This is a genomic window from Burkholderia semiarida, assembly GCF_029268935.1.
Classification (GTDB): Bacteria; Pseudomonadota; Gammaproteobacteria; order Burkholderiales; family Burkholderiaceae; genus Burkholderia; species Burkholderia semiarida.
In genome coordinates this window covers 968,763-1,026,087 of the sequence record NZ_JAHLCL010000005.1, presented here as the reverse complement: position 1 = coordinate 1,026,087, position 57,325 = coordinate 968,763, and the positions used below count along the sequence as shown (strand labels likewise).

The 57,325-nt window shown below is 67.7% G+C and carries 51 protein-coding genes (2 of these 51 only partly in view); 25 read left to right on the top strand and 26 right to left on the bottom strand.

The genetic code is table 11. The annotated features are described in order from the left end of the window. From nadA to purN, 5 genes are all read right to left on the bottom strand, one after another. Positions 1-206: the start of a quinolinate synthase NadA gene (gene nadA / locus KPB06_RS11425; RefSeq protein WP_059576914.1), read on the bottom strand. The gene continues 931 nt to the left of window position 1, outside the view; the window shows 206 of its 1,137 coding nt (coding positions 1-206); the start codon lies at positions 204-206; its stop codon lies beyond the left edge, outside the window. Between the two features lie 261 nt (positions 207-467). Further along, complete coding sequence (locus KPB06_RS11420) at positions 468-1,664, bottom strand: DesA family fatty acid desaturase (protein ID WP_059576842.1); 1,197 nt, start codon at positions 1,662-1,664, stop codon at positions 468-470. A gap of 214 nt (positions 1,665-1,878) precedes the next feature. Then, a complete protein-coding gene (locus KPB06_RS11415) occupies positions 1,879-3,261 on the bottom strand; it encodes a mechanosensitive ion channel family protein (RefSeq protein ID WP_059576844.1) in 1,383 nt (460 codons plus the stop codon). An 18-nt stretch (positions 3,262-3,279) separates the two neighbouring features. After that, a complete protein-coding gene (locus KPB06_RS11410) occupies positions 3,280-4,545 on the bottom strand; it encodes an RsmB/NOP family class I SAM-dependent RNA methyltransferase (RefSeq protein ID WP_059576847.1) in 1,266 nt (421 codons plus the stop codon). Further along, a complete protein-coding gene (purN, locus tag KPB06_RS11405) occupies positions 4,542-5,204 on the bottom strand; it encodes a phosphoribosylglycinamide formyltransferase (RefSeq protein ID WP_059576850.1) in 663 nt (220 codons plus the stop codon). The genes KPB06_RS11410 and purN overlap by 4 nt, the downstream gene beginning before the upstream one ends. Before the next feature lie 122 nt (positions 5,205-5,326). Here purN and KPB06_RS11400 point away from each other — a divergent pair, with 122 nt between their 5' ends. From KPB06_RS11400 to dut, 5 genes are all read left to right on the top strand, one after another. Then, on the top strand, positions 5,327-6,319 hold the full coding sequence (locus KPB06_RS11400) for a bifunctional riboflavin kinase/FAD synthetase (protein ID WP_059576853.1): 993 nt from the start codon (positions 5,327-5,329) through the stop codon (positions 6,317-6,319). Between the two features lie 102 nt (positions 6,320-6,421). Beyond that, on the top strand, positions 6,422-9,259 hold the full coding sequence (gene ileS, locus KPB06_RS11395; protein WP_059576856.1) for an isoleucine--tRNA ligase: 2,838 nt from the start codon (positions 6,422-6,424) through the stop codon (positions 9,257-9,259). A 2-nt stretch (positions 9,260-9,261) separates the two neighbouring features. Next, on the top strand, positions 9,262-9,762 hold the full coding sequence (gene lspA / locus KPB06_RS11390) for a signal peptidase II (RefSeq protein WP_059576859.1): 501 nt from the start codon (positions 9,262-9,264) through the stop codon (positions 9,760-9,762). A gap of 67 nt (positions 9,763-9,829) precedes the next feature. Next, positions 9,830-11,041: a bifunctional phosphopantothenoylcysteine decarboxylase/phosphopantothenate--cysteine ligase CoaBC gene (coaBC, locus tag KPB06_RS11385; RefSeq protein WP_059576862.1), complete on the top strand. Its 1,212-nt coding sequence runs from the start codon at positions 9,830-9,832 to the stop codon at positions 11,039-11,041. A 53-nt stretch (positions 11,042-11,094) separates the two neighbouring features. Then, complete coding sequence (gene dut / locus KPB06_RS11380) at positions 11,095-11,541, top strand: dUTP diphosphatase (protein WP_099316743.1); 447 nt, start codon at positions 11,095-11,097, stop codon at positions 11,539-11,541. Positions 11,542-11,572: 31 nt separating this feature from the next. Here the strand turns inward: dut and KPB06_RS11375 are convergent, their stop codons facing one another. From KPB06_RS11375 to clpS, 3 genes are all read right to left on the bottom strand, one after another. Further along, positions 11,573-12,952, bottom strand: coding sequence for an amino acid permease (locus KPB06_RS11375; protein ID WP_275920444.1), 1,380 nt, complete (start codon positions 12,950-12,952; stop codon positions 11,573-11,575). A 103-nt stretch (positions 12,953-13,055) separates the two neighbouring features. Further along, entirely contained in the window at positions 13,056-15,356 is a 2,301-nt protein-coding gene (gene clpA, locus KPB06_RS11370; RefSeq protein WP_059576869.1) for an ATP-dependent Clp protease ATP-binding subunit ClpA, read from the bottom strand. Beyond that, on the bottom strand, positions 15,353-15,667 hold the full coding sequence (gene clpS, locus KPB06_RS11365; protein ID WP_006398529.1) for an ATP-dependent Clp protease adapter ClpS: 315 nt from the start codon (positions 15,665-15,667) through the stop codon (positions 15,353-15,355). The genes clpA and clpS overlap by 4 nt, the downstream gene beginning before the upstream one ends. Before the next feature lie 547 nt (positions 15,668-16,214). Here clpS and KPB06_RS11360 point away from each other — a divergent pair. Continuing rightward, entirely contained in the window at positions 16,215-16,418 is a 204-nt protein-coding gene (locus KPB06_RS11360; protein ID WP_004196460.1) for a cold-shock protein, read from the top strand. 272 nt (positions 16,419-16,690) lie between these two features. Here KPB06_RS11360 and KPB06_RS11355 read toward each other — a convergent pair whose 3' ends face one another. Both KPB06_RS11355 and KPB06_RS11350 read right to left on the bottom strand, forming a co-directional pair. Next, positions 16,691-18,118, bottom strand: coding sequence for a YadA family autotransporter adhesin (locus KPB06_RS11355; protein WP_275920443.1), 1,428 nt, complete (start codon positions 18,116-18,118; stop codon positions 16,691-16,693). Positions 18,119-18,552: 434 nt separating this feature from the next. Then, complete coding sequence (locus KPB06_RS11350) at positions 18,553-20,160, bottom strand: multicopper oxidase family protein (RefSeq protein WP_059576874.1); 1,608 nt, start codon at positions 20,158-20,160, stop codon at positions 18,553-18,555. Positions 20,161-20,759: 599 nt separating this feature from the next. Between KPB06_RS11350 and KPB06_RS11345 the strand changes: the two genes are divergently transcribed. Then, the gene (locus KPB06_RS11345) at positions 20,760-20,984 is read left to right on the top strand and encodes a hypothetical protein (RefSeq protein WP_006490888.1); all 225 of its coding nucleotides are present in this window, start codon (positions 20,760-20,762) and stop codon (positions 20,982-20,984) included. A 123-nt stretch (positions 20,985-21,107) separates the two neighbouring features. Here KPB06_RS11345 and KPB06_RS11340 read toward each other — a convergent pair whose 3' ends face one another. Next, positions 21,108-23,336, bottom strand: a complete 2,229-nt coding sequence (locus tag KPB06_RS11340) for an NADP-dependent isocitrate dehydrogenase (RefSeq protein ID WP_059576877.1) — start codon at positions 23,334-23,336, stop codon at positions 21,108-21,110. 282 nt (positions 23,337-23,618) lie between these two features. Further along, positions 23,619-24,875 carry an NADP-dependent isocitrate dehydrogenase gene (gene icd / locus KPB06_RS11335; RefSeq protein ID WP_006478026.1) on the bottom strand — a complete coding sequence of 419 codons (1,257 nt, stop codon included), beginning with the start codon at positions 24,873-24,875 and terminating at the stop codon, positions 23,619-23,621. A gap of 277 nt (positions 24,876-25,152) precedes the next feature. On the opposite strand from icd, the gene KPB06_RS11330 reads away from it, so the two are divergent. The 5 genes from KPB06_RS11330 (at position 25,153) to KPB06_RS11310 (ending at position 30,397) form a co-directional block, all read left to right on the top strand. After that, positions 25,153-25,731, top strand: a complete 579-nt coding sequence (locus KPB06_RS11330; protein ID WP_059576881.1) for a pseudouridine synthase — start codon at positions 25,153-25,155, stop codon at positions 25,729-25,731. 282 nt (positions 25,732-26,013) lie between these two features. Next, a complete protein-coding gene (locus KPB06_RS11325) occupies positions 26,014-26,226 on the top strand; it encodes a hypothetical protein (RefSeq protein ID WP_006398520.1) in 213 nt (70 codons plus the stop codon). A gap of 160 nt (positions 26,227-26,386) precedes the next feature. After that, positions 26,387-26,887 (top strand): DUF192 domain-containing protein, encoded by a 501-nt coding sequence (locus KPB06_RS11320; RefSeq protein ID WP_034208197.1) that lies wholly within the window; start codon positions 26,387-26,389, stop codon positions 26,885-26,887. A 215-nt stretch (positions 26,888-27,102) separates the two neighbouring features. Continuing rightward, positions 27,103-29,214 (top strand): elongation factor G, encoded by a 2,112-nt coding sequence (gene fusA, locus KPB06_RS11315; RefSeq protein WP_059576886.1) that lies wholly within the window; start codon positions 27,103-27,105, stop codon positions 29,212-29,214. A gap of 133 nt (positions 29,215-29,347) precedes the next feature. Beyond that, on the top strand, positions 29,348-30,397 hold the full coding sequence (locus KPB06_RS11310; RefSeq protein ID WP_059576889.1) for a HoxN/HupN/NixA family nickel/cobalt transporter: 1,050 nt from the start codon (positions 29,348-29,350) through the stop codon (positions 30,395-30,397). A 727-nt stretch (positions 30,398-31,124) separates the two neighbouring features. Here the strand turns inward: KPB06_RS11310 and KPB06_RS34560 are convergent. Beyond that, on the bottom strand, positions 31,125-32,093 hold the full coding sequence (locus tag KPB06_RS34560; protein ID WP_420831938.1) for a hypothetical protein: 969 nt from the start codon (positions 32,091-32,093) through the stop codon (positions 31,125-31,127). A gap of 52 nt (positions 32,094-32,145) precedes the next feature. After that, positions 32,146-32,991 (bottom strand): aldo/keto reductase, encoded by an 846-nt coding sequence (locus KPB06_RS11300; RefSeq protein WP_059578345.1) that lies wholly within the window; start codon positions 32,989-32,991, stop codon positions 32,146-32,148. A gap of 167 nt (positions 32,992-33,158) precedes the next feature. Between KPB06_RS11300 and KPB06_RS11295 the strand changes: the two genes are divergently transcribed. After that, entirely contained in the window at positions 33,159-33,905 is a 747-nt protein-coding gene (locus tag KPB06_RS11295; RefSeq protein ID WP_006489667.1) for a GntR family transcriptional regulator, read from the top strand. A gap of 21 nt (positions 33,906-33,926) precedes the next feature. On the opposite strand, the gene KPB06_RS11290 is transcribed toward KPB06_RS11295, so the two are convergent. After that, on the bottom strand, positions 33,927-35,318 hold the full coding sequence (locus KPB06_RS11290) for a CoA transferase (protein ID WP_275905590.1): 1,392 nt from the start codon (positions 35,316-35,318) through the stop codon (positions 33,927-33,929). Between the two features lie 140 nt (positions 35,319-35,458). On the opposite strand from KPB06_RS11290, the gene KPB06_RS11285 reads away from it, so the two are divergent. Next, positions 35,459-36,691, top strand: a complete 1,233-nt coding sequence (locus tag KPB06_RS11285; protein ID WP_059578352.1) for a citrate/2-methylcitrate synthase — start codon at positions 35,459-35,461, stop codon at positions 36,689-36,691. Here the strand turns inward: KPB06_RS11285 and KPB06_RS11280 are convergent. Continuing rightward, positions 36,664-36,987 (bottom strand): DUF2917 domain-containing protein, encoded by a 324-nt coding sequence (locus KPB06_RS11280; protein WP_089465079.1) that lies wholly within the window; start codon positions 36,985-36,987, stop codon positions 36,664-36,666. The genes KPB06_RS11285 and KPB06_RS11280 overlap by 28 nt on opposite strands. Before the next feature lie 237 nt (positions 36,988-37,224). On the opposite strand from KPB06_RS11280, the gene mdtD reads away from it, so the two are divergent. Then, on the top strand, positions 37,225-38,661 hold the full coding sequence (mdtD, locus tag KPB06_RS11275) for a multidrug transporter subunit MdtD (protein ID WP_059578356.1): 1,437 nt from the start codon (positions 37,225-37,227) through the stop codon (positions 38,659-38,661). Positions 38,662-38,829: 168 nt separating this feature from the next. Continuing rightward, complete coding sequence (locus KPB06_RS11270; RefSeq protein ID WP_059578360.1) at positions 38,830-40,104, top strand: EAL domain-containing protein; 1,275 nt, start codon at positions 38,830-38,832, stop codon at positions 40,102-40,104. A gap of 26 nt (positions 40,105-40,130) precedes the next feature. Here KPB06_RS11270 and KPB06_RS11265 read toward each other — a convergent pair whose 3' ends face one another. Together KPB06_RS11265 and KPB06_RS11260 are read right to left on the bottom strand one after the other, a co-directional pair. Beyond that, positions 40,131-40,736, bottom strand: coding sequence for a class I SAM-dependent methyltransferase (locus KPB06_RS11265; protein ID WP_099316750.1), 606 nt, complete (start codon positions 40,734-40,736; stop codon positions 40,131-40,133). 217 nt (positions 40,737-40,953) lie between these two features. After that, the gene (locus KPB06_RS11260) at positions 40,954-41,478 is read right to left on the bottom strand and encodes an Mpo1 family 2-hydroxy fatty acid dioxygenase (protein ID WP_275905589.1); all 525 of its coding nucleotides are present in this window, start codon (positions 41,476-41,478) and stop codon (positions 40,954-40,956) included. A gap of 81 nt (positions 41,479-41,559) precedes the next feature. On the opposite strand from KPB06_RS11260, the gene KPB06_RS11255 reads away from it, so the two are divergent. Together KPB06_RS11255 and chrA are read left to right on the top strand one after the other, a co-directional pair. After that, the gene (locus KPB06_RS11255; RefSeq protein WP_059644863.1) at positions 41,560-42,267 is read left to right on the top strand and encodes a Crp/Fnr family transcriptional regulator; all 708 of its coding nucleotides are present in this window, start codon (positions 41,560-41,562) and stop codon (positions 42,265-42,267) included. 117 nt (positions 42,268-42,384) lie between these two features. Continuing rightward, positions 42,385-43,596, top strand: a complete 1,212-nt coding sequence (gene chrA / locus KPB06_RS11250; RefSeq protein WP_124863914.1) for a chromate efflux transporter — start codon at positions 42,385-42,387, stop codon at positions 43,594-43,596. 111 nt (positions 43,597-43,707) lie between these two features. Here the strand turns inward: chrA and sodB are convergent, their stop codons facing one another. Both sodB and xseA read right to left on the bottom strand, forming a co-directional pair. Then, the gene (gene sodB, locus KPB06_RS11245) at positions 43,708-44,286 is read right to left on the bottom strand and encodes a superoxide dismutase [Fe] (protein ID WP_059578375.1); all 579 of its coding nucleotides are present in this window, start codon (positions 44,284-44,286) and stop codon (positions 43,708-43,710) included. A 229-nt stretch (positions 44,287-44,515) separates the two neighbouring features. Further along, complete coding sequence (gene xseA / locus KPB06_RS11240; protein ID WP_059644857.1) at positions 44,516-45,898, bottom strand: exodeoxyribonuclease VII large subunit; 1,383 nt, start codon at positions 45,896-45,898, stop codon at positions 44,516-44,518. A 448-nt stretch (positions 45,899-46,346) separates the two neighbouring features. On the opposite strand from xseA, the gene lpxK reads away from it, so the two are divergent. The 4 genes from lpxK (at position 46,347) to adk (ending at position 49,335) form a co-directional block, all read left to right on the top strand. Then, complete coding sequence (gene lpxK / locus KPB06_RS11235) at positions 46,347-47,375, top strand: tetraacyldisaccharide 4'-kinase (RefSeq protein ID WP_089465082.1); 1,029 nt, start codon at positions 46,347-46,349, stop codon at positions 47,373-47,375. Further along, positions 47,356-47,550, top strand: a complete 195-nt coding sequence (locus KPB06_RS11230; RefSeq protein WP_006482216.1) for a Trm112 family protein — start codon at positions 47,356-47,358, stop codon at positions 47,548-47,550. The genes lpxK and KPB06_RS11230 overlap by 20 nt, the downstream gene beginning before the upstream one ends. A gap of 123 nt (positions 47,551-47,673) precedes the next feature. Continuing rightward, entirely contained in the window at positions 47,674-48,465 is a 792-nt protein-coding gene (gene kdsB / locus KPB06_RS11225) for a 3-deoxy-manno-octulosonate cytidylyltransferase (protein WP_059578383.1), read from the top strand. A 207-nt stretch (positions 48,466-48,672) separates the two neighbouring features. Beyond that, positions 48,673-49,335 carry an adenylate kinase gene (gene adk / locus KPB06_RS11220; protein ID WP_226225584.1) on the top strand — a complete coding sequence of 221 codons (663 nt, stop codon included), beginning with the start codon at positions 48,673-48,675 and terminating at the stop codon, positions 49,333-49,335. 230 nt (positions 49,336-49,565) lie between these two features. On the opposite strand, the gene KPB06_RS11215 is transcribed toward adk, so the two are convergent. After that, a complete protein-coding gene (locus KPB06_RS11215; RefSeq protein WP_060313760.1) occupies positions 49,566-50,408 on the bottom strand; it encodes a SirB1 family protein in 843 nt (280 codons plus the stop codon). 8 nt (positions 50,409-50,416) lie between these two features. After that, positions 50,417-51,967, bottom strand: coding sequence for a murein biosynthesis integral membrane protein MurJ (gene murJ, locus KPB06_RS11210; protein WP_059578388.1), 1,551 nt, complete (start codon positions 51,965-51,967; stop codon positions 50,417-50,419). A 303-nt stretch (positions 51,968-52,270) separates the two neighbouring features. Between murJ and rpsT the strand changes: the two genes are divergently transcribed. After that, a complete protein-coding gene (gene rpsT / locus KPB06_RS11205; protein WP_006482211.1) occupies positions 52,271-52,543 on the top strand; it encodes a 30S ribosomal protein S20 in 273 nt (90 codons plus the stop codon). Positions 52,544-52,702: 159 nt separating this feature from the next. Here rpsT and KPB06_RS11200 read toward each other — a convergent pair whose 3' ends face one another. Next, complete coding sequence (locus KPB06_RS11200) at positions 52,703-53,023, bottom strand: DUF3579 domain-containing protein (protein ID WP_006482210.1); 321 nt, start codon at positions 53,021-53,023, stop codon at positions 52,703-52,705. Positions 53,024-53,436: 413 nt separating this feature from the next. Here KPB06_RS11200 and argF point away from each other — a divergent pair, with 413 nt between their 5' ends. Beyond that, positions 53,437-54,366: an ornithine carbamoyltransferase gene (gene argF, locus KPB06_RS11195; protein WP_059578391.1), complete on the top strand. Its 930-nt coding sequence runs from the start codon at positions 53,437-53,439 to the stop codon at positions 54,364-54,366. Positions 54,367-54,452: 86 nt separating this feature from the next. On the opposite strand, the gene murB is transcribed toward argF, so the two are convergent. Then, on the bottom strand, positions 54,453-55,502 hold the full coding sequence (gene murB / locus KPB06_RS11190) for a UDP-N-acetylmuramate dehydrogenase (RefSeq protein WP_275905588.1): 1,050 nt from the start codon (positions 55,500-55,502) through the stop codon (positions 54,453-54,455). A 136-nt stretch (positions 55,503-55,638) separates the two neighbouring features. Here murB and KPB06_RS11185 point away from each other — a divergent pair, with 136 nt between their 5' ends. Continuing rightward, positions 55,639-56,124 (top strand): YajQ family cyclic di-GMP-binding protein, encoded by a 486-nt coding sequence (locus KPB06_RS11185; protein ID WP_034208219.1) that lies wholly within the window; start codon positions 55,639-55,641, stop codon positions 56,122-56,124. A gap of 78 nt (positions 56,125-56,202) precedes the next feature. Here the strand turns inward: KPB06_RS11185 and plsY are convergent, their stop codons facing one another. Continuing rightward, positions 56,203-56,844 carry a glycerol-3-phosphate 1-O-acyltransferase PlsY gene (gene plsY, locus KPB06_RS11180; protein WP_050017052.1) on the bottom strand — a complete coding sequence of 214 codons (642 nt, stop codon included), beginning with the start codon at positions 56,842-56,844 and terminating at the stop codon, positions 56,203-56,205. A 116-nt stretch (positions 56,845-56,960) separates the two neighbouring features. Beyond that, positions 56,961-57,325, bottom strand: partial view of a Cys-tRNA(Pro) deacylase gene (gene ybaK / locus KPB06_RS11175; protein WP_012329097.1) — the 3' portion only. It continues 127 nt past the right edge of the window; 365 of the gene's 492 nt are visible here — the last part of the coding sequence; its start codon lies beyond the right edge, outside the window; its stop codon occupies positions 56,961-56,963.

Genomic DNA, 57,325 nt, shown 5'->3' with positions numbered 1-57,325 from the left:
AGTTCCTGCAGTTCGGCATCCACGTAGTAGTGGGCGACGAGCACGGCCTTTTCACGGGTGAGCAATGTCTTGATGCGCGCCTTCAGCGCAGCGCGCTCCTCGGCGGACGGCGCATCGGGCACCTTGGCCCATGCTTGCCCGACGCTACAGACGGTGCCTGCCGACACCGGCCGGTCGTACTCGACGGATTTGATCGTCGATTGCATCTCCATATCTCCTGTCGACCCAAGTTAGCGCTTCAGCGCTTACTTGGGTCCCATGCTTCGCGGTCGGCCCAAGTTAGCGCTTTAGCGCTTACTTGGGTCCATGCTTCGCGGTCGGTGTGAGCGGTTTTTCGGCCCTGACGCGGCACCCAAACTTCACACCAATTCCGGCGCCTGGGCCATCCTGCAAAAACCAGCCGCCCAAATGAAAAAACCCCGCCAACGCGGGGTTTGTGACGTCCTGAGATTCTAATCGATTTCGAATCAGGCGTAGCGGCGCAGGCGCGTCGCGAATTCCTGCAGCGCCTTGATGCCGCTTTGTTCTGCGCGATGGCACCAATCCTGTAATTGCGCGAGAAGCTGTTCGCGCGACGCGGTCGAACGGTCCCAGATCGCGGCGAGATCCTGGCGCAGCTGGAAGTACGTATGCAGCTTCTGGCTGTTCGCGAAGATTTCCGGCAGCAGCTTCTTCTGCGGCTCGTCGAGGCCGTCGGCGTCCTTGTGGAACCACTTGCGCGCGCTGCGCATCAGCTGGTACTTCTCGCTCGAACCGAGTTCCTTCAGGTGCGCGAGCTCCTGGCGGTAGGCACGCTTGACGGCCTTGCCGTAGCGAGCCATCACTTCGTAGCGGTTCGACAGCACGGCCTGCAGCGTTTCCTGGTCGAGCACCGTCTTAGGCTTGTTCAGACGCGGCGTGGGCGCGACCTTCTTCACCTTCGCGAGACCGAATGCCGACATGATGCGGATGTACATCCAGCCGATGTCGAACTCGTACCACTTGTTCGACAGCTTCGCCGACGTCGCGAACGTATGGTGGTTGTTGTGCAGTTCCTCGCCGCCGATCACGATGCCCCACGGGAACAGGTTCGTGCTCGCGTCGGCCGAGTTGAAGTTGCGATAGCCCCAGAAGTGACCGAAGCCGTTGACGACGCCCGCCGCCCAGAACGGAATCCACACCATCTGCACGGCCCACACGGTCAGGCCGAGCACGCCGAACAGCGCGACGTCGATGACCATCATCAGGCTCACGCCGAGAATCGGGTACTTCGAGTAGACGTTGCGTTCGATCCAGTCGTTCGGCGTGCCGTGGCTGAACTTGCGCATCGTCTCTTCGTTCTTCGCTTCCGCGCGATACAGCTCGGCGCCCTCGAGGAACACCTTCCAGATGCCGCGCGTCTGCGGGCTGTGCGGATCTTCCTCGGTCTCGCACTTCGCGTGATGCTTGCGGTGAATCGCGGCCCACTGGCCGGTCAGCATGCCGGTGGTCATCCACAGCCACAGGCGGAAGAAATGGCTCGCGATCGGATGCAGCTCCAGCGCGCGGTGCGCCTGGCAGCGGTGCAGGTAGACCGTCACGCCGATGATCGTGACGTGCGTGACGGCGAGCGCGAACAACGCGACCTGCCACCACGAAAAATGCAGGAGCCCGTGGGAAAGAAAATCGAGCAGGGAATTCAACAAGGCAGTTACCTGTGATGAGAGCGACGCCCGTTGGCGTCAGAAGAATGAAAGCATACCGCGTGTAGACCAGAATTTTACTTCAACCGTTCCAAGTCTTTGTAAAAAATGAACATTTTCTTGCCCTCACGCAATCCGCGCGGTCCATGGGCGGACTGGGAAAGGCCTGCGATCCGGTTTCGACCGCGAAATCGGTACGATTGACCGGCCGCGAGCGCTATGCCGCCGGCGCGCGCGCGCCCAGCGCACCGTTGGCGGCAGCCGGATCGCGCCCGGCCGCCGCGCCGGCCGCGGGAAAGCCGTCCGGCAGTCCGACCACGCGCACTTCGCGCTGCGGAAACGGAATGGAAATCCCGTGCTCGCCGAACAGCCGCCAGATGTTGCGGTTCACGCTCGAGCGCACGCCCGACGTGCCTTTCGCCGCATCCTCGATCCAGAAACCCAGCTCCAGGTCGATCCCGTCCGCGCCGAAACTCGCGAGGTACGGCGTCGGCGCCGGCTCGGCCAGCACGCGCGGCACGTCCTTCGCGGCTTCGGCAAGCAATGCGAGTGCCTGCTCGACGTCGCTCGTGTAGGCGACCTGCACCGCGACCTTCGCGTAGCCGCGCGTCAGGTACGACGACTGGTTCTGCACGACGTCGGTGATCAGCTTCTCGTTCGGGATCAGCGTCTCGTTGCCGTCGAGGCCGCGCACGACCGTGTAGCGCGTGCGGATCTGCGTGACGACGCCCTGCAGCCCGCCGACGCTGATCGCATCGCCGAGCCGCAGCGAGCGGTCGAGCAGGATGATGAAGCCCGACACGTAGTTGCTCGCGATCTTCTGCAGCCCGAACCCGAGGCCGACGCCCACCGCGCCGCCGAACACGCCGAGCACCGTCACGTCGATACCGACGAGCGACAACCCGATCAGGATCGCCGCGAACACGAGCAGCGCGCGGCCGACCCGCGACAGCACGACCTTCAGGTTCGCGTCGAGCGTGCTCGCGCGCGACAGGCGATCCTCGAGCACCGAGCCGAGCCACATCGCGACCATCAGCGTCACGCACACCCACAGCGCGCCGGAGATCACCGACAGCAGCGTGAGGTGCGCGGTCGCGACCCGGAACTGCACGCTGTCGAGCCAGCCGAGCACGTCGCGCTGGATGCCGAGCACGGTCATCACCATCGCGGCCCACACGACGGTCGACACGATCTTCTCGACGACCGACAGCCACGCGTGCGTGTGGCCGTCGCGCGCGAACACGCGCCGCGCGAAGAAGAACAGCACGTAGATCAGCCCGATGCCGAACAGCGGCACGAGCGCGAGCGACAGCAGCGACGTCGACATGAACGGCTCGAACGCGAGCTGCGCGCCGCCGACGAACACGCCGCCGAACAACGGAAACAACGCACGCTTCAGGCTTTGCGCGCCCGCGCCCGGCGCGCGTCCGGCTGCCCGGCGCCGCGCATCGATCCGAGCGTGCACGAAGCGCGCGGCCACCCACGCGAGACACAGCGCACCGACGAGAATCGCCGCCTGCCAGATCATCACCGGCTGGTGGAAATCGCGAATCACCGATGCCAGCCGGCGCGACAGCAGGCGGCTCTGCAGACTCTCCATCGTCCGTCCGGCCAGCCGTTACTGCGCGGCGCGGCGTTCGAGCACCGCGGCGAAGAAGCCGTCCGTCGCGTGACGGTGCGGCCACAGCGACAGGTAGTCGCCCGTCTCGAGTTCGACGCGCTGGTCGGCCAGCACCTTCTGCGCCGGCACCAGCACGAACTCGGGATGATCGGCGAGGAACTGTTCGACGATGCGCTCGTTCTCGGCATCGAGCACGCTGCAGGTCGCGTAGACGAGCCGGCCGCCCTTCTTCACGAGGCGCGCGGCGCTCGCGAGGATCGACGCCTGCTTCGGCGTCAGCTCGTCGATCGCGGTGCGCGTCTGGCGCCACTTCAGGTCGGGATTGCGGCGCAGCGTGCCGAGGCCGCTGCACGGCGCGTCGACCAGCACGCGGTCGATCTTGCCGGCGAGCCGCTTGACCTTCGCGTCGTGCTCGCTGTCGATCAGCACCGGGTTCACGTTCGACAGCCCGCTGCGCGCGAGGCGCGGCTTCAGCTTCGCGAGGCGCTTCTCCGACACGTCGAACGCATAGAGGCGCCCCGTCGAGCGCATCATCGCGCCGAGCGCGAGCGTCTTGCCGCCCGCGCCCGCGCAGAAATCGACGACCATTTCGCCGCGCCGCGGCGCGACCAGCGAGCACAGCAGCTGGCTGCCTTCGTCCTGCACCTCGATCGCGCCTTCCTCGAACAGCTTCAGGCGCGTCAGCGCCGGCTTGCCGACCACGCGCACGCCGAACGGCGCGAACGGCGTCGCGCCCGCATCGATGCCGCTCGCGCGCAGCGCGTCGATCACCTGGTCGCGGGTCGCCTTCTGCGCGTTGGCACGCAGGTCGAGCGGCGCCGGGTAGTTCAGCGCGGCGGCGAGCTGCGCGAGCTCCTCGGCGTCGAAACGGGCCGACAGCGCCTGGTGAATCCAGTCGGGCAGGTTCGTGCGGATGCGCACCGGCAGGCTCGCCGGATCGATCTTCGACACGTGTTCGAGCCATGCCGACTCGGTGTCGGACAGGAACGGCTTCAGCGCATTGCGACCGACCGTCTGCATCAGGCCCAGCAGCGTGAGGCGCCGCGCGGGCGTGCCGGTGCCGCTCTCGGCCAGATGCGAAAACTCCATCTTCCGGCGCAGCACCGCGAACACGGCCTCGGCGATCACGCCGCGCTCCGCATGCCCGAGCTTCGGGTGCGCACGGAAGAACCGGCTCGTCGTCGCGTCGGCGGGGCCGGCGAATTTCAGCACCTCGGCCAGCAAAGTCTCGGTCTGGCCGATCAGGAATCCGTGCAGCTTCATACGCCCTCACTCGTTTCGGTATGCGGTTGATCCGCGAAAATCCAGCGCGCCTCGTCGGGCGCCACCACTGCGCGGCCGTTCTCGAGGCGCAGCCGCCCCTCGACGAACCAGCGCACCGCACGCGGATACAGCACATGCTCGACCGCCAGCACACGCCCCGCGAGCGCGGCCGCGTCGTCGCCGGCGCGCACGGGCACCGCGCCCTGCGCGACGATCGCGCCGCTGTCGAGCTCCGGAATGACGAAATGCACGCTCGCGCCATGCAGCGCGACGCCGGCGTCGAGCGCCTGCTGGTGCGTGTGGATGCCCTTGAAGCTCGGCAGCAGCGACGGATGGATGTTGAGCAGCCGGCCTTCGTATCGTCTGACGAATGCGGGCGTCAGGATGCGCATGAAGCCGGCGAGGACGACGAGATCGGGCGAGAAACGGTCGATCTCGGCGGCGAGCGCCGCGTCGAAGCTGTCGCGGCCGTCGAACGACCGGTGGTCGACCACCGCCGTCGCCGCCCCGTGCGACGCGGCAAAAGCCAGTCCGGCCGCATCGGGCCGGTTGGCGATCACGGCGGCAATCTCGGCCGGCCAGCGTTCCTGCGCGCACGCGCGGACGATGGCCTCCATGTTGCTGCCGCGACCGGAAATCAGGATCACGAGTTTTTTCATCCGCGAATTTTACCATTCGCCCTCGCGTTTCCCGCCTTCTCGGCCGTCGGCCCGCCCGAACGTTTATAATCTTCTGCTTTGCGGCATTCCACCGCTCATTCCCCGACGCTGCATCCGCTATCGTGAAAGTCTTCCGCGGCCTGCCCAACGCCGAGAGCCGCGCCCCGTGCGCGCTGACGATCGGCAACTTCGACGGTGTCCATCGCGGCCACCAGGCCCTGCTCGCGCGCGTGCGCGCGGCGGCGGACGCGCGCGGCCTGCCCGTGTGCGTGATGACGTTCGAGCCGCACCCGCGCGAATTCTTCAATCCGGCCGGCGCGCCGCCGCGCATCGCGATGCTGCGCGACAAGCTCGAGGCGCTGCGCGAGCACGGTGTCGACCGCGTCGTCGTCGAGCACTTCAACCACACGTTCGCGAGCCAGTCGCCGCAGGCGTTCGTCGAGCGCACGCTGGTGAACGGCCTGCACACGCGCTGGATGATGGTCGGCGACGATTTCTGCTACGGCGCGAAGCGCGCGGGCACCTTCGACACGCTGAAGGCGGCCGGCGAGCAGCACGGCTTCGAGGTCGAGCAGATGGGCACGGTGGCCGGCAGCGACGGCACGCGCATTTCCAGCTCCGGCGTGCGCGCGTCGCTCGCCGCGGGCGATCTCGACGCGGCCGCACAGGCGCTCGGCCACGGCTATGCGATCAGCGGCCACGTCGCGCACGGGCTGAAGCTCGGCCGCGATCTCGGCTTCCCGACGCTGAACCTGCCGATCGCGCACAAGCGGCCGGCGCTCGCGGGCATCTTCGTCGTGCAGGTGCACGGCCTCGGCCCCGAGCCGCTGCCGGGCGTCGCGAGCCTCGGGCTGCGTCCGACCGTCGACGATTCGGGCCGCGTGCTGCTCGAAGTCCACCTGCTCGACTGGCACGGCGACGCGTACGGCAAGCTGATCCGTGTCGAATTCCTGAAGAAGCTGCGCGACGAGGCGAAGTTCGACGATCTCGAGGCGCTGTCGCGCGCGATCGCGCTGGACGTCGCGAACGCGCGCGCGTACTTCGTCGAGCGCGACCGTGCGCCGGGCAGCCGGGCGACGGGCTTCGCGACGTCGGCCACCGACCGAATTAGCTGATCCGGACGGCGGCGCCCTGGCGCCGCACCCTCGCGCGCCTGCTCGCGCGCCTACCCGATTCACGACGCCCGAGCGTCCCCCGATTTAGATAGCGATCCCATCATGAGCAACAAGAAAGCCGATTCGAAACCGCAGGCCAAGTATCCGGTCAACCTGCTCGACACGCCGTTCCCGATGCGCGGCGACCTGCCCAAGCGCGAGCCGCAGTGGGTCAAGGAGTGGGAAGAGCGCGGCATCTACGACAAGATCCGCGCGGCCAGCAAGGGCCGGCCGAAGTTCATCCTGCACGACGGCCCGCCGTATGCGAACGGCGACATCCACCTCGGCCACGCGGTCAACAAGATCCTGAAGGACATCGTCGTCAAGTCGCGCAACATGGCCGGCTTCGACGCGCCGTACGTGCCGGGCTGGGACTGCCACGGCATGCCGATCGAAATCCAGATCGAGAAGCAGTTCGGCAAGTCGCTGCCGGCGGCCGAAGTGATGAGCAAGGCGCGCGCGTACGCGACCGAGCAGATCGAGAAGCAGAAGGTCGGCTTCAAGCGCCTGGGCGTGCTCGGCGACTGGGCCAACCCGTACAAGACGATGAACTTCGTGAACGAGGCGGAAGAGATCCGCGCGCTCGGCAAGATCATCGAGAAGGGCTACGTGTATCGCGGGCTGAAGCCGGTGAACTGGTGCTTCGACTGCGGCTCGGCGCTCGCGGAAGCGGAGGTCGAGTACAAGGACCGCACCGACCCGACGATCGACGTGATGTTCGCGTTCGCGGAGCCGGAAAAGACCGCGCACGCGTTCGGCCTGCCGGCGCTGCCGCGCGCCGAAGGCGGCATCGTGATCTGGACCACCACGCCGTGGACGATTCCCGCCAACCAGGCGCTGAACCTCCACCCGGAAATCGTCTACGCGCTGGTCGACACCGAGCGCGGGCTGCTGATCATCGCGCAGGAGCGCGTCGAAGCCTGCATGGCCGACTTCAAGCTGACCGGCCGCGTCGTCGCGACCGCGCCCGGCGTGAAGCTCGCGAACCTGCGCTTCCACCACCCGCTCGCGTCGGCCCACCCCGGCTACCAGCGCACCGCGCCCGTCTACCTCGGCGACTACGTGACGACCGATACGGGTACCGGCGTCGTGCACTCGTCGCCCGCGTACGGCATCGAGGACTTCCAGTCGTGCAAGGCGCACGGGATGACCGATTCCGACATCATCAACCCGGTGATGGGCGACGGCCGCTACATCGAGTCGCTGCCGCTGTTCGGCGGCCTGTCGATCTGGGACGCGAACCCGAAGATCGTCGACGCGCTGAACGCGGCCGGCTCGCTGCTGCGCAGCGAGAAGTACACGCACAGCTACATGCACTGCTGGCGCCACAAGACGCCGATCATCTACCGCGCGACGTCGCAATGGTTCGCCGGCATGGACGTGGCGCCGCGCGACGGCGGCAAGACGCTGCGCGAGACGGCGCTCGAAGGCGTCGACGCGACCGCGTTCTACCCGTCGTGGGGCAAGCAGCGCCTGTTCAGCATGATCGCGAACCGTCCCGACTGGACGCTGTCGCGCCAGCGCCAGTGGGGCGTGCCGATGGCGTTCTTCGTGCACAAGGAAACCGGCGAGCTGCACCCGCGCACGCTCGAGTTGCTCGAGGAAGTCGCGAAGCGCGTCGAGCAGTCGGGCATCGAGGCATGGCAATCGCTCGACCCGCGCGAGCTGATCGGCGACGACGCGAACCTGTACGAAAAGAACCGCGACACGCTCGACGTGTGGTTCGACTCGGGCACGACGCACTGGCACGTGCTGCGCGGCTCGCACAAGGATCAGCTGCAGTTCCCCGCCGACCTGTACCTCGAAGGCTCGGACCAGCATCGCGGCTGGTTCCACTCGTCGCTGCTCACCGCATCGATGCTCGACGGCCGCGCGCCGTACAAGGGCCTGCTCACGCACGGCTTCACGGTCGACGGCGAAGGCCGCAAGATGAGCAAGTCGCTCGGCAACGGCATCGACCCGCATGAAGTCGCGAACCGCCTCGGCGCGGAAATCATCCGCCTGTGGATCGCGTCGACCGACTACTCGGGCGAACTCGCGATCTCCGAGGAAATCCTGAAGCGCGTGACCGAAGGCTATCGCCGCATCCGCAACACGCTGCGCTTCCTGCTCGCGAACCTGTCGGATTTCGACTTCGCGCAGCACGCGGTGCCGGTCGACGAATGGCTCGAGATCGACCGCTACGCGGTCGCGTTCTCGCAGCAACTGCAGACGGAACTGCTCGGCCACTACGAGAAGTACGAGTTCCACCCGGTCGTCGCGAAGCTGCAGACGTACTGCTCGGAGGATCTCGGCGGCTTCTACCTCGACGTGCTGAAGGATCGCCTGTACACGAGCGCCGCCGATTCGCGCGCGCGCCGTTCCGCGCAAACGGCGCTGTACCACCTGACGCAAGGCCTGCTGCGCGTGCTCGCGCCGTTCCTGTCGTTCACGGCGGAAGAAGCGTGGAAGGTGTTCCAGCCGGCGAGCGACACGATCTTCACGGAGACCTACTATGCGTATCCGGAAGTTGCCGGCGCGGCCGCGCTGATCGAGAAGTGGGCGCTGCTGCGCGACGTCCGCGGCAACGTGACGAAGGCGCTCGAGGAAGCGCGCACCGCGAACCGCATCGGTTCGTCGCTGCAGGCCGAAGTGGCCGTGCATGCGAGCGGCGCGCGCTACGACGCGCTGACGAGCCTCGGCGACGATCTGAAGTTCGTGCTGATCACGTCGGCCGCGACGGTCGTCAAGGTCGACGACGACGCGCAGGAAAGCGTCGACGTGGCCGCGTCGAAGTACCAGAAGTGCGAACGCTGCTGGCACTACCGCGAAGATGTCGGCGCGCACGCCGATCATCCGACGCTGTGCGGCCGCTGCTTCTCGAACCTGTTTGAAAACGGCGAAATCCGGAGCGCTGCATAAATATGGCGAAGACCCTGTCGAAACCGGCCAGCGGCGCGCTCGCGCCCTGGCTCGGCATTTCGCTGATCGTGATCCTGTTCGACCAGTTGTCGAAGATCGCGATCCTGAAAACGTTCGCGTACGGCGCGCAGCATGCGCTGACGTCGTTCTTCAATCTCGTGCTGGTGTACAACCGCGGCGCCGCGTTCGGCTTCCTGTCGGCCGCGAGCGGCTGGCAGCGCTGGGCGTTCACCGCGCTCGGCATCGGTGCGACGCTCGTGATCTGCTTCCTGCTGCGCCGTCACGGCCAGCAACGCCTGTTCAGCCTGTCGCTCGCGCTGATCCTCGGCGGCGCGCTCGGCAACGTGATCGACCGGCTCGTCTACGGTCACGTGATCGACTTCCTCGATTTCCATCTCGGCGCGTGGCACTTCCCGGCGTTCAACCTCGCCGATTCCGCGATCACGGTGGGCGCGGTGCTGCTGGTCTACGACGAGCTGCGGCGCGTGCGCGGCGCGCGCTGAGCGCGCATACTCCGTGTCGACGGCCGGCTTCGCGCCGGCCGTTCCGTTTGACCCCAGGAGGCCTGAGTTGGCACACGCAGAACTCGCAGGAAAACACCTCGTTCTCGGCCTGACGGGCGGCATCGCCTGCTACAAGATCGCCGAACTCACGCGGCTGCTCGTGAAGGCCGGTGCGACCGTGCAGGTCGCGATGACCGACGCCGCCACCCAGTTCATCACGCCCGTCACGATGCAGGCGCTGTCGGGGCGGCCCGTCTATACGAGCCAGTGGGACGCGCGCATCGACAACAACATGGCGCACATCGACCTGTCGCGCGAAGCCGACGCGATCGTGATCGCGCCCGCGTCGACGGATTTCCTCGCGAAGCTCGCGCACGGGTTCGCCGACGACCTGCTGTCGACGCTGTGCGTCGCACGCGACTGCCCGCTGCTCGTCGTGCCCGCGATGAACCGCCAGATGTGGCAGAACCCGGCCACGCAACGCAACGCCGCGCAACTGCGCGCGGACGGCGTATCGGTGCTCGGCCCGGACTCGGGCGCGCAGGCGTGCGGCGAAGTCGGCGACGGCCGCATGCTCGAGCCCGAGGCGATCTATGAAGCGATCGTCGCGCACTTCGCGCCGAAGGTGCTCGCGCACCGGCGCGTGCTGATCACGGCCGGCCCGACGTTCGAGCCGCTCGACCCGGTCCGCGGCCTGACGAACCGCTCCAGCGGCAAGATGGGCTTCGCGCTCGCGCGCGCCGCGCAGCAGGCGGGCGCCGACGTGCATCTCGTCGCCGGGCCGGTCGCGCTCGACACGCCGTGGGGCGTGACCCGCCAGGACGTGCAGACCGCGCAGCAAATGTACGACGCGGTGATGCAGGCGGTCGCCGATGCCGACATCTTCATCGCGGTGGCGGCGGTCGCCGACTGGCGCGTCGACCAGCCGGCCGAGCACAAGATGAAGAAGACGGCCGACCGCAAGATGCCGGCGCTCGCGTTCGTCGAGAACCCCGACATCCTCGCGTCGGTCGCGGCGCTGCCCGATGCGCCGTTCTGCGTCGGCTTCGCGGCCGAAAGCGGCGACCTCGACGTGCACGGCGACGAGAAGCGCAAGCGCAAGAACGTGCCGCTGCTCGTCGGCAACCTCGGCCCGCTGACGTTCGGGCGCGACGACAACGAAGTCGTGCTGTTCGAGGCCGCCGGCCTCACGCGCCTGCCGCGCGCGCCCAAGGACGAACTCGCGCATGCGCTCGTCGCGGAAATCGCGAAGCGCTTGCCCGACAACCGCCTGATCTGATCCCGCGCGGCGGCACTGGCCGCCGCGCCCTTCCCGACCGATTCGACGACCGCATGAAACTCGACCTGAAGATTCTCGACGCGCGCATGCGCGACTACCTGCCCGCCTACGCGACCGCCGGCAGCGCCGGCCTCGACCTGCGCGCGTGCCTCGACGCCCCGGTCACGCTGAAGCCGGGCGAAACCACGCTCGTGCCGACGGGCCTCGCGATCCACCTCGCCGATCCCGGCTATGCGGCGCTGATCCTGCCGCGCTCGGGCCTCGGCCACAAGCACGGGATCGTGCTCGGCAATCTCGTCGGCCTGATCGACTCCGACTATCAGGGTCAGTTGATGGTCTCGACGTGGAACCGCGGCCAGACCGAATTCGTGCTGAACCCGTTCGAACGGCTCGCGCAGCTCGTGATCGTGCCGGTCGTGCAGGCGCAGTTCAACATCGTCCACGAATTCGCCGAGAGCGATCGCGGCGAAGGCGGCTTCGGCAGCACCGGCCGCCACTGAGCCACGCAGCACGAAAAACGGGGCCGCGCGATCAGCGCGCGTGCCGGTGCCGGTAATGCAGCGCGTAGGCGAGCGTCAGCAGCACGACGAACACGACGCCGACCACCATCGTCATCCGGAATTCGCGCGTGAAAGCGGTCGTCAGCAGGATCGCCGCGACGAGCGCCGCGCCGAGCAGGCTGCCGAACGGGTGCCCCCACATCCGGAACGCGAGCGTAGGGCCCCGATACTTCGAACGGAAGCGCAGGTGCGTGACGAAGATCATCAGCCACGTAAACAGCGCGCCGAACATCGCGATCGCCATCATCACCGTGAACGCGGTGTCGGGCGCCAGCGCAACCAGCACGGCGGCCACCGCGACGCCGCTCGTCGAAATCCATAGCGCGGCGCGCGGCACGCCGTTCGCGCCCAGCCGGCCGAATACCGCCGGCGCGAGGCGCGCGCGCGACAGACTGAACATCATCCGCGTCGTCACGTAGAGCTGGCTGTTCATCGCCGACAGCGCCGCGATCAGCAGCACGAAGTTGATCACGCCCGCCGCATACGGCACGTGCGTCGCGGCCATCACCTTCACGAACGGGCTTTCGTCGGTGCCGGCCTGCGTCCACGGCACGATCGCCAGCATCAGCGACAGCGTCAGCAGGTAGAACAGCACGAGCCGGAACACGGTCGAGCGGAAGGCGCGCGTGACCGCGTGCTGCGGATCGCGCGCCTCGCCGGCCGCGATCGCGACGGCTTCGATGCTCATGTAGCTGAAAATCGCGACGATCACCGCGACCCAGGTACCCCAAGGCCCCTTCGGCATGAAACCGCCGTGCGCGGTGTAGTTCGCGAAACCGACGCCCGATGCGGCCGGCGCCGACCACACGAGAAACGCGCCGAGCACGATGAACACGACGATCGCCGCGATCTTCAGCAACGAGAACGCGTATTCGACCGTCCCGTACAGCGTGACGCTGGCGAGATTCACCGCGATCAGCAGCGCGGAGAAGCCGATCACCCAGTACCAGCCGGGCACGGCCGGAAACCAGTACTTCATGAACACGGCGATCGCGCTGATCTCGGTGCCGATCGCGAACACGACCGCGAACCAGCACGCATAGCGCACCAGGAAGCCCGCGAGCGGGCCGACGTAATGCTCGGCATACGCGCCGAACGAGCCGGCCGTCGGATGCGCGGCGGTCATTTCCGCGAGCGCGCCCATCAGCAGCAGCGCGATCAGCGCGCCGATCGCATAGGAAACCAGCACGCTCGGGCCGGCGAGCCCGATCGCGAACCCGCTGCCGAGGAACAGCCCCGTGCCGATCGCGCCGCCGATCGCGATCATCGCCATCTGCCCCGACGTCAGCGCGTGGCGCAACCCTTGTTCGCGCGCGACGATATCGTCGAACGACCGTTGTTGTTGTGTCACTGCGTTACCACTCCCCTGCACCACCATCGCGCCGCCGGCGCCGGATAAAACGAAACGGCGCGGAGAACTTCCCGCGCCGTTCGCATGAACAACGAATGATCGCTTACTCGACTTCGACCGTCTCTTCGTTCGGCTTGTGCGGCGGATTCGCCAGCTTGTCGAACGACAACTGCACCTTGTCGCTTTCGTCGACGTCGACGGTCACATGACCGCCGTTGACGAGCTTGCCGAACAGCAGTTCGTCGGCCAGCGCGCGCCGGATCGTGTCCTGGATCAGCCGCTGCATCGGCCGCGCGCCCATCAGCGGGTCGAAGCCGTGCTTCGCGAGATGCTTGCGCAACGCGTCGGTGAAGAGCGCGTCAACCTTCTTCTCGTGCAGCTGTTCCTCGAGCTGGATCAGGAACTTGTCGACCACACGCATGATGATTTCCTCATCGAGCGAGCGGAAGCTGATGATCGCATCCAGGCGGTTGCGGAATTCCGGCGTGAACAGGCGCTTGATGTCGGTCATCTCGTCGCCCGTTTCGCGGCGCGTCGTGAAACCGATCGTCGCCTTCTGCATCGACTCGGCGCCCGCGTTCGTCGTCATGATGATGATGACGTTGCGGAAATCCGCCTTGCGGCCGTTGTTGTCCGTCAGCGTGCCGTGGTCCATCACCTGCAGCAGCACGTTGAAGATGTCCGGATGCGCCTTCTCGATTTCGTCGAGCAGCAGCACGCAATGCGGCTTCTTCGTGACGGCTTCGGTCAGCAGGCCGCCCTGGTCGAACCCGACGTAGCCCGGCGGCGCGCCGATCAGCCGGCTCACCGCGTGACGCTCCATGTATTCCGACATGTCGAAGCGGATCAGCTCGATGCCGAGCGTGAACGCGAGCTGGCGCGCCACTTCGGTCTTGCCGACACCCGTCGGGCCGGAGAACAGGAACGCGCCGATCGGCTTGTCCATCTTGCCGAGGCCCGCGCGCGCCATCTTGATCGAGGCCGCGAGCGCATCGATCGCCGGATCCTGGCCGAACACGACGCTCTTCAAGTCGCGATCGAGCGTCTGCAGCTTGCTGCGATCGTCCTGCGACACGCTCTGCGCCGGCACGCGCGCGATCTTCGAGATGATTTCCTCGATCTCGCCCTTGCCGATCGTCTTCTTCTGCTTCGACTTCGGCAGGATCCGCTGCGCGGCGCCCGCCTCGTCGATCACGTCGATCGCCTTGTCCGGCAGGTGACGGTCGGTGATGAAGCGCGCCGACAGTTCGGCCGCGGCCGACAGCGCACCCGACGAGTACTTGACGCCGTGATGCTCCTCGAAGCGCGACTTCAGCCCGCGCAGGATCGCGACCGTCTGCTCGACGCTCGGCTCCGTCACGTCGACCTTCTGGAAGCGCCGCGACAGCGCCGCATCCTTCTCGAAGATGCCGCGGTACTCGGTGAACGTCGTCGCGCCGATGCACTTGAGCGTGCCCGACGACAACGCCGGCTTCAGCAGGTTCGATGCATCGAGCGTGCCGCCCGACGCGGCGCCCGCGCCGATCAGCGTATGGATTTCGTCGATGAAGAGGATCGCGTGCGGCCGCTCCTTCAACTCCTTCAGCACCGTCTTCAGACGCTGCTCGAAATCGCCGCGATACTTGGTGCCCGCGAGCAGCGCGCCCATGTCGAGCGAATACACCTGCGCGTTCGCGAGGATGTCCGGCACTTCGCCGCGGGTGATCCGATACGCGAGCCCTTCGGCGATCGCGGTCTTGCCGACGCCGGCTTCGCCGACGAGCAGCGGGTTGTTCTTGCGGCGACGGCACAGCACCTGCACGACGCGCTCGACCTCCGGCTCGCGGCCGATCAGCGGATCGATGCGGCCGTCCTTCGCCATCTGGTTCAGGTTCTGCGTGAACTGCGCGAGCGGCGTTTCCTTCTGCGCGTTCGCGTCCTCGCTTTCCGCGTTCGCGTCGGTCGACTTCGCGGCTTCGCCGCTGTTCGTCTTCGCGATACCGTGCGAAATGAAGTTCACCACGTCGAGACGCGTGACGCCCTGCTGCTGCAGGTAGTAGACGGCGTGCGAATCCTTCTCGCCGAAGATCGCGACCAGCACGTTCGCGCCGGTGACTTCCTTCTTGCCGTTCGACGTCGACTGGACGTGCATGATCGCGCGCTGGATCACGCGCTGGAACCCGAGCGTCGGCTGGGTATCGACATCGTCGGTGCCCGGGACGGTAGGTGTGTTGTCGTGGATGAAATTGCGCAGGTTCTGACGCAAGTCCTCGATGTTGGCCGCACACGCGCGCAACACCTCGGCTGCCGTCGGATTATCCAGCAGGGCCAGCAGCAGGTGCTCGACCGTAATGAACTCATGGCGCGCCTGGCGTGCTTCCATGAACGCCATGTGCAGGCTGACTTCCAATTCCTGGGCAATCATGCTTCCTCCATCACGCACTGCAGCGGATGCCCTGCCTGCCGCGCATGGGTAACGACTTGCTCAACCTTGGTCGACGCGATGTCCCGCGTATAGACCCCACAAACCCCTCGCCCTTCGCGATGGACCTTCAGCATGATCTGCGTGGCCGTCTCGCGATCCTTCTTGAAATACTCCTGGACCACCATCACGACGAATTCCATCGGCGTGAAGTCGTCGTTCAGCAGCACCACCTTGTACATCGAAGGCGGCTTCAGCTTCTGCTGCTTGCGTTCCAGGACGGTACTGTCCTGCTTGTCCGGGATAATCGCCATACACCCATTCTAAACAACTCGGACAGGCCCGCAATCCTGCCATTACCCGACCGACCGGCCGGCGCCCTCCCCGGTATCCCGGAACACGCGATCGCCCTCGCGCCATACGAAAGCCGGCTGCGGTGCCGGCTTTCACGCATGGCGCGGAACACGAACCGTCAGTGGGAGTCGCACCGGAACGTCGTGTCCGCATCCAGTATCCCACAAGCCGGGACGACTCGAACGCGTGTCACTCGAGCCTGGTATATGAGCCGATTATGCGGCTTTTCAAGCCCCCGCGCTTGGCCACATGCTGCAAAGCAAAGCCGGAAAAACCCTGAAAATGGGTTCTTTACAACGACCCTCCAACCGTCTAAAAATTCCACTTGACACTCCAATAAAGAGCGCCAACAATCAAGCTGGCACTTTTTTCAATTCGTCTGACGGCGAAATGAAAGAGGCCGAAGGTGAGCTTGTGAGGGGGGAACGGCTGTATTTTCCGGTCGTTTAGCTTTTCGAGCGTGCTCGTGGTAAGTAGCAGCGACTGTGTGACAGGGGAAGTAGGAAAATGGCAACTGGTATCGTTAAGTGGTTCAACGACGCGAAGGGCTTCGGTTTCATCACTCCCGACGAGGGCGGTGAAGATCTGTTTGCGCACTTCTCGGCCATCAACATGCAGGGTTTCAAGACCCTCAAGGAAGGCCAGAAGGTAAGCTTCGAGGTCGTCCAAGGCCCGAAGGGCAAGCAGGCTTCGAATATCCAGGCTGCCTGAAGGCAACGGATTTCGGATGAAGAAACCCGGCATATGCCGGGTTTCTTTTTTTGTGGCGCATCTTTCAAAGCGCCAATGCATCGGCGATTTGATTGCCGTTTTCATACAATCGCGGCGCGCAATATACGATTGTCGCGCCAAAGATGCGAATGCGTGGCGCATGAAAAACGGGCGCGCCGCCGAAGCGCCGCGCCCGCCCGATACCCGCACTTGCTGGCGACACGTGCGGCGTACCGGATCCGACACGCCGGCAACGCCGCCGGCGCCATTCGTTACCAGCTGTACGACGCGCCCGCGCCCCACGTCGTCGCCGCGGAGCTAAAGCCGGCGCCGATCTTCATCTTCAGGTTCTCGCGGAGCCGGACCGACGCGCCGAACGCGCCGGCCTGATAGCCGAGATAGCTGCCAAAGCCCATGCCGACGGCAATCGTCTTGCCGGGATCGACATCCGGAATCATCGTCAGCGCGGTGGCCGCCGCGACGCCGCTGTAGGCACGTCGCGCGACCGCGTTGAGTTGACGGAGGTTCACGGCATCCGAAGGCAGCACGGCGTCCGCGAGGTTGGCGATCTTCCTCTCGTTCGTCGGCGTGCCCACCGACACGGTATTGTCACGATCCGCCACCGAGCCGCTCCCCAGCGCCACGGAGTTCGCGCCGGTCGCGACCGCGTCCGTACCGATTGCCGTGCTGTGCGCGCCGGCCGCCGATGCCCCCGAGCCGAGCGTCACGCTGCCGTTGCCGGCCGCGACCGCGCCCGTGCCAACCGCGACGCTGCGCGCGCCGAGCGCCTGGGCGCGCACGCCGTTCGCCATGCTCGCGTCTCCCGTTGCGGCCGCTGCCGCGCCCAGCGCCATGCTGTTGTCCGCGCCCGCCAGCGCGCCGACACCCACCGCGGTGCTGTTCGCACCCGATGCGTACGCACCGGCTCCGGCCGCGAGACTCGCATTGCCGGCCGCCGCGGCCTGCGCGCCAAGCGCCGTACCGTTCACGCCCGACGCCGTCGCGCCGGTGCCGGCCGCCATGCTCTGCTCGGCGCTCGCATTCGCGCCCTTGCCGAGCGCGACGCTCGCGTCGCCCGTCGCCGACGCCGAATTGCCGAGCGCCGTGCTGTCCACGCCCGCCGCCGACGCGTTCACGCCGACCGCCGAGCCGTTCGCGCCCGATGCCGTCGCGCCGGTGCCGGCCGCCATGCTCTGCTCGGCGCTCGCATTCGCGCCCTTGCCGAGCGCGACGCTCGCGTCGCCCGTCGCCGACGCGAGTGCGATGCTCTCATCGCCCGTCGCCGATGCCGAATTGCCGAGCGCCGTGCTGTCCACACCCGTCGCCGACGCATTCACGCCGACCGCGGAGCTGTTCGCGCCCGATGCCGTCGCGCCGGTGCCTGCCGCCATGCTCTGGTCGGCGCTCGCGTTCGCGCCCTTGCCCAGCGCGACGCTCGCGTCGCCCGTCGCCGACGCCGAATTGCCGAGCGCCGTGCTGTCCGTGGCGGACGCGTTCGAGTTTTTCCCGAGCGCGACGCTGTTTTGCCCCGTGCCGGGTGACGGCAACGAAGAATTGGCAAGCCTGTCGTTGATGTTGTTGATCGATCCGGCCAGCGAATCGGCCGTCGCGCCCAACCGGCCGACTGCGTTGCTCAATTGATCGATCTGCTCCTGCAACGACAGTTGAGCGCGCGCATCCGTGGCCAACAGACTCGACATGCCAATCACACTTGCCGCGATGGTACGCAAGGTCAGAACGCGCACGGCACGCTTTTCGTTCATCAGACCGCCCATCGGGTTTCTTATTAATTTCATAAGAGTCCTAAATACTTGATTTCGTCACTCATGGCGCGACATCGTTTGAATTCAAGAGAAACGGATATCGTCTTGCGCCCGCGTCAATACCGCGCAACGTCATGGCGACACCGGCGATGCCCGCCCGCATGGGCCGGCACCGTAGCGCGTCATGGAAATTGCACTCGACCGAGTATAGGGACCGTCAACTCAAAAGAATATGAGCCAAGTACGAAATTAAGCGCTGTCCGATTGCGTGGATATCGAACATCGGATGCGTCCGAACAGGAATGGCCGCTGTGCGATCGCGGGACGATCGATCCGCCGTCAAACCAGCCCGACGGCGGATCGATCCGGCATCACATCACCTTCAGCGTTCCCATCATCCCGAGATCCTCGTGTTCGAGGATGTGGCAGTGAAACATGCGCTCGCCGGACATCTCCTGCGTGGTGAGGATCGTCACGGTTTCGCCGCTGCGCACGTTCACGGTATCACGCCATGCGCGGAACGGCTCGGGGATGCGCGAGCCGTTCGACGCGCGCTCGATCACCTGAAACTGCGTGCCGTGCAAATGGAACGGGTGATCCATGTCGGTGGCGTTGTGGATCTCCCAGCGCTCGACGTCGCCACGGCGGCTCGTCAGCGTCGCGCGATGCGGCGCGTACGTATCGCCGTTGATCGTGAAGCGCATGCCCGCCGGGCGGCCGTGCGCCGCCCCCTTCATCATCGCGTCCATGTCCATTTCCTCGCCGAACGCGACCGTCTTGTGCGCGACCGGTTCGCCCAGCGGCGGCACCGTGCGCAGCGTGGCAGGCAGCGCGCGGGCCTCGGCGGGCGCGAACGCGACATCGGCCAGCGCCAGCGCCGGATCGGGCGGCAGGCTGCCGTGACCGTCGTCGTGCGACATCGCCATCTTGCGGCGGTCGTACTCCGCCGCCTGCAGCACCGCGCGGGACACACGATCGCCGGCACGCACCAACAGTTCCGCGCGCTCGCCCGGCGCAATCAGCAGCGACGTCACGCGCCGCGGCGCGTCGAACAGCCCGCCGTCGGTGCCCACCTGCTCGAACGCGCGACCGTCGTCGAACGCGATGCGCAGGTAGCGTGCGCTGCACGCGTTCCAGACACGCCAGCGTTCGTCGCCCGCGACGTCGATGCGCGGCCGACGCGCACCGTTGACCAGCACGAACTGGCCTTCGCGGCCGTTCATCCAGTCCATCATGTCGTTCGGCGCGATCGTGCCGTCCCGCGCAAGCTTCAGATCCGACACGAACAGGTGGCGCTCGGGCCAGCCGGCAAGCGGATCCTCCGCGGCGCGCACGACGAACGGGCCGGCCAGCCCGCGAAACACCTGCTCGGCGGTCATCATGTGCGGATGCGGGTGGTACCAGTACGTACCGGCGCTACCCTTCGGCAGCGTGAAGCGATACACGCGCGACGCGCCGGGCGCGACCGGATCGGACGGGTTGCCGTCCTGGTCGGGCGGCACGGGCAGGCCGTGCCAGTGGATCGTCGACGGCTGCGGCAGCTTGTTCACGAACCGGATCTCGACCGTATCGCCCTCGCGCACGTCGATCAGCGGGCCGACGACGGGGCCTTGCGTGCCCGGGCCGAACTGCCAGAACGGGGTCGGCCGCGCACCGCGCAGCAGCGCTCGCGCCACCGGTTGAGCGACCAGCGTGGCCCGGAATGTGCCGGGCTCTTGGCTTTCGTTGGCCAGCGTGCGCAACGTCGCGAGCGGCGCGCCGGCCGGCAGCGCGTCGGCGGCCGCCAGGGCAGCCGGCGCGGGCTTGCCGTGCTGCGCGTGCGCCGACATCCCTGGCATACCCGACATGCCCGGCATGTCGTCCATCGAATCCATGCCGGCCATGCCCGCGTGACCGGCATGCTGCGCCGATGCGGCGCGCGCGAACAGCGACGCGGCCGCGACACCGATGGTGCGCGACAGGAAGGTTCTCCGTCTCATCAATCGATCCTCGTTATGCGTGCAGCGCCGCGCGAGAGCCGCGGCGATCGCGTCATCATAACCGCAGGGCCGGATCGAAAAACGCCGCCGCGGGACGGGTGGCGATACGCCGCAGCGCGCATCGTTACTGCGTCGGACGGCGTCACGACCGCCATCGCCGGGCGGTGCTTCGGCACGCATGGCGCCGCCCCTTCGCACATTCCAGCGGACGCGCTGTGCGCCTTCCGCTCGGCCCTCGCGCTCTCCGCCGCTGCAGCCGGATGCTCGCACCCGCCGATTTTTCACGATGCGGAACAAGTCATTGCGTTATAAAAATTCGTGGTGCAGGGCACAAATTTCCCGTTTCGCGATGCCGAAAAACGTTCCGCAATACAAAACGACGAAAATAATCAATTGTTTTTAAAAGGGAATTTTTGTTTCGAGAAGTCGCTCTACGCGCACCATTCGAGCGGGGCGCGGACGTAGACTTGGTTCCATGCACTGACGCTTCGCCACGACGTTCGACACGGAATCCGGCGCAAGCAGCCAGTCGGGCCACAGCCGGGCGAACCGGCGGACGGCGCAACAGAATCGCTTGTGATCAGAAAGGGAGAACGGAAATGAAGGGATTTCGCTTTGGTTCAGCGCTCGGGTCGTTCTACATCCTGCCGGGTAACGGCGGCTGGGAAGCGACGTTCGGCAACGCCCTGCTCGGCGCGTTCTCGTGCCCCGAAGTGGCGGCCGACCATATCTCGCGCGGCGACTGCGAGCAACTGTCCGAACTCGACACCGCGACGCTCGAAGTGCCGCATGAAATCGCCGAATGGGAAATCGTTCACGTCTGAATGGCAACCCCGCAACGACAAACGCCCCGGGCGACCGGGGCGTTTTTCTTGAGTGCCGGGCGGCGAACGGTTCAATCCGCCGCACCGGCACATGCATCGGCTCGCGCGAGTGCGCGGCCGGCGTCAGGCGACCGCGTCGACGATGCCGTTCAGCGTCGCGCTCGGGCGCATGGCCTGGCTCGTCAGCTCGACGTTCGGACGGTAGTACCCGCCGATCGCCTGCGGCTTGCCTTGCGCGGCCGCCAGTTCTTCCAGGATGCGCGCCTCGTTGTCCGACAGCGCCTTCGCCACACCTTCGAACTGCGCCTTCAGCGCGGCGTCCTCGCTCTGCTCGGCCAGCGCCTGCGCCCAGTACAGGCACAGGTAGAAGTGGCTGCCGCGGTTGTCGAGGCCGCCGACCTTGCGCGCCGGCGACTTGTTCTCGTCCAGGAACTTGCCGGTCGCCTGGTCGAGCGTCTTCGCGAGCACGAGCGCCTTCGCGTTCTGGTATGCGTTGCCGAGGTGTTCGAGCGACGCGGCCAGCGCGAGGAATTCGCCAAGCGAATCCCAGCGCAGGAAGCCTTCCTCGACGAACTGCTGCACGTGCTTCGGCGCCGAGCCGCCCGCCCCCGTTTCGAACATCCCGCCGCCGGCCATCAGCGGCACGATCGACAGCATCTTCGCGCTGGTGCCGAGTTCCATGATCGGGAACAGGTCGGTCAGGTAGTCGCGCAGCACGTTGCCGGTGACCGAGATCGTGTCCTTGCCCGCACGGATGCGCTCGAGCGAGAAACGCGTCGCTTCGACCGGCGTCATGATGCGGATGTCGAGGCCGTTCGTGTCGTGATCCTTCAGGTAGCGTTCGACCTTCGCGATGATCTGCGCATCGTGCGCGCGCGCCGGATCAAGCCAGAACACGGCCGGGGCGCCGGTCGCGCGGGCGCGGTTGACCGCGAGCTTGACCCAGTCCTGCACCGGTGCGTCCTTCGTCTGGCACATGCGCCAGATGTCGCCCGACTCGACCGCGTGCTCGAGCAGCACGTTGCCGGCTTCGTCGATGACGCGCACGACACCGTCCGCCGGAATCTGGAACGTCTTGTCGTGCGAACCGTATTCCTCGGCCGCCTGCGCCATCAGGCCGACGTTCGGCACGCTGCCCATCGTGACCGGATCGAACGCGCCGTGCTGCTTGCAGTCCTCGATCACGGCCTGGTACACGCCCGCGTAGCAGCGGTCCGGGATCACGGCCTTCGCGTCGTACAGTTGACCGTCCGGGCCCCACATGCCGCCCGAATCGCGGATCATCGCCGGCATCGACGCGTCGACGATCACGTCGCTCGGCACGTGCAGGTTCGTGATGCCCTTGTCCGAGTTGACCATCGCGAGGCGCGGGCGCACCGCGTACTCGGCCTTGACGTCCGCTTCGATCGCCTCGCGCGTGTCGGCCGGGAGATCCTTCAGGCGCGCGTAGAGGTCGCCGATCCCGTTGTTCGGGTTGAAGCCGGCTTTCGCCAGCACGTCCGCGTGCTTCGTCAGCGCGTCGCGGTAGAACACCGACACGAAGTGGCCGAACAGGATCGGGTCCGAGACCTTCATCATGGTCGCCTTCAGGTGCACCGAGAACAGCACGTCCTGCGCCTTCGCGTCGGCGATCTGCGCTTCGATGAAGCTGCGCAGCGCGTTGCGGCTCATCACCGATGCGTCGATCACTTCACCGGCCTTCACGGCCGTCTTTTCCTTCAGCACCTTCTTCGCGCCGTCGGTGGTCGTCAGTTCGATCTTCACGCTGCCGGCCGCTGCGATCAGCGCCGACTTCTCGCTGCCGTAGAAGTCGCCTTCGGTCATGTGCGCGACGTGAGCCTTCGACGTGGACTTCCACGCGCCCATCTTGTGCGGATGCTTGCGTGCGTAGTTCTTGACCGACAGCGGCGCGCGGCGGTCGGAGTTGCCTTCGCGCAGCACCGGGTTCACCGCGCTGCCCTTGATCTTGTCGTAGCGCGCCTTGACGGCCTTCTCTTCGTCCGTCGACGGATCTTCCGGATAGGCCGGCAGCGCGTAGCCCTGCGCCTGCAGTTCGGCGATCGCGGCCTTCAGTTGCGGCACCGATGCGCTGATGTTCGGCAGCTTGATGATGTTCGCTTCCGGCTTCAGCGTGAGCTGGCCCAGCTCGGCCAGATCGTCGGAACCCTTCTGCTCCGACGGCAGGATGTCTGCGAATGCCGCGATGATGCGGCCGGCGAGCGAGATGTCGCGCGTTTCGACGGCGACGCCGGACGAACGCGTGAAGGCCTTGACGATCGGCAGCAGCGAATAGGTCGCGAGCGCGGGCGCTTCGTCGGTGAGGGTGTAGATGATCTTGGGCGAAGTGGACATGGTGGTCAAAGCATTGCTACGTGATGGTGGGACTGAAGAGCGCCGGCGGTAACCGGCGGGGAGCGACCGGGTCGATCGCGAAAGGGGCGCGCCGGCTCAGCCGGGCGGTGGTGTTGCGAGGGCCGTCATGTTCTACCTTGCAGGGCCTGCGGGCCGCATCGCGGCGCCGCGGCCCGGATGCCGGGCCGCCCTGCCAACAAACCTGCCATCCACGAAACGCTCCGGCGCCGGCAGACAGCGCCGGGGCGGCCGGCATCGTGCCGGCCCACCCCGGAAGGGGTCTTACATGTTCTCGATCAGCACTTCGCCGAAGCCGGAGCACGACACCTGCGTCGCACCTTCCATCAGGCGCGCGAAGTCGTACGTGACGCGCTTCTGCAGGATCGACTTCTCCATCGCGGCGATGATCGTGTCGGCTGCTTCCGTCCAGCCGAGGTGGCGCAGCATCATTTCCGCCGACAGGATCTCGGAACCCGGGTTCACGTAATCCTTGCCCGCGTACTTCGGCGCCGTGCCGTGCGTCGCCTCGAACATCGCGACCGAATCCGACAGGTTCGCGCCCGGCGCGATCCCGATGCCGCCGACCTGCGCGGCCAGCGCGTCGGAGATGTAGTCGCCGTTCAGGTTCAGCGTCGCGATCACGTCGTATTCGGCCGGGCGCAGCAGGATCTGCTGCAGGAACGCGTCGGCGATCGAATCCTTGATCACGATCTCGTTGCCCGTCTTCGGGTTCTTCACGCGCATCCACGGGCCGCCGTCGATCAGCTCGCCGCCGAATTCCTTCTGCGCGAGCGCGTAGCCGGCGTCACGGAACAGGCCTTCCGTGAACTTCATGATGTTGCCCTTGTGCACCAGCGTGACCGACTTGCGATCGTTGTCGATCGCGTACTGGATCGCCTTGCGCACGAGCCGCTCGGTGCCTTCGGTCGACACGGGCTTGACGCCGATCCCGGAGGTTTCCGGGAAGCGGATCTTCTTCACGCCCATCTCGTCCTGCAGGAACTTGATCACCTTCTTCGCCTGCTCGGAGCCCGCGGCCCATTCGATGCCCGCGTAGATGTCTTCCGAGTTCTCGCGGAAGATCACCATGTCGATCTTCTGCGGCTCGCGCACCGGCGACGGCACGCCCTTGAAGTACTGGACCGGGCGCAGGCACACGTAGAGGTCGAGCTCCTGGCGCAGCGCGACGTTCAGCGAACGAATGCCGCCGCCGACCGGGGTCGTGAGCGGCCCCTTGATCGACACGACGTATTCCTTCAGCACCTGCAGCGTTTCGTCCGGCAGCCACACGTCCGGGCCGTACACCTTGGTCGCCTTCTCGCCCGCGAAGATCTCCATCCAGTGGATCTTGCGCTTGCCCTTGTACGCATGCGCGACCGCCGCGTCGACGACCTTGATCATGACCGGCGTGATATCGAAGCCCGTACCGTCGCCTTCGATATAGGGAATGATCGGCTGATCGGAAACGTTGAGCGAGAAGTCCTTGTTGACGGTGATCTTGTCACCGCCCTCCGGAACCTTGATGTGCTGATACGGCATGATCGACTCCAGTGACGTGGCTGAGCAGGTGATGCTGGTCGAAGCTGCGCGCGCGGCGGGGGCGCGGCATGGCCACCCCGTGACGGCAACAGCGAGCCGCTATTCTAGCGCCCCAACCGGGCACTTCGGCGCGAACCGCGGCACTGCGTATCAAGACCTCACTTATGTCTTATATAAGACAGAGGACTTGCCGTTCCGTATTATGCATTAAGATTCCGCCATTTGCCATAGACCGCCCGCCCCCGCTCCGTACGGGGCGCCGGGCGGCCGCCCTGCCATGAACCTGATCGCCCTCAACAAGCCGTTCGGCACGATTTGCCAGTTTTCCGCGCACGAGACGCGGCCGTCGCTCGGCGACTGGGTAAAAACGCCCGGCGTGTACGCGGCCGGCCGGCTCGATGCGGACAGCGAGGGGCTGCTGCTGCTCACCGACGACGGCGCGCTGCAGGCGCGCATCGCGGAGCCGCGCCACAAGCTCGTGAAGCGCTACTGGGCGCAGGTCGACGGCGCGCCGGGGCCGGCCGACCTGAAGGCGCTCGCGCGCGGCGTCGATCTCGGCGACTACGTGACGCGCCCGTGCCGCGCCGAATTCATCGAGCCGCCCGACACACTGTGGCCGCGCAATCCGCCGATTCGCTACCGCGCCGCGATCCCGACCACGTGGATCGAGCTCGCGATCACCGAGGGCAAGAACCGGCAGGTGCGCCGGATGACGGCGGCCGTCGGCTTTCCGACGTTGCGCCTGGTGCGCGTCGGCATCGGCGCGCTCGATATATTCGCGCTCGGCATTGCGCCGGGCGAAACAATCGCGCTGCCGCCGCGCGCGCCGTGGGACGGTTTCGCAGCCGCCGGGTAGCGAATCCAGGGCGCGCGAATTTTTCGTCGTCTTTTTCGTCAACCGCGCGCGCAGATCGCGCGTTAAACCACGCAGATGCCAACCTTAGCTATCCGGCATTGGCAGCCGAACCCCGTGTTTGCGTCACGAAAGCGACGTTTTATTCGAATACGATTCGGCGCCCGCAGCGCAAAGAGAAATTTCTCGAAGCGTCTGTCAACCGAAAGGTGGATGGCACCGTTAGACGACATGACTCCTATTGCCGGGTCATTTGGTTAATTAACTAAAGCTGAGGAACACAACATGAACAAACTGATCGCCGCTCTGGTCGCTGGTCTCTTCGCAACGGCTGCTTTCGCACAAGCATCGGCTCCGGAAGCTGCTTCGGCTGCTGCTCCGGCAGCTGCTTCGGCACCGGCAAAGCACAAGGCTGCCAAGAAGCACCACGCCAAGAAGCACCACGCAGCGAAGAAGGCAGCTAGCGAAGCCGAAGCTCCGGCAGCTGCTTCGAACTAAGTAAGCAGGCTGTAATAACGCAGTCAAGAACACGCAGTCCTGCCGTTCTTACGGCGTTGAAAGGCAGATCACCGCAAGGCGATCTGCCTTTTTCTTTTTTGTGCCCGCCGCCGCGCATCGCGTACCATGCGGGTCTTGCTTTCCAGACAGGAGCCATGCTGTGCCATTCTCCCTGCGCCCGTCGCTCGGCCGCCTTGCGCGCGCCGCCGTGTTTCCCGCCGCGCTCGCCGTTCTCGCGCTCGGCATGCAGGCCGCCGGCGCGCAAGTGCCGCCCGGCGCCAAGCAGCCGAGCGAGTTCCCGCGCGTGAAGCTGCGCGCCGGCATGTACGTGATCGACGCGGCCGTCGCCGCGAACGACGCCGACCGCGAACAGGGGCTGATGTACCGTTCGCAGCTCGCGCCGAACGAAGGCATGCTGTTCGTCTTCAACGAGAACGCCGTGCACTGCTTCTGGATGAAGAACACGCTGATTCCGCTGTCGATCGCGTTCATCCGCGCGGACGGCACGATCACCGACATCGACGAGATGAAGGCCGAGACGACCGACAACCACTGCCCGCGCAACAACGGCGTCTATGCGCTCGAAATGAGCAAGGGCTGGTTCGCCGCGAAGGGCATCAAGCCGGGCATGAAGCTCGACGGGTTGCCCAAGCCGCAGTAACCGCCCATGCCGCGGCGGCGCCGCGCGTCGACCCGAGCCGGCCGCTCGCAGCGCGCCGGCTTTTTTTTCGCCCGCCGGCGGCGCCCGCCTTGATTCGGCACACGCTGCCCGCATCTGCAAAAGCCACGGACAAGCGCTATCCTTTAAATCTCGCTTGTTCCAGTCCGGGCCGGCCCAGCCGGCCCCCTTACGATCCGAACCACCAGGAGGTTCACGTGCCCCGCAAAACCCCCATCGAGCGCTATCGAAACATCGGGATCAGCGCTCACATCGACGCCGGCAAGACCACGACGACCGAGCGCATCCTGTTTTACACCGGTGTGAGCCACAAGATCGGTGAAGTGCACGACGGCGCGGCCACGATGGACTGGATGGAGCAGGAGCAGGAACGCGGCATCACGATCACGTCGGCGGCGACCACGGCCTTCTGGAAGGGCATGGCCGGCAACTATCCGGAACACCGGATCAACATCATCGATACGCCCGGGCACGTCGACTTCACGATCGAGGTCGAGCGCTCGATGCGCGTGCTCGACGGCGCGTGCATGGTCTACGACTCGGTCGGCGGCGTGCAGCCGCAATCCGAGACCGTGTGGCGCCAGGCGAACAAGTACAAGGTGCCGCGCATCGCGTTCGTCAACAAGATGGACCGGATCGGCGCGGACTTCTTCCGCGTGCAGAAGCAGATCGGCGAGCGCCTGAAGGGCGTCGCCGTGCCGATCCAGATTCCGATCGGCGCGGAGGACCATTTCCAGGGCGTCGTCGATCTCGTGAAGATGAAGGCGATCGTGTGGGACGACGAAAGCCAGGGCGTGAAATTCACGTACGAGGACATCCCCGCGAACCTCGTCGATCTCGCGCACGAATGGCGCGAGAAGATGGTCGAGGCCGCGGCCGAAGCGAGCGAGGAACTGCTCGAGAAGTATCTGCACGACCATGAATCGCTGACCGAGGACGAGATCAAGACCGCGCTGCGCCAGCGCACGATCGCCAACGAGATCGTGCCGATGCTGTGCGGCAGCGCGTTCAAGAACAAGGGCGTGCAGGCAATGCTCGACGCGGTGATCGACTACCTGCCGTCGCCGGTCGACGTGCCCGCGATCCTCGGCCACGACTTCGCCGATCCGGAAAAGCCGGCGGAACGCCACCCGAGCGACGACGAGCCGTTCTCGTCGCTCGCGTTCAAGATCATGACCGACCCGTTCGTCGGCCAGCTGATCTTCTTCCGCGTGTATTCGGGCGTCGTCGAGTCGGGCGACACGGTGCTCAACGCGACGAAGGACAAGAAGGAGCGGCTCGGCCGGATCCTGCAGATGCACGCGAACGAGCGCAAGGAAATCAAGGAAGTGCGCGCGGGCGACATCGCGGCGGCCGTCGGCCTGAAGGAGGCGACCACCGGCGACACGCTGTGCGATCCGGCCAAGCCGATCATCCTCGAGAAGATGGAATTCCCGGAGCCGGTGATCTCGCAGGCCGTCGAGCCGAAGACGAAGGCCGACCAGGAAAAGATGGGCCTCGCGCTGAACCGGCTCGCGCAGGAAGATCCGTCGTTCCGCGTGCAGACCGACGAAGAGTCCGGCCAGACGATCATTTCGGGGATGGGCGAGCTTCACCTCGAAATCCTGGTCGACCGGATGAAGCGCGAGTTCGGCGTCGAGGCGACGGTCGGCAAGCCGCAAGTCGCCTATCGCGAAACGGTGCGCACGACGGCGGCCGACGTCGAAGGCAAGTTCGTCAAGCAGTCGGGCGGTCGCGGCCAGTACGGCCACGCGGTGATCACGCTCGAGCCGAACCCGGGCAAGGGCTACGAGTTCCTCGACGAGATCAAGGGTGGCGTGATTCCGCGTGAATACATCCCGGCGGTCGACAAGGGTATCCAGGACACGCTGAAGTCGGGCGTGCTCGCGGGCTACCCGGTCGTCGACGTGAAGGTGCATCTGACGTTCGGTTCGTACCACGACGTCGACTCGAACGAAAACGCATTCCGGATGGCCGGCTCGATGGCGTTCAAGGAGGCGATGCGCAAGGCGAAGCCCGTGCTGCTCGAGCCGATGATGGCCGTCGAGGTCGAGACGCCCGAGGACTTCATGGGCAACGTGATGGGCGACCTGTCGAGCCGGCGCGGCATCGTGCAGGGAATGGAGGACATCGCGGGCGGCGGCGGCAAGCTGGTGCGCGCCGAAGTGCCGCTCGCGGAGATGTTCGGCTATTCGACGTCGCTGCGCTCGGCCACGCAAGGCCGTGCGACGTACACGATGGAATTCAAGCATTACGCGGAAACGCCGGCGAACGTGTCGGAAGCCGTGATCAACGCGAAGACGAAGTAAGCACTGCTCACCCGCGCGCGGTCGCGGGTACGCGAAGCCCGTCCGGTTCCGGACGGGCTTTTTTTCGTCCGGCGCACACGGCGAATCGCGGCCCTTTTTGATCGGCGCGCCGAGCTTTTTTTCGCGTGCCACAATGGATGGCGATTCGTCAGATGGAACCCGCCCGATGCCGCCCACCCCCACCCCTGCCCTGCGCCGCCTGCTGACCCTCTATGCCGGCCTGATCGCCGCGAACGTCGCCGTCTGGCTGTGGGCGCTCGCGGTGCTGCGCGACCATCCGCTGCTGCTCGGCACCGCGGCGATCGCGTACGGGCTCGGGCTGCGTCATGCGGTCGACGCGGATCACATCGCCGCGATCGACGTCGCGACGCGCAAGCTGATGCAGGACGGCCAGCGTCCGGTGAGCGTCGGCCTGTTCTTCTCGCTCGGCCATTCGACGATCGTGATCGTCGCGACGCTCGGCATCGCGCTGACCGCGTTCGCGCTGCGCGACCGGTTCGACGCATTTCGCGAAATCGGCGGCACGATCGGCACGGCCGTATCGGCCACCTTCCTGCTGGTGCTCGCGTGCGTGAACCTGATGATCCTGCGCGACGTGTGGCGACGCTATCGCGGCGCATCCGGGCATACGCACGACGGCGCGCACGACCATCGTCCCGCCGGACTCGTATCGCGGTTGCTGCGCCCGCTGTTCCGGTTCGTGTCGAAGAGCTGGCACATGTACCCGGTCGGCGTGCTGTTCGGGCTAGGTTTCGATACTGCAACCGAAATCGGCCTGCTCGCGATCGCCGCCGCGCAGGCGAGCCAGGGCCTCCCGGTCTATACGGTCATGCTGTTTCCGGCGCTGTTCACCGCCGGCATGACGCTGATCGACTCGACCGACAACGTGCTGATGATCCGGGCATACGGCTGGGCGATGGACGATCCGCAGCGCAAGCTGCTCTACAACGCGAGCATCACGTTCGTGTCGGCGGCCGTCGCGCTGGCGATCGGCGGGATCGAGGCGGCCGGCCTGCTGGCCGACAAGCTGGCGCTGTCGGGCCCCGTGCGCGACACGCTCGATGCGATCGGCGAACGCTTCGGCTCGATCGGCTACGGCATCGTCGCGCTGTTCCTCTTCTGCTGGATCGCGTCGATCCTGTTCCACCGCTGGCAACGCGCGGCCGACGCGCCGGCGCGCTGAACGACGCCCCTACGTTTCATTCCGGAAACAAAACGCCTCCCAACGGTGCTGCATGCGCGCTCGCGCGACTGCGCACGCCTTTCGTCACGGCCCTGAGCGGCCGATGGCACGAATCTCGCAGAGTGGGATCCGCACGGCGGGCCCGCGTGCCGATCCGCGTCCGCGGCTGGCGTCAAGCGCCGGCCCGAACGTCATCGGCCGACGATAGGACAACGAATCTTCTGAGCCCCCTGCACTACACGTAAATCGTCGCGCGGCAACGAGGCATCGCGCGCATGGGGAGGCCATGATGCATAAAACGACACAACCGTTCCGCGCGGCGGGACGGCGCCCTCGTGCAACCTTGCTGGCCGCAGCCGCGTTGGCGTGCTGCTGCTCGTATGCCGTCGCACAAAACACGACACCCGACTCCGCGTCCGACACGAACGCCAGTGCGGACACCATCATGACGCTGGTCGAGAACGCCTCGCCGTGCGCCGCCGATCCGGCTGGATGCGCGGCGCACGTCTATGCCGGCCGGGGCGCCGGTAATGGCGGTCCCGGCGCGAGCGGCAGCGGCGGCGGAAATGGTGGTGGGACAGGTAGCGGCAGTGGCAACGGGAACGGTAGCGGCGGAAACAACGGGAACGGCGCCGTCGGACCTGCCGGTGTCGGGGGAACGACGGGGGGAACCTCAGGCAGCCCGGGCGGCACGGGCCGCGGCGGCAACGCGTCGGGCAACGGCGGTTCAGGTGGCGGTACTTCGGGTGGCGGCTCTTCGGGTGGCGGCACTTCGGGTGGCGGTACTTCGGGTGGCGGTACTTCGGGTGGCGGTACTTCGGGTGGCGGTACTTCGGGTGGCGGTACTTCGGGTGGCGGCACTTCCGGTGGCGGCACTTCGGGTGGCGGTACTTCGGGTGGCGGCACTTCCGGTGGCGGCACTTCCGGTGGCGGTACTTCGGGTGGCGGCACTTCGGGTGGCGGCACTTCGGGTGGCGGCACTTCGGGTGGCGGCACTTCGGGTGGCGGTACTTCCGGTGGCGGTACTTCGGGTGGCGGTACTTCGGGTGGCGGTGGCCACGGTGACGGCGGTGGTGGCGGTCACGGCGGCGGTCACGGCGGTGGTCACGGTGGCGGTGGCGGCGGTGGTGGCGGCGGCGGCGGCGGCGGCGGCGGCGGCGGCGGCGGTGGCGGCGGCGGCGGCGGCGGTGGCGGCGGCGGCGGCGGCGGCGGCGGTGGCGGCGGCGGCGGCGGCGGCGGTGGTGGCGGCGGTGGCGGCGGTGGCGGCGGTGGCGGCGGTGGCGGCGGTGGCGGCGGTGCTGGTGGCGGTGCTGGTGGCGGTGCTGGTGGCGGTGCTGGTGGCGGTGCTGGTGGCGGTGCTGGTGGCGGTGCTGGTGGCGGTGCTGGCGGCGGCGGTGCTGGTGGCGGTGCTGGCGGCGGTGCTGGCGGCGGCGGTGCTGGCGGCGGAGGCCATGGCAATGGCGGCGGCCACGGCAACGGCGGCGGCGGTCACGGCAATGGCGGAAACGGCAACGGTGCCGGCGGCAATGGCGGCGGAAACGGTAACGGCGGCGGGAGCGGCGGCGCCAATGGCACCGGCGGCCACGGCAATGGCGGCGGCAACGGTAACGGCAATGGCAGTGGAGGCGCCGGCAACGGCGGGGCCAACGGTGTCGGCAACGGCAACGGTGGCGGTCGCGGCAACGGCGGCGGTCACGGCAACGGCGGATCGCCCGGCGGCAACCACTGACCCCAGGTGTTGCCCGGGGTCAGAGCATCTCGAGCGCGCGCTTGCTGCGCGGCGGACGGAAATACGCGTCAAGCTGCACGCGCTCGTCATCGCTCAACACCACATCGAGCGCGGCGCGGTTGTCGCGCACGTGCTCGATTCGCGACGCCTTCGGAATCGCGAATACACCCGGCTGCGCGAGCACCCATGCCAGCGCGACGCGCATCACCGACACGCCGCGCAGCCGCGCGATCTCGTCGAGCGGCGAGCGTTTCGGCAGCCGCCCGTGATCGACCGGACTGTATGCCATCGCCGGTATCCGGCGCTCGGCCAGCCACGGCAGCAGGTCGAATTCCGGGCCGCGTCGCGCGATGTTGTAGAGAATCTGGTTGGTGGCGCACGCACCACCGCCCGCCTCGTCGACGAGTTCGGCCATGTCGGCCGTATCGAAGTTGCTCACGCCCCAGTGGCGAATCTTGCCAGCACGCTGCAACGCGTCGAAACCCTCGACCGTTTCCTCGAGCGGCACCGAACCGCGCCAGTGCAGCAGATACAGGTCGAGGCGATCGGTACGCAGGCGCTTGAGGCTCGCGTCGCACGCGGCGACGACCCCACGCCGGCTCGCATGGTGCGGATAGACCTTGCTGACGAGGAACACGTCGTCGCGCAGGCCCGCGAGTGCGTCGCCGACCAGTTCCTCGGTCGCGCCGTCGCCATACATCTCGGCCGTATCGACCAGCGTCATCCCGAGTTCGACGCCCTCGCGCAGCGCGGCGATCTCGTCCGCGCGCCGCGCCGGCCGCTCGCCCATTTCCCAGGTGCCCAGGCCCAGCTTCGGAATCGTCTCGCCGTTCGGCAAGACGACCGTGGCGATCGTGTCTGTCATGCGTTTCCTCGTTGCGGATTCGTGGCCGCGCACCGCGGCCGAAGCATCGGATACGACGCATCAGTGTAGTCAATCGGTACGCCTCCGGCCTGTTACGCGGCAAAAACCGGCTATAACGGCACGGCATGATGACTTAGAATGGCCGCAACCTGATCGATACCCATTGTATGAAGGCACCCACGGACGACCGCTGGCAGGACCTGCGCCCCGACCCCGACAACGATACGCCGCTCTACCTGCAGCTCGCCCGCAAGCTCGGCGATGCAATCCACGACAACCGCTGGACGGCCGGCGAAGCGCTGCCTTCCGAGCGTGTGTTGTCCGAAGCGCTCGGCGTGTCGCGCATCACCGCGCGCAAGGCGATCGCGCTGCTCGTCGAGCAAGGCTTGATCCGCCGCACGCAGGGCGCGGGCAACTTCATCCAGCCGCGCTACGAGGATCCGCTGTCGCGGCTGTCGAGCTTCAGCGAAATGCTCGAGCGCCGCGGCTTCAAGCCGAGCTCGCAGTGGCTCGCGCGCGAAATCCAGCCGGCCAACCGCGACGAAGTGATCCAGCTCGGGCTGTCGCCGGCCGCATCGGTTACGCGGCTGAAACGTCTGCGCCTGGCCGACGGCATCGTGATGGCCGTCGAGAACTCGACGTTCCCCGCGACGCTGATTCCCGATCCGCAGGCGATCGTCGGTTCGCTGTACAGCTATCTCGAAGCGCGCGGCACGCCGATCGTGCGCGCGCTGCAGCATTTCCGCGCGGTCAACGCGACCGACGAGATCGCCGAACAGATGGGCATCGCCCCGCACGACGCCCTGCTGCTGATCACGCGGATCGGCTATACGTCCGACCAGCGCGCGATCGAACTGACCGATACCTACTGCCGAAACGACTACTACGATTTCGTCGTCGAGCTGCGCAAGTAACGCGAGGCGAGGCGCCGGCGCTCACAACCAGCGCGCGTCGTCGGTGCCGAGCGGCACGGGCGGACGCGCGAACGACGGCGGCGTCGCCGACAACCGCTCGGCCGGCCGCACGGTGTCGAGCACGCCGAACGGCGACGCGACGCGCTCGATCCGGTCGCGCACGTCGGCCAGCGCGAGATCGGGCGCGTGCAACCCGCCCGGCACGGCGCCGAACGACTGCAGCCAGCGCCCCGTCTGCGCGAGCGACGTCCGCACGTGCCAGCTTCCCCCTTCGCGCGCCCGCCGGGCGAGCGCGATCATCGCGCCGAACGCCGCGAGATACCCCGTTGCATGGTCGAGCGCCTGGCATGGCAGATGGCGCGGCCCGCTCGCCTGCGCGGCCTGCTGCTCGTGCCATGCGATTCCGCTCGCCGACTGCACGAGGCTGTCGAACCCGCGCCGCTTCGCCCACGGCCCGGCGTGCCCGTACGCCGACACCGACACGTAGACGATGCCGGGCCGCCGCTCGGCCAGCGCCTGCGGCGCGAACCCGCGCGCGGCGAGCGCGCCGGGCCGGTACGACTGCAGAAACACGTCCGTCTCGCGCGCCAGCGCGTGCAGCGTATCGACGCCTGCCGCGTCGCGCAGATCGATCCACGTCGAGCGCTTGCCGCGTCCGTTGTCGATCACGAGCGGCGCGATGTTCGGCAGGTGCGGGCCGTTGACGAGCAGCGGCTGCGCGCCATGCGACGCCAGCGTGCGGCCCGCGACCGGCCCCGCGATGATGCGCGTGAGATCGAGCACGCGCACGCCGGCCAGCGGCCGGCCGCCCTCGCCGCGGCCGATCGGCTCGGGCGGCGCGTCGCCGATCCGCTCGATCTCGAACAGCGGCAGCGACGCGATCGCGCGCGCCTGCTCGTGCGCCGCCCATTCGTCAGGGGTTCTGATCAATGCCGCGCACAGGCCGGCGTCGGCCAGCGCGGTATCGAGCGCCGCGCCGTCCCACGTGCGAATCGCCGCGGCGACGTCGGCCGGCCGCGGGCCGCAGCCGAGCACGTCGAGAATGCCGTGCAGGTGATGCGGGAAATTCGCGTGCAGCTGAATCCAGCGTCCGTCGCCCGTCTCGAAGAAGCCGGTGACGGGATGACGCAACTCGGGCGGCGGCCCGTCGTCCACGCGCAGGTAGCGTTCGCTGCGAAACGCCACGAGCGCGTCGCGCACCGACACGTCGACCGATTGCGCCACGCCCGTGCGCAGCCGATGGCATTCGGCTGCCGCGAGCGCCGCCGCGGCGATCGTCGCGGCGGCAAGCGTGCCCACATGAAACGTCGACGGCAACGTCGGGTCCTGCCCGGTCACGGTCGTGCGAGCCAGCGCGTCGCGCTCGCCGTGTGCGAGTTGCCAAAGATGCGCCAATGCGGATTCGGGTGTCATGGTGAAGGAGATACCGTTGAGGAGACGGAATCGAGTCTAGAATTCGCGACAGGCGCGATCAATCTTGATTGCGCGAATCAATACATAACGAATAGTTGTAGCGGTTCCGCGCTTCATGCGCGGCGACAGGAGCAACCGGCATGACGTCCCTCAGTGCGCAGGAAGCCGCCGGCATGCTCGGCGTCAGCGTGAGCACCCTCTATGCATACGTGAGCCGCGGCCTGCTGCGCTCGCTGCCCGACGGCGCGACCAAGCGCCGCCGCTACGACGCCGACGAAGTGCGCCTGCTCGCGCGCCGCCGCGCCGACGCGAAGCGCGCGGGCGGTGTCGCCGAACGTTCGCTCGACTGGGGCGTGCCGGTCCTGGAATCGCGGATCACGCAGATCGCCGACGGCCGCCTGCGCTATCGCGGCGCGGATGCGATCGCGCTGGCCGATACGGCGACACTTGAGGAAACGGCCGCGCGGCTGTGGGATTGTCCGCCCGCGCGGCTGGCCGCCGCGTCGCTCGCATCGACCGGTTTCGACGCGGCGCAGTGGCGCGACTGGGCCCATCGCTGGGCGCCGCTCGCGCCGCTCGAACGCGCGCTGGTGCTGCTGCCGGCCGCGGCTGCATCGCTGCCGCGCCTGTGGGCGCAGGGGCGCGATGCACAGCTCGATTCCGCCGCGTTGCTGCTGCGCGTCGCGACGGCCGCGCTCGCCGGCATCGCGCCGGGCGACGCGCCCGTGCACCGGCAGCTCGCGGCCGCGTGGCGCGTGCGACGGCGCGCCGAAGCCGACCTGCTGCGGCGCGCGCTCGTGCTGTGCGCCGATCACGAACTGAATCCGTCGACTTTCGCGGTGCGCTGCATCGCGTCGACCGGCACGCATCTGTTCGGCGCGATCTCCGGCGGGCTCGCGGCGCTGTCGGGGCCGCGTCACGGCGGCGAGACGTTCCGCGCGGGCACCCTGCTCGACGAAGCGGCCCGCGCCGCCGATCTCGATCGCTACCTCGCGCTGCGGCTCGCGCACGACGAACGCGCGGACGGCGGCCGCACGGCCCTGTCCGGCTTCGCGCACCCGCTATACCCCGACGGCGATCCGCGCGCCCGGGCGCTGCTCGATGCGCTGCACGCGGCGGCGCCCGAGCGGCCGGCGCTGCGCGTGGCGCGCGCGCTCGCCGCGCGCGTCGAAGCGGCGACGGGCCTGCGGCCGGCGATCGATTTCGCGCTCGCGGTGCTGGAGCGCACGCTCGCACTGCCCGACGGCGCGGCGTTCACGCTGTTCGCGGCCGGCCGCACGGCCGGCTGGATCGCGCACGCGCTCGAACAGTACGCGGACGGAAAGCTGATCCGGCCACGCGCACGCTACGTCGGCAGCGACGCGGCCGTGTGACGCCGGCCGTGACGCCACGCGGCGAACGGACGCCACCACGCGGACGCTGAGCGCACGGCCGGCGCCGCGAGCGGGCCGAACGCGAACGTCGCGCCGCGCGGCCCGGCGCCGACCCACGCGCGCATGCCGGGCAGCAACGTCAGCGATGCGCCCGCACCCAGCCAGTGATCGTCGGGCCGGCCCTCGACGGTCACCCACACGTCGCCTTCGGCCACTTCGAGCAGCGTGAAATCGACGATCCGCCACCGGCCGGCCGGCTCGTCGCCGTCCATCACGTAAAGTCGCAGTTCGCGCATGGCAGCCTCCTGGTCGCACGGGTTCGACGACACCAGTATTTCGGACGGAGGCGGCACACGGACAGATACGGCAGCAGACGCTTTCGGCTGAACTGTACTGGCCGCCCGACGGGGACAGGCTTCCCGTGGCACGGCCGGCCGAGGTCGAGTCGGGCCGCATCACATATCGCCCCGAACCTGCACGGCGCGGCGGCTTTCCCTACAATGTCGGCTGTCCCGCGCCACCACCCCGCCCTCATGTTCCAACGCCCGCCCGCCGCCGCTCCCGGCGAAAAAAACCTCACCGTGATGCTCTGGCTCGTTGCGACGGGCTTCTTCATGCAGACGCTCGACGCGACGATCGTCAACACGGCGCTGCCGTCGATGGCCGCGAGCCTCGGCGAATCGCCGCTGCGGATGCAATCGGTCGTGATCGCGTACTCGCTGACGATGGCGGTGATGATCCCCGTGTCGGGCTGGCTCGCCGACACGTTCGGCACGCGACGCGTGTTCTTCAGCGCGATCCTGGTGTTCTCGCTCGGCTCGCTGCTGTGCGCGAACGCGCATACGCTGACGCAACTCGTCGCGTTCCGCGTCGTGCAGGGCGTCGGCGGCGCGATGCTGCTGCCGGTCGGGCGGCTCGCGGTGCTGCGCACGTTTCCGGCCGAGCGCTACCTGCCCGCGCTGTCGTTCGTCGCGATTCCGGGCCTGATCGGCCCGCTGATCGGGCCGACGCTCGGCGGCTGGCTCGTGAAGATCGCGTCGTGGCACTGGATTTTCCTGATCAACGTGCCGGTCGGCGTCGCGGGCTGCATCGCGACCTTCTATTCGATGCCCGATTCGCGCAACCCGGCCGCCGGCCGCTTCGACCTGAAGGGCTATCTGCTGCTGACGATCGGCATGGTCGCGATCTCGCTGTCGCTCGACGGGCTCGCCGATCTCGGCATGCAGCACGCGGCCGTGCTGGTGCTGCTGGTCCTGAGCCTCGCGTGCTTCGTCGCGTACGGGCTGTACGCGGTGCGCGCGCCGCAGCCGATCTTCTCGCTCGAGCTGTTCAAGATCCACACGTTCAGCGTCGGGCTGCTCGGCAACCTGTTCGCGCGGATCGGCAGCGGCGCGATGCCGTACCTGATCCCGCTGCTGCTGCAGGTGAGCCTCGGCTACTCGGCATTCGAGGCCGGGCTGATGATGCTGCCGGTCGCGGCGGCCGGCATGTTCTCGAAGCGGATCATCACGCGGCTGATCACGCAGCACGGCTATCGGAAGGTGCTGCTCGCGAACACGATCATGGTCGGCGTGATGATGGCAAGCTTCGCGCTGATGCGCGACACGGTGCCGGTGTGGGTGAAGGTCGTGCATCTCGCGCTGTTCGGCGGCTTCAACTCGATGCAGTTCACCGCGATGAACACGCTGACGCTGAAGGATCTCGGCACCGGCGGCGCGAGCAGCGGCAACAGCCTGTTCTCGCTCGTGCAGATGCTGTCGATGAGCCTTGGCGTCACGGTCGCCGGCGCGCTGCTGGCGACGTTCACCGGCATGCTGCGCACCGTGACGCCGAGCAACACGCTGCCGGCGTTCCACGCGACGTTCATCTGCGTCGGGATCATCACGGCCGCGTCCGCGTGGATCTTCGCGCAGCTCGCGCCCGAGATCCGCGGCCCGGCGCGCAAGACCGACCCGTCCGAGCGCGCGTGACGCGCGGCGCGCGCCGAATCGGGCCGGCGCGCACCATCGCGGTGCAACGCGACCCGGCCGCGCGCGTACCGGCCGCGCCGGGCGGCCGTACACGGTGCCATGCCGCCGTGCATGCTTCTTGCTGGCCTATTCTGTAGGTAAACTGGCAGCCTTCCTTCGGCCGACATCATGAGCATGATCGAAATCGATCCCCCCGGCTTTCAGCCGCCCCGCCCGGTCGCCGGCGACGACGGGAACCGGCGCACCGTGCTGTACGGCGGCTACACCGTGTTCAGCGTGTTTCAGCCCGTTTTCTCGGTGTCGCACCGGCGCGCGATCGGCTATCACGCGTCGCTGCGTGCGCACGACGAGGAAAACCGCCAGGTGGCGTCGCACGAGGTGTTCACGCAGGCGGCACGGCGCGGCGACCTGCTCGAGCTCGGCCGGCTCGCCGAATCGTTGCATCTCGGTAACTTCCACGCGTTCGACAGCCACGACGAGTGGCTCTTCCTGAGCCTGCATCCGGCCGCGCTGATGGACACCGTGTACGGCGACGCGCTGCTCGCGAACCTGAAGGCGCTCGGGCTGCCGCCGCACCGCGTGGTGCTCGAGGTGCCCGAACAGGCCGGCGGCGAGACGCCGCGCTATGCGGCGATCATCGACGGGCTGCGCAAGGCCGGCTTCCTGATCGCGCTCGTCGGATTCGGCGCGAAGCATTCGAACATCGATCGCGTGTGGCACCTGCATCCCGACATCGTCACGCTCGACCGCGGCATCCTCGCGCAGGCGAGCGAGCACTCGCATCTCGAACGCGTGCTGCCGGGGCTCGTGTCGCTGCTGCACGAATCCGGCCAGCTCGTGCTGATGGGTGGGCTCGCGACCGAACGCGACGCGCTGATCGCGCTCGAATGCGACGTCGATTTCGTGCAGGGCCAGTACTTCGCGGGGCCGAGCGTCGACCCCGTGCAGCCGCAGGCCGCCGCGGGCTGCATGGATACGCTGTCGGCCGCGCTGCGGCTGCGCGTCGCGCAGCGCGAGCGCACGCAGGCGGAACGGCTCGCGCCGTACGTCGCCGCGCTCGAGGAAGCGAGCCGCAAGCTCGGCGCGGGCGAATCGCTCACCGATGCGGCGGCCGCGGTGCTCGGGCTGCCCGAGACCGCACGCTGCTTCCTGCTCGACGCGTCGGGCCGCCAGATCGGCGACAACGTGCTCGCGCGCGGCAGCGTGTCGCAACGCGCGAAGCGCTTCCGGCCGCTGCTGCATTCCGAAGGCGCGAGCTGGGAACGCCGCCCGTACTTCATCGACGCGATGCGCGCGCCGGGCGGCGTGCATCTGACGCCGCCCTACCTGTCGATCAACGAGGCGCACCTGTGCGTGACCGCGTCGATCGCCGCACCGGCCGCGACGGGCATGCAGGTGCTCTGCGTCGACATCAACTGGGAAGCGGCGCTCAGCCGCGAGTAAGTGCCAAGTGCGCCGGCGCGGCGCGCTCACGCGTCGCCGCCCGCCCTGCGCACGATCAACCGGTGCACGCGCTTGCCGGACGATGCGCTGACGACCTCGTGCTCGTCGATCACGCGCACGCCGGCGCCGAGCGCCGCATGCATCCGCGCCGAATCGAGCGGCGTATAGAGGCGGCCGCGCTCGTCGCGCAGCACGCCGTTTCCGGCCACCCGCCAGCTCAGGTACAACGTGCCGCCCGGCATCAGCAGATCGGCCAGCCGCGCGGCAGCCGCCGCCGCGTCCGCCTGTTCGAGATGCATGACGACCGTTTCGCACAGTACGTTGCGAAACGCGCCGGACGGTACGCCGGGCAGCGCCGGGAGCGCGGCCCGCTCGAAAATCAGATCCCGATGGCGCCGCCGCGCCTCGTCGAGCAGCGCGGCGCTCGCGTCGTAGCCGCGCACGTCGAAGCCGCGCGATGCGAGCCACGCCGTATCGCGCCCGGCGCCGCAGCCGACGTCGGCAGTCAGCCCCGGCGAGAAATACTGTTCGAGCAGTGCGTACATGTCGTCGGGCGCAGCCTGGTCGAGCCAGTCCTGCGCGTATTGCGCGGCATGGGCGTCGTAGGCATCGAGGGTCGGGCGATCCACCATGGCGATTGCTCCGCAAAGGCGTCGTATGACGCACTCCGCATCTTAGCCGTTGCGTACGGCCTGCGCCGACGGCGGATGGTGCGACGCCGGCCTGCGCGGCCCGCACGCGCGCCGCCGCGCTTTCCGCGTCGTGAACGAGCACGCACAGTCGCGCATTGACCGGCGCCGGCGCACCGAAGCGCCCGCGCCGAACACGCAGACCGGTCCGGCCGGTGCATCAGACAGGTGAATGCGCGCCGCCGTGCACGGGGCCCGCGCGCCGCTCGACTTCGCGGCGCACGTCGCCGCGCAGCCCCGCGAAGAACGCGACCTCGGCGACGACGAACAGCGGCCCGACGATCAGGCCGGCCAGATCGTCGACGAACGCGGGCTTGCGGCCTTCGAACCAGTGCCCGACGAACTGCACGATCCAGCCGACGACGAACGCGCCGATGCCGATCGCGAGCCATTGCGCGGTCGGCCGCAGCGCCAGCGACTGCGCGGCCCACAGGCCAAGTGCGAACAGCACGGTCATCACGATCCCGAACCGCAGGTCGAGACGCAGGTAAAACGCCGCGGACGCGACGGCGAGCAGCAGTGCGGGCGACAGCGCGATGCCGGCCGGCGTCCCGAGCGCCGGCCGCGACAGCAGCACCGCGATCGCGAACACGATCATCGGGATGCCGACCAGATGGGTCGCGATGTTGCGCGCGTCGCGATGGTAGGCCGCATACCGGGAAAGATGGTCTTCGAGGGTCTTCATGGCGTCTCCTGATCGGTTATTGAGCGCTATGATGCGCATCACGCCCGAGAACCGCTGTCAGCTACCCGACATCGCGCGCCCATGCCTTCCTCGCTCGCCCCGTACCTGCCGCAGATCGAAGCGAACCCGTGGTTCGCCGCGCTGCCGCCCGCGCTGCGCGCGGAGCTGATCGCCCGCGCGACGCCGCGCCATCTGCCGTCCGGCCAGGCGCTGTTCCGGCGCGGCGACCCGCCGTGCGGGCTGTACGCGGTGCTGGCCGGTTCACTCACGATAGGCGCGGTCGATCCGCAGGGCAAGGAAGCGCTGCTGACGGTGGCCGAGCCCGTCACCTGGTTCGGCGAGATCGCGTTGTTCGACGGCCGTCCGCGTACGCACGACGCCATCGCGCTCGACGACACGCTGCTGCTGCACGTACCGCAGGCCGCGCTGCTCGCGATCCTCGATACGACGCCGCAATACTGGCGGCAGTTCGCGCTGCTGATGGCGCAAAAGCTGCGCCTGAGCTTCCTGACGGTCGAATCGATAAGCGTGATGCCGGCCGCGCAGCGGCTTGCCGCGCGGCTGCTGATGATCGCCGAAGGCTACGGCGGCATCAGCGCCGGGCGCACGCACATCCGGCTGTCGCAGGAAATGCTCGCGTCGATGCTGTCGCTGACGCGGCAGACGACCAACCAGTTGCTGAAGGCGCTGCAGGCCGATGGCGTCGTGCGGCTGCACGTCGGCGAGATCGAGCTCGTGGACGTCGACGCGTTGCGCCGCGCGAGCGGGCTCGGCGACGGCGCGTACTGAACGGCGCGCCACGGCCTCTATCGGCCCCTATCAGCCTGTATCGGCCGCGACGCGCTGCCCGCGGCGGCCGAGTTGCGCTATCGTGGCGGCTCGTTTCCGTCCACCGCGCGCATCGCCTTGAACACGTCGACCGTCCCCGCCCCCGCCCGTCATCCGTGGCCCGTATTCATCGCGTTCGTGCGGCTAGGCCTCACGTCGTTCGGCGGGCCGGTCGCGCATCTCGGCTACTTTCGCGCGGAATTCGTCACGCGGCGCGGCTGGCTCACCGAGCGCACCTATGCCGATCTCGTCGGGCTGTGTCAGTTCCTGCCCGGGCCGGCGAGCAGCCAGGTCGGGATGGCGATCGGTCTCGCGCGTGCCGGCTATGCCGGCATGTTCGCCGCGTGGCTCGGCTTCACGCTGCCGTCGGCGCTGCTGATGATGCTGTTCGCGCTCGGCGTTCACGCGACAGGCGCGCCGATCGAAGCCGGCGCGCTGCACGGGCTGCGCATCGTATCGGTCGCGGTGATCGCGCAAGCCGTGTGGGGCATGGCGCGTACGCTGTGCCCCGATGCGCGGCGCGTCACGCTGATGGCCGCGGCCGCGTGCGTGGCGCTGCTCGCGCCGGCCGCGTGGACGCAGGTCGCGGTGATCGCGGTGGCCGCGGCCGCCGGTCTCGCGGTGCTGCCGCAGCCGGCACGCGATGCGCACGAACCGTTGCCGCTGCACGTGTCGCCGCGCGCAGGCGTGCTGTGGCTCGCACTGTTCGCGGCGCTGCTCGCCGCACTGCCGTTCGCGGCCCGCGCGCTGCGCTCCGATACGCTGGCCGTCGTCGATGCGTTCTTCCGCACGGGCGCGCTCGTGTTCGGCGGCGGCCATGTGGTGCTGCCGCTGCTGCAGGCGGCCGTGGTCGCGCCGGGCTGGGTCGGCGATTCGGCGTTTCTCGCCGGGTATGGCGTCGCGCAGGCCGTGCCGGGGCCGCTGTTCACGTTCTCGGCATTTCTCGGTGCGTCGCTGCGCGACGCGCCGAATGGCTGGCTCGGCGGCACGATCGCACTCGTGTCGATCTTCGCGCCGTCGTTCCTGCTCATCGCCGGCACCGCACCGTTCTGGGAACGCCTGCGCCGCAGCGCGCGCATGCAGGCAGCGCTCGCCGGCGTGAACGCGGCCGTCGTCGGGCTGCTGCTCGCCGCGCTCTATCACCCGGTCTGGACCGACACGATCGTCGCGCCGCGCGACTTGGCCGCCGCGCTGGTCGCGTTCGTCGCGCTGGTGTTCTGGCGCGTGCCGCCCTGGGCCGTCGTGATCGCGAGCGCGGCGCTCGGCTGGCTGCTCGGCATGGCCGGTTGAGCCGGCCGGCGCGACACGTTCGGGGCGGGACAAAACAAAAAGCCCTCGAAACCGAGGGCTCCGAGGGCCTTGTTCGATGCCGCGCGCCGTGACGGCGCGCAGGCGCCGGACTTACGCGAAGTTCTTCGCTGCGAAGTCCCAGTTCACGATGTTCCAGAACGCTTCGACGAACTTCGGACGCGCGTTGCGGTAGTCGATGTAGTACGCGTGTTCCCACACGTCGATCGTCAGCAGCGGCTTGTCGGCGGTCGTCAGCGGCGTGGCGGCGTTGCTGGTCGACACGATGTCGAGCGAACCGTCGGCCTTCTTCACGAGCCATGCCCAGCCCGAACCGAACGTGCCGACCGCGGCCTTCGTGAACGCTTCCTTGAATGCGTCGTACGAACCCCACTTCGCGTTGATCGCGTCGCCCAGCGCGCCCGACGGTGCGCCGCCGCCGTTCGGCGACAGGCTGTTCCAGAAGAACGTGTGGTTCCAGATTTGCGCGGCGTTGTTGAAGATGCCGCCCGACGACTTCTTGATGATCTCTTCCAGCGGCAGGTTTTCGAATTCCGTGCCCGGGATCAGATTGTTCAGGTTCGTCACATAAGCCTGGTGGTGCTTGCCGTAGTGGTACTCGATCGTCTCTTTCGAGATGGTCGGCGCGAGTGCGTCTTCAGCGTACGGGAGCGGCGGGAGCGTATGAGCCATGGCGATTCCTTCGTTGAGTATGTAGGGAGGCTGTGTTGGATGCTGCCGAGCGTCCGATTGTAGGCGAGGACGAATAACCCCGCAAACTCACGGGCCATTTATCCGCGGTATGCGGAAAAGCGATGCTGGCGCAACGTCCGGCAGGGCGAACCGGACGATGCGCAGCATTCGTGCCCGGCCGCGCGGCATGCATTGCGATGATCCTCGCGCCTCGCGCGCGACGCTTGCGTCAGATCGTATCGGTCAGCCGCGGCTGCACGTCGGCGAGCGACACGTCGGCCGCGCCTTCGGCGAGATGCACGGTCAGGCGCCGCTGCGGCTTCAGCGCGCTCGGCGCGCGTACCGCGCGGCCCGTCTGCGCATCGATCAGCGCCGCATAGCCGCGCTCGAGCGTACGCTGCGGGCTCAGCACCTCGAGCCGTGCGGCACAGGCCGACACACGCGCAGTGTCGCGTTCGTGACGACGCTGCAGCGCGACCGCGAGACGTTGCGACAACCCCGCGAGCGCGTGGCGCGCCTGTGACGCGTCGGGCCGCGCGCGCTGCCAGCGTAGTTGCGCGAGCGCGAAACGCGCGCGCGCATCGCGCACCGGCCGAGATGCCGCCGACGCGAGCCGCACCGCGAGCTGCTCGACGTGCGTGCGCTGCCGCTGCAGCCGCTCGGCCGGGCTCACGAGCCGGCGCGCGAGCCAGTCGAGCTGCTGCGCGCGCTGTTCGAGCCGGCGCGCCATGCCGCGCGCGAGCGCGCGCTGGCGCTCGTCGACCTCGCGCAGCAGCAGCGCCCGCTGCGGGCTCGCGAGTTCGGCCGCGCCGGTCGGCGTCGGCGCGCGCAGGTCGGCCGCGAAGTCGGCGATCGTGAAATCGGTTTCGTGCCCGACGCCGCTCACGACCGGCAGCTCGCTCGCCGCGATCGCACGCGCGAGCGCTTCGTCGTTGAACGACCACAAATCCTCGATCGAGCCGCCGCCGCGGCACACCAGCAGCACGTCGACCTCGCGCCGCGCGTTCGCGGTCGCGACGGCCGCGACGAGCTTTTCGGCGGAACCGGCGCCCTGCACGGGAGCCGGATAGACGATCACCGGAATGTGCGGCGCGCGCCGGGCGAGCGTGGTCAGCACGTCGCGCAGCGCGGCGGCCTGCAGCGACGTGACGATGCCGATCGCGCGCGGATGAGCCGGCAACGGCCGCTTGCGTTCGGGGGCGAACAGGCCCTCGCCTTCGAGCTGCGCCTTCAGCCGCAGGAACGCCTCGTACAGGCGCCCCTGTCCGGTGCGCCGCACGGCTTCGACGTTGAGCTGCACTTCGCCGCGCGGCTCGTACATCGTGACGACCGCGCGCACCTCGATGCGGTCGCCTTCGCGGGGCGTGAATTCCGCGTATTGCGCACGGCCGCGGAACATCACGCAGCGCATCTGCGCCTGCTGGTCCTTGATCGAGAAATACCAGTGGCCGCTCGCGGCGCGCGTGAAGTTCGATACTTCGCCGGAAATCCACAGCAGCGGAAACGCGCGCTCGAGCATCGTCGAAATCGCACGGTTGAGCGCCGAAACGGGAATCACTTCGTCGCCGCCGCGCGTGGCGCCGGGTGCGGAAAAAGGAGAATCGGAAAGCATGGGCGGTCGGATGAATGCTGGCGGCGTCACGATAGTCCGACACGCGCGCGGCGTCCAGCGTCGCCGTATTCGCCGCCACGCGTGGAAGGTGTCCACACGCTGACATTCGTCCGCGTAAAACGCCCGGAAACCGCCAAAAAATCCAGACGATTCTTCGTAAGGCGTTGATTTTTATAATTTTTTAAACCTTTCAGAATGATTCTCATCCGATTCGATGCCCGCCGGACGGGCGTTTGAGGCCATCGACCGGGGAGTTCTTCACAGAGTTATCCACAGGCCGGCACGATCCCGCCCCGTCGGCCGGGTCGGCCGGTCGCGCTTGCCGCGTCGGCGTGCGGCGCGCTAGAGTGCCGCCTTCCACGGCCCCGCGGCACGCGCCGCCCAACGGAGAATCCGCCTTGACGAATCCGTCCCTCGCCGCGGCGCACGACGCGCCGCGCCCGGCCCGATGAGCGCGCCCGGCGGCCCGCTCGCGCGGCTCGAAGCGCGCCTGACACGCGAATGGCAGCGGCGCGGCGCGCTCGCGTGGGCGCTCACGCCGTTCGCATGCGTGTTCGGCCTGTGCGCGGCCCTGCGGCGCACTGCTTACGCGCAAGGCTGGAAGCAGCCGATCGACGTCGGCGTGCCCGTCGTCGTGGTCGGCAACGTGACCGTCGGCGGCACCGGCAAGACGCCGACCGTGATCGCGCTCGTCGACGCGCTGCGCGCGGCCGGCTTCACGCCCGGCGTCGTGTCGCGCGGCTATGGCGCGAACGTGAAGGCGCCGACCGCCGTCACGCCGGCGTCGCGCGCGGGCGCGGCCGGCGACGAACCGCTGCTGATCGCTCGCCGCACCGGCGCGCCCGTGTGGGTGTGCCCCGACCGCGTCGCGGCCGCGCAGGCGCTGCGCGCCGCGCACCCGGACGTCGACGTGATCGTCAGCGACGACGGCCTGCAGCACTACCGCCTCGCGCGCACCGTCGAGCTCGTCGTATTCGACCACCGGCTCGGCGGCAACGGCTTCCTGCTGCCGGCCGGGCCGCTGCGCGAGCCGCTGTCGCGGCACCGCGACGCGACGCTCGTCAACGATCCGTACAGCGGCGCGCTGCCGCCGTGGCCCGACACCTACGCGCTCGCGCTGACGCCGGGCGCCGCGTGGCACCTCGACCAGCCCGCGCTGCGCCGCCCGCTGTCGCAGTTCGCGAACGAACGCGTACTCGCCGCGGCCGGCATCGGCGCGCCGGAGCGCTTCTTCGCGACGCTGCGCGCGGCCGGCCTCGCGCCGGCGACCCGCGCGCTGCCCGACCATTACGCGTTCGCCGACAATCCGTTCGTCGACGATGCCGTCGATGCGATCCTGATCACCGAGAAGGATGCAGTAAAATTGGGCGCTTCCTGGCGCGACGCCCGACTGTGGGTGGTCCCCGTCGAAGCCGCGCTCGACCCTCGCCTCATTGCCCTCGTTGTGGAGAAACTCCGTGGACGCTCGCCTGCTTGAAATCATTGTGTGCCCTATCTGCAAAGGCCCGCTCCACTACGACCGCGCCGCGCAGGAGCTGATCTGCAACGCGGACAAGCTTGCGTACCCGATCCGCGACGGCATCCCCGTGATGCTCGTCGACGAAGCGCGCCAGACCGTCGAAGGCACGCCGGTCGACCCGGCCGGCCGCTGAGCCGCCGCGCCGCTCGCCGGCGCGACGATTCGACACCGACGGCCCGGCCCCGACCGGGCCGCCGCACTCCGCCGGGCGACCGGCTTCCGGCGTCGCCCGCCTCGTTCTTCTCAGCGCTTCCCGATGACTCACCCGCAACCCTTCATCGCCGTCATTCCCGCCCGGCTCGCGTCGACGCGGCTCCCGAACAAGCCGCTCGCCGATCTCGGCGGCAAGCCGATGGTCGTGCGTGTCGCCGAGCGCGCGCGCGAAGCGGGCGCGCAGCAGGTGCTCGTCGCATCCGACGCGCAGAGCGTGCTCGACGCGGCGCGCGATCACGGCTTCGAAGCGGTGCTCACGCGCGCCGATCATCCGTCCGGCACCGACCGGCTCGCGGAAGTCGCGGCGGCTTTCGGCTGGCGCGACGACACCGTCGTCGTCAACGTGCAGGGCGACGAACCGCTGATCGACCCCGCGCTGGTCCGCGACGTAGCGTCGCACCTGGCCGCGCATCCGGCGTGCGCGATCGCCACCGCGGCCCACCCGATCCACGACGCGGCCGACGTGTTCAACCCGAACGTCGTGAAGGTCGCGCTCGACGCGCAGAGCGTCGCGCTGTACTTCTCGCGCGCGCCGATTCCGTGGAGCCGCGACGCATATCAGCCGCACTGGCCCGACGTCGCGGCCATGCCAGCGCCGGCTTTCCCGGTCTACCGGCACATCGGCCTCTATGCATATCGCGCGCGTTTCCTGCGCACCTATCCGTCGCTCGCGCAGGCGCCGATCGAGCAGGCCGAGCAGCTCGAACAGCTGCGCGCGCTGTGGCACGGCGAGCGCATCGCGGTGCTGATCACCGAATCCGCGCCCGAAGCCGGCATCGATACGCCGGCCGATCTCGCGCGCGTGCAGGCCCTTTTTCGGCCGGGTTCAAAATAACCCATGGCATAATCAGGCGATTGTGCGAGCCGTCCGCGACCAGCGCGTCCTCGCTTGACCCGCCCGTGGCGCCGCCGGCAGCCGCGCGTCGCTCGAACCGACGCGCCGCATCAGACCGGTCCGCCACGCGCCGTGCAAGCCCCGCGCCCACTGTCGCCGGCACGTTTGTGTCTCGCCACACGAATCTACATACTTGGAGATATCACCATGCGTTTGATCCTGTTGGGCGCGCCCGGCGCGGGAAAGGGCACCCAGGCAAACTTCATCAAGGAAAAATTCGGCATCCCGCAAATCTCAACGGGCGACATGCTGCGCGCGGCCGTTAAGGCCGGCACGCCGCTCGGCGTCGAGGCGAAGGGCTACATGGACGCCGGCAAGCTCGTGCCGGACGCGCTGATCATCGGCCTCGTGAAGGAGCGCCTGATGGAACCCGACTGCGCGAACGGCTATCTGTTCGACGGTTTCCCGCGCACGATCGCGCAGGCTGACGCGATGAAGGAAGCCGGCGTCGCGATCGACTACGTGCTCGAGATCGACGTCCCGTTCTCGGAAATCGTCGAGCGCATGAGCGGCCGCCGCACGCACCCGGCATCGGGCCGCACGTATCACGTCAAGTTCAATCCGCCGAAGGTCGAAGGTCTCGACGACGTGACGGGCGAACCGCTGATCCAGCGCGACGACGACAAGGAAGAAACGGTCAAGAAGCGTCTCGAAGTGTACGAAGCGCAGACCAAGCCGCTGATCACGTACTACGGCGACTGGGCGCAGCGCGGCGAGGAAAACGGTCTGAAGGCGCCGCAGTATCGCAAGATCTCGGGCCTCGGCACCGTCGACGAAATCCGCGAGCGCGCGTTTGACGCACTGAAGTAAGCCGCGCGTCGCGCACTGGCAGGCCGCCCGTTCCGGGCGGCTTTTTTTTCGCCTGCGCGCGATTTGCACGACCGGCCGCGTGTCGCCACCGCACGAATCCGATGCTCGGCGGCGAAGTGATTCGCGTCGACGGTGTGATCCGGATGCAGCCGAAGCCAATGCACGCGCGCAAGAAAAACGCCCGCGGTGCGGGCGTCATTGTCGCGTACCGGCGCCGGCGCGGTGGTCGCTCAATCCTCGCCGTCGCGCTGCATCCGCTGCCGCAATTCGCTGACCTGCGACTCGACGACGGTCGCGTCTTCCGCCTCCGGCCGCTCGCCGAGATACTGCTCGAGATCCTCGAGCGCGGGGCGCAGGTAGTCGAGCCGCGCATACGCGAAGCCGCGGTCGCGCACCTCGTCGAGCTGCTCGGGCAGCAGGATCACGAGCCGCTGCTGCACCGCGAGCAGCCGCTGCCAGCGTTCCGTCTGCAGATAGATCGTCTTCAGGTTGCGCAGCATCCGCGCGATGATCTCGCGGCTCGTCGCGGGCTGCAGCAGCGCGCGCAACGCGCTGTCGACCGCGCCGGCCGCGCGCGCGACGTACGGCTCGAGCATCTCGACCATCTCGGCCTCGGACAGCGAATGGCCGTTGGTCGGATCGATGATCAGGTCGCCGTCCGGCAGCGTCACGCGCAGCAGGAAATGGCCGGGAAACGACACGCCGCGCGCCGGCACGCCGATCTGCTCGGCGAGTTCCAGGTACAGCACCGACAGCGAGATCGGAATCCCGCGCCGCCGTTTCAGCACGGCATTCAGGTGGCTGTTATCGGGGTCGTAGTAATCGTTGTGATTGCACGCGAAGCCGAGCTCGCGGAAGAAGAAGTCGTTCAGCGCGGCGACGCGGCCCTTGAGGTCCGCATCGTCGGCGAGCCGCCGGCGCAGCCGCGCCGCCAGCATGTCGAGTTCGGCCAGCGTGCCCTGCAGGTCGAGGTCGGGATACGCGTCCTGCGCCAGCGACAGCGCGGCTTCCGTGACGGGCAGACTGTCGTCGTCCGCCACGAGCGTGCTGAAGTAGTCGAGGACGCGGGTCATTGCGGTCGTCACTTGGCGCGCCTTCTGAAGTAAGCGTATTTGAAGCCCATCACCCACAACATACCGAAATATAGTGCAGCAAACAGCACGAGGCACGCAGCCATCAGCGCGATGCGATCGAGCGGCTGCGCGCGCATGCCGGTCCAGTCGAAACTGATCGCGCACCAGTGCATCAGGCCCGCGAGCACGAGCGCCGCGCCGACGAGCTGCACGAAGAAGCGCAGCCAGCCCGGCGACGGCTGGTAGATGCCGCGCTTGCGCAGCCCGAGGAACAGCAGCAGCGAATTCAGGCACGCGCCGACGCCGATGCTCAGCGTGAGGCCCGCGTGGCCGATCAGCGGCACGAACACGTAGTTCGACAGCTGCGTGACGATCAGCACGCCGACCGCGATCTTCACGGGCGTCTTGATGTCCTGCTTCGCATAGAAGCCCGGCGCGAGGATCTTGATCAGGATGATGCCGACGAGGCCGATTCCGTAGGTCGCGAGCGCGCGCGCGACCATCGTGACGGTATGCGCGTCGAACTTGCCGTAGTTGAACAGCGTCGCGGTGAGCGGCGTCGCGAAGAAGAACAGCGCGAGCGCACTCGGCGCCGCGAGCAGGAACGTGACGCGCAGCCCCCAGTCGAGCAGCGCCGAATATTCGTGCGAATCGGCGTCGACGTGCGCCTTCGACAGGCTCGGCAGCAGGATCGTGCCGAGCGCGACGCCGAGCAGCGCGGTCGGGAATTCCATCAGGCGGTCGGCATAATTGATCCACGACACCGCGCCCTGCCCGAGCCGCGACGCGATGTTGGTGTTGATGATCAGCGACAATTGCGCGACGGACACCGCGAACGTCGCGGGCACCATCTTCGCGAGCACGCGCTTCACGCCCGGATGACGCAGCGCGCGCAGCGGGTTGACGCCGATCAGCGGCACCATGTCGATCTTCTTCAGGCCCGGCAACTGCACGAGAAACTGCAGCACACCGCCGACGATGACGGCCCACGCGAGCGCGTAGACCGGCACCTTCAGGTGCGGCGCGACGAACACGGCCGCGGCGATGAACGCGACGTTGAGCAGCACCGGCGCGAACGCGGGCAGCGAGAAGCTCTTGTACGTGTTCAGCACGCCCGACGCGAGCGTCGTCAGCGAAATGAACACGATGTACGGGAACATGATCCGCGTCATCGTGACCGCGAGCGGGAACGCCTGGCCGTCGCCGTGCAGGCCGGACGCGACCGCGAACACGACCCACGACGCACCGGCGATGCCGACGACCGACAGCACGGCCAGCGCCCACGCGAGCACGGTGGACATCGCGTCGACGAGCGCCTTCGTCGCATCGTGCCCCTGCTGGTTCTTGAACTCGGCGAGGATCGGCACGAACGCCTGCGAGAACGCGCCTTCGGCGGACAGGCGGCGCAGCAGGTTCGGAATACGGAAGGCGACGTAGAACGCGTCGGTGTATTGACTGGCGCCGAACGCACGGGCGATCAGCGTCTCGCGGGCCAGTCCGGTCACGCGCGACAGCAGCGTGAAGCCGCTGACCGTCAGCAGGGCTCGGAATAGATTCATGGGGCGCTTATTATACGGACGTTGCGCGACCCGGCCATCGCCGATGCCGAAAAGCACGGCCGCCGCCCGCGCCCCGCCCGGCGAGCGTTACGTCGAACTTGCCACTCGCTTGATTTTGTTGCTATAATCGCCGGTTTCTGGGCTCGTACATGCACGGCAACTGCCGTTTTCATGTCCCGGCCTCGGTTAAAATCACCGTTTTTTTATGCGCCCCTGGGCAATCGTTCTCAGGGGACGGATCGAAAAGCAGCGCTTGGCCGTCAGGCTCCAAGCTCTGGAAACAGGACAGGATAAGGAACCGTCATGGCTAACTCCGCACAAGCACGCAAGCGCGCCCGCCAGGCCGCGAAGGCAAACTCGCACAACTCGGCGCTGCGCTCGAAATTCCGTACCGCGATCAAGTCGGTTCGCAAGGCTGTTGAAGCCGGCGACCAGGCAAAGGCTGCCGAGCTGTTCAAGGCTGCCGTGAAGACGATCGACACGATCGCCGACAAGAAGATCGTTCACAAGAACAAGGCCGCTCGCAGCAAGAGCCGCCTGGCCGCAGCCGTCAAGGGTCTGCAGGCAGCAGCGTAAATCCGGTGCGCCCGCGCGAGCGGGCGCTCCTGTTTCCTGCGATCACGAAAAAGCCCGCCTAGGCGGGCTTTTTTGTTGCCTGCCGCCGGGCGCATCGGGCGCGGCGGCAGGATTTGCCCGGGCTGGCGCAGCTCGCGCCCTCGCCCGCCGGCATCACACTCACTTCTTCGCGTTGTAGTCCGGCAGTTCGCACGCCTCGGTCACGACGAGGTTGTTGTCCTTCGCGAAATTCAGCACGAAATCGAAAGCCATCGGCTCGATGTCGCGCAACCGCGAATCGAGGATCACGCATTTCAGGTCGCCGAGCATCGTCGGGCGCACGTACAGCGAATACTTGAGACGCGCATTCGGCCCGCTCGCCCCCGGCCCGAAGCAGGCCATCACACCGGCCAGACGTTCCGACCAGTCGCTCGGGCGAAACTTTTTCCCGTCTTTCGTGATGCCCTGGATGAAGAATTCGGTCGGAGGGGTTTCAGCCATGTGGTTACCCAAGTGACGGCCCGGCGATGCCCAGGCAACGGCGCCTGGATACGCGAACACAAAGCTGGAGTGGCAAGCGGCACAAGCGTTCCGATATCCCGAAAACGGGGCGTCGATGTGCGCCGCCGGTGGACTGCACCGGATTTGTGCAGCGCACGGCTTGTGTCCGGCAGAGCGCGAAAAGCCTTGCCTGCCGGGCTGGAGAAAACTTTTGGATTATACCGCAGCGCGCCATCGCGCGTCGTCCCGACGCCCGTCTACCCGCACCGCCGGCGACGCGCGGCGACGCTGCCCCGCGTCGCGCCACGGCTCGTCAAAGCACGGAAAATCCTTTATGCTGCTTTGAGTTATCCACACCCGACGGCGGCGCCGTCCGGCCTCGCTGCCGGGTGAGACCCGCCGTATTTCGTTTCATGACCGCCAAAACCATTCGTCACTACCTGCAGTTCAAGGATTTCTCGCTGGAAGACTACGAGTACGTGCTCGAACGCACGGGTATCCTGAAGCGCAAGTTCAAGAACTACGAGACCTATCACCCGCTGCACGACCGCACGCTCGCGATGATCTTCGAGAAGAGCTCGACCCGCACGCGCCTGTCGTTCGAGGCCGGGATCTTCCAGCTCGGCGGCCACGCCGTGTTCATGAGCACGCGCGACACGCAGCTCGGCCGCGGCGAGCCCGTCGAGGATTCCGCGCAGGTCATCTCGCGGATGGTCGACATCATCATGATCCGCACGTTCGAGCAGGACGTGATCACGCGCTTCGCGCAAAATTCCCGCGTGCCGGTGATCAACGGCCTGACGAACGAATACCACCCGTGCCAGGTGCTCGCCGACATCTTCACGTACTACGAGCACCGCGGCCCGATCGCCGGCAAGACCGTCGCGTGGGTCGGCGACGCGAACAACATGCTCTACACGTGGATCGAAGCCGCGCAGATCCTCGGCTTCAAGCTGCGCCTGTCCACCCCGCCCGGCTACGCGCTCGACATGAAGCTCGTGGCGCCCGACAGCGCGCCGTTCTACGACGTGTTCGACGATCCGAACGAAGCGTGCAAGGGCGCCGATCTCGTGACGACCGACGTCTGGACGAGCATGGGTTTCGAGGCCGAGAACGAAGCGCGCAAGCAGGCATTCGCCGACTGGTGCGTCGACGAGGAAATGATGGGCCATGCGAATCCGGATGCGCTCTTCATGCACTGCCTGCCCGCGCACCGCGGCGAGGAAGTGACGGCCGGCGTGATCGACGGCCCGCAGAGCGTCGTGTGGGACGAAGCGGAGAACCGCCTGCACGTGCAGAAGGCGCTGATGGAGTTCCTGCTGCTCGGCCGTCTGAAGCACTGACGCGCGGCAGCGCACACGCGTAAAAAAAGCGCCGGTCGACGATCGGCGCTTTTCGTTTCGGTGCGCCGAAACCGGCGCGCGCTGCGTTACAGGCAGACCGGTTCCGGCTCCAGCTCGACGCCGAACCGCGCGCGCACGTCGGCCTGGATCGCCCGCGCCAGCGCGAGCACGTCGGCGCCCGTCGCGCCGCCGCGATTGACGAGCACGAGCGCCTGGCGGTCGTGCACGGCCGCCGCCCCGAGCGCGCGCCCCTTCCAGCCGCAGCGGTCGATCAGCCAGCCGGCCGCGAGCTTCACGTGGCCGTCCGGCTGCGGATAGGACACGACGTCGGGCACGCGCGCGCGCAGCGCGTCGAACTGCGCGGCGTCGATCACCGGATTCTTGAAGAAACTGCCCGCATTGCCGAGCACCAGCGGATCGGGCAACTTCGCGCGGCGGATCGCGACGACCGCATCGAATACGTCGCGCGGCGTCGCCGCGTCGGGCGCGATGCCGCGCGCGTCGAGCTCGCGCGTGACGTCCGCGTAGCCGAGCCGCGGCGTCCATTGCTTCGGCAGCCGGAACGTCACCGCGACGATCGCGAACCGGCCGCGCCCGTCCCGCTTGAAGAAGCTGTCGCGGTAACCGAACGCGCAGCGCGCGGCGTCGAAACGCTCGCGGCGCCCCGTCGCCAGCTCGACCGCGACCAGCGAATCGAAATACGCCTTCATCTCGAGGCCGTATGCGCCGATGTTCTGGATCGGCGCGGCGCCGACGGTACCCGGGATCAGCGCGAGATTCTCGAGGCCCGGCATCCCGTGCTCGAGCGTCCACGCGACGAATGCGTGCCAGTTCTCGCCGCCGCCGGCCTCGACGTACCACGCATCGCCGTCCTCGCGCACGACGCGGCGGCCCGCGATCTCGTCGAGCAGCACGACGCCGTCGAAATCGCGCGTGAACACGATATTGCTGCCGCCGCCGAGCACGAGCCGCGGCAGGTTCGCGAGCCGCGGGTCGCGATGCAGCGCCTCGAACTGCGCCGGCTGCGTGATGCGCGCGGCGAAGCGCGCGCGCGCGGCGATGCCGAACGTGTTGTGCGCGGCGAGCGGATGGTCGGGAAGCAGCGACAGGGCGGAATCGTCAGGGGGCATCGGCATTCGCGGTCACGTCGGCCCGGGCGGCGCAGGGCCGGCCTTGGGCAAACGCAGGGGCATCGGTAAAATGGCAAACAGTCCGCAATTATAGCGAGTGCCCGCGCGCGAGCCGGGCACCCGCATCTCAAGGGAGAATGCCATGCCATCGTTCGACGTCGTTTCCGAAGCGAACATGATCGAAGTGAAGAACGCCATCGAGCAGTCGAACAAGGAAATCTCGACGCGCTTCGACTTCAAGGGCTCCGACGCACGCGTCGAGCAGAAGGAACGCGAGCTGACGCTGTTCGCCGACGACGATTTCAAGCTCGGCCAGGTCAAGGACGTGCTGATCGGCAAGCTGGCCAAGCGCAACGTCGACGTGCGCTTCCTCGACTACGGCAAGGTCGAGAAGATCGGCGGCGACAAGGTCAAGCAGATCGTCACCGTGAAGAAAGGCGTGACGGGCGACCTCGCGAAGAAGATCGTGCGCCTCGTGAAGGACAGCAAGATCAAGGTGCAGGCGAGCATCCAGGGCGACGCGGTGCGCATCTCGGGCGCGAAGCGCGACGACCTGCAGAGCACGATCGCGATGCTGCGCAAGGACGTGACCGACACGCCGCTCGACTTCAACAACTTCCGCGACTGACCGGCCGCCGGCCCGTCGCGTCATCCGGCCGGGCCCGCACACGCGGCGCGCCCGGCGCGCGGCCCGCGCCGCGCGTTCTCAGGCTTTCCCGCCGTCCTGCGCGCCGCCGTCCGCGGCCGCCTTCTTCTTGTCGCCGATCCGGCTCTCCTGCCCCGCGAGCAGCTTCGAAATGTTGCCGCGGTGACGCCACACGAGCAGCACGCTCATCGCGAGCACGGCCCAGGCGACCGGGTTGTGGCCCGGCATGCCGAACAGGAACACGTCGAACACCGGCGCGAACACGGCCGCCACCAGCGCCGCGAGCGACGAATAGCGGAAGAAGAATGCGACGATCAGCCAGGTCAGCGCGGTCGCGAGCCCGAGCACCGGGTGCACGGCAAGCAGCACGCCGGCCGCGGTCGCGACGCCCTTGCCGCCCTGGAAGCGGAAGAACACCGGGTACAGGTGGCCGAGGAACACGGCGATCGCGACCCACGCGATCGCGACGTCGGGCAGGCCGAAGCGACGGGCGAGCCAGACGGCGATCCAGCCCTTGAACGCGTCGCCGACGAGCGTCAGGATCGCGGCCTTCTTGTTGCCGCTGCGCAGCACGTTGGTCGCGCCGGGGTTCTTCGACCCGTACGAACGCGGGTCGGCCAGGCCCATCACGGAACTGACGACGACGGCGAACGACACCGAACCGATCAGGTAGGCAACGAGGGCGGCGAGCAGGATCTGCATGCGGAGGACTCTTCTTTCAACGTATCGGGAAAGGGACGGCCGTGCGCGGCAAGCCGACAGGCCGAAACGGCGCCCATTCTACCGAACGGGCGCGAGGTGCCACGAAGGTGAAACCCTCAGTCGACGCTCGCGCATTGCACGGGCTGCGCGCCGAGCAGCGACGTGAGCACCGCCGGCGCGAGGCTGACGAGGTAGCCGCGCCGGCCGCCGTTCAGATAGATCGTCGGCAATTCGAGGATCGTCGCCTCGACGTAGACGGGCATCGTCTTGCGCGTGCCGAACGGCGACGTGCCGCCGACGAGATAGCCCGAATGGCGGTTCGCGACCTCGGGCTTGCATGGCTCGACGCGCTTGGCGCCGATCTGCCGCGCGAGATTCTTCGTCGACACGGTGCGGTCGCCGTGCATCAGCACGATCAGCGGCTTCGCGTGTTCGTCTTCCATTACGAGCGTCTTCACGACGCTGTGCTCGTCGACGCCGA

Excerpts from the sequence above, each read along its gene's own strand:
- lspA (WP_059576859.1), top strand. The coding sequence starts at position 9,262 with ATGGCGAAGACCCTGTCGAAACCGGCCAGCGGCGCGCTCGCGCCCTGG.
- KPB06_RS11310 (WP_059576889.1), top strand. The coding sequence starts at position 29,348 with ATGGATGGCGATTCGTCAGATGGAACCCGCCCGATGCCGCCCACCCCC.
- argF (WP_059578391.1), top strand. The coding sequence starts at position 53,437 with ATGACCGCCAAAACCATTCGTCACTACCTGCAGTTCAAGGATTTCTCG.
- KPB06_RS11360 (WP_004196460.1), top strand. The coding sequence starts at position 16,215 with ATGGCAACTGGTATCGTTAAGTGGTTCAACGACGCGAAGGGCTTCGGT.
- KPB06_RS11200 (WP_006482210.1), bottom strand. The coding sequence starts at position 53,023 with ATGGCTGAAACCCCTCCGACCGAATTCTTCATCCAGGGCATCACGAAA.
- KPB06_RS11295 (WP_006489667.1), top strand. The coding sequence starts at position 33,159 with ATGAAGGCACCCACGGACGACCGCTGGCAGGACCTGCGCCCCGACCCC.
- purN (WP_059576850.1), bottom strand. The coding sequence starts at position 5,204 with ATGAAAAAACTCGTGATCCTGATTTCCGGTCGCGGCAGCAACATGGAG.
- KPB06_RS11290 (WP_275905590.1), bottom strand. The coding sequence starts at position 35,318 with ATGACACCCGAATCCGCATTGGCGCATCTTTGGCAACTCGCACACGGC.
- KPB06_RS11355 (WP_275920443.1), bottom strand. The coding sequence starts at position 18,118 with ATGTCGAGTCTGTTGGCCACGGATGCGCGCGCTCAACTGTCGTTGCAG.
- KPB06_RS11345 (WP_006490888.1), top strand. The coding sequence starts at position 20,760 with ATGAAGGGATTTCGCTTTGGTTCAGCGCTCGGGTCGTTCTACATCCTG.
- KPB06_RS11340 (WP_059576877.1), bottom strand. The coding sequence starts at position 23,336 with ATGTCCACTTCGCCCAAGATCATCTACACCCTCACCGACGAAGCGCCC.
- KPB06_RS11300 (WP_059578345.1), bottom strand. The coding sequence starts at position 32,991 with ATGACAGACACGATCGCCACGGTCGTCTTGCCGAACGGCGAGACGATT.
- KPB06_RS11255 (WP_059644863.1), top strand. The coding sequence starts at position 41,560 with ATGCCTTCCTCGCTCGCCCCGTACCTGCCGCAGATCGAAGCGAACCCG.
- KPB06_RS11330 (WP_059576881.1), top strand. The coding sequence starts at position 25,153 with ATGAACCTGATCGCCCTCAACAAGCCGTTCGGCACGATTTGCCAGTTT.
- KPB06_RS11415 (WP_059576844.1), bottom strand. The coding sequence starts at position 3,261 with ATGGAGAGTCTGCAGAGCCGCCTGCTGTCGCGCCGGCTGGCATCGGTG.
- KPB06_RS11260 (WP_275905589.1), bottom strand. The coding sequence starts at position 41,478 with ATGAAGACCCTCGAAGACCATCTTTCCCGGTATGCGGCCTACCATCGC.
- KPB06_RS11325 (WP_006398520.1), top strand. The coding sequence starts at position 26,014 with ATGAACAAACTGATCGCCGCTCTGGTCGCTGGTCTCTTCGCAACGGCT.
- sodB (WP_059578375.1), bottom strand. The coding sequence starts at position 44,286 with ATGGCTCATACGCTCCCGCCGCTCCCGTACGCTGAAGACGCACTCGCG.
- xseA (WP_059644857.1), bottom strand. The coding sequence starts at position 45,898 with ATGCTTTCCGATTCTCCTTTTTCCGCACCCGGCGCCACGCGCGGCGGC.
- clpS (WP_006398529.1), bottom strand. The coding sequence starts at position 15,667 with ATGGCGATTATCCCGGACAAGCAGGACAGTACCGTCCTGGAACGCAAG.
- KPB06_RS11265 (WP_099316750.1), bottom strand. The coding sequence starts at position 40,736 with ATGGTGGATCGCCCGACCCTCGATGCCTACGACGCCCATGCCGCGCAA.
- KPB06_RS11285 (WP_059578352.1), top strand. The coding sequence starts at position 35,459 with ATGACGTCCCTCAGTGCGCAGGAAGCCGCCGGCATGCTCGGCGTCAGC.
- KPB06_RS11215 (WP_060313760.1), bottom strand. The coding sequence starts at position 50,408 with ATGACCCGCGTCCTCGACTACTTCAGCACGCTCGTGGCGGACGACGAC.
- adk (WP_226225584.1), top strand. The coding sequence starts at position 48,673 with ATGCGTTTGATCCTGTTGGGCGCGCCCGGCGCGGGAAAGGGCACCCAG.
- rpsT (WP_006482211.1), top strand. The coding sequence starts at position 52,271 with ATGGCTAACTCCGCACAAGCACGCAAGCGCGCCCGCCAGGCCGCGAAG.
- KPB06_RS11280 (WP_089465079.1), bottom strand. The coding sequence starts at position 36,987 with ATGCGCGAACTGCGACTTTACGTGATGGACGGCGACGAGCCGGCCGGC.
- KPB06_RS11185 (WP_034208219.1), top strand. The coding sequence starts at position 55,639 with ATGCCATCGTTCGACGTCGTTTCCGAAGCGAACATGATCGAAGTGAAG.
- murB (WP_275905588.1), bottom strand. The coding sequence starts at position 55,502 with ATGCCGATGCCCCCTGACGATTCCGCCCTGTCGCTGCTTCCCGACCAT.
- ileS (WP_059576856.1), top strand. The coding sequence starts at position 6,422 with ATGAGCAACAAGAAAGCCGATTCGAAACCGCAGGCCAAGTATCCGGTC.
- plsY (WP_050017052.1), bottom strand. The coding sequence starts at position 56,844 with ATGCAGATCCTGCTCGCCGCCCTCGTTGCCTACCTGATCGGTTCGGTG.
- KPB06_RS11410 (WP_059576847.1), bottom strand. The coding sequence starts at position 4,545 with ATGAAGCTGCACGGATTCCTGATCGGCCAGACCGAGACTTTGCTGGCC.
- kdsB (WP_059578383.1), top strand. The coding sequence starts at position 47,674 with ATGACTCACCCGCAACCCTTCATCGCCGTCATTCCCGCCCGGCTCGCG.
- mdtD (WP_059578356.1), top strand. The coding sequence starts at position 37,225 with ATGTTCCAACGCCCGCCCGCCGCCGCTCCCGGCGAAAAAAACCTCACC.
- dut (WP_099316743.1), top strand. The coding sequence starts at position 11,095 with ATGAAACTCGACCTGAAGATTCTCGACGCGCGCATGCGCGACTACCTG.
- murJ (WP_059578388.1), bottom strand. The coding sequence starts at position 51,967 with ATGAATCTATTCCGAGCCCTGCTGACGGTCAGCGGCTTCACGCTGCTG.
- KPB06_RS11270 (WP_059578360.1), top strand. The coding sequence starts at position 38,830 with ATGAGCATGATCGAAATCGATCCCCCCGGCTTTCAGCCGCCCCGCCCG.
- icd (WP_006478026.1), bottom strand. The coding sequence starts at position 24,875 with ATGCCGTATCAGCACATCAAGGTTCCGGAGGGCGGTGACAAGATCACC.
- lpxK (WP_089465082.1), top strand. The coding sequence starts at position 46,347 with ATGAGCGCGCCCGGCGGCCCGCTCGCGCGGCTCGAAGCGCGCCTGACA.
- KPB06_RS11350 (WP_059576874.1), bottom strand. The coding sequence starts at position 20,160 with ATGAGACGGAGAACCTTCCTGTCGCGCACCATCGGTGTCGCGGCCGCG.
- clpA (WP_059576869.1), bottom strand. The coding sequence starts at position 15,356 with ATGATTGCCCAGGAATTGGAAGTCAGCCTGCACATGGCGTTCATGGAA.